The following is a 56,906-nucleotide window of genomic DNA, read 5'->3' as shown; positions in this document are numbered from 1 at the left end:
AGACAGCACGGTGCCCTCCGGCACGCCGAGTATTTGCGAAGCTTCGGGATAGGTCAGGCCCTCGATCCCGACGAGATGGAGCGCTTCGCGCTGTTCCTCGGGCAGTTCGAGAAAAGCGCGCCGCACTTCGGATAGTCGCACCGCGTCTTCCTGGCTCGCCGGCGCAAAATCCCGATTGGCCGGAGCGCTCGCCGCATGCCGGATGCGCACCAGGCGCGAGCGAACGCCATCGACATGCAGATTGTGGAGGATCGACATCAACCACGGCCGCATCGCCGCGCCGGGCTTGAAATCAGCCCGGCGATCATAGGCGCGGGTCAGCGTCTCCTGCACCAGGTCTTCGGCGTCCTCGCCCCGACGCGTCAGCGCCAGCGCATAGCGCCGGAGATCGGGAATATGGTCGGTTACCTTGGGCAGCTTGGCGATCATGATGGATCATATACGCGCAATGCCCCCAATCCCTTCCCGAGCGCATGGAAATTTTTCCACTCGATCGCCTAGCCCGCGGCAAAGCTCGAGTCACGATCCTGCGGCCGCACGAGGCCGACCATGCGCCACGCCGCGACCAGCGCCATTGCCGCGACAACCGCGCCGAGCACATAGACCGGGATGATCGCGACCTTGACGTCGCTGGCCGAGACCGCGGTCGCAAGCCCCGCCGCATTGGCCGCAACACCGGCCAAAGCCGCACCGATCGCATTGCCCGCCGATTGCGTCGTCGGCAGTAGTGCCGAGGTCCGATCGCGCTCGGCATCGCTCGCCGCTTCCATCATCGTCAGGCTCAAATAGCCATTGTGCAGCCCAAAGCCTGACCCCGTCACCATCTGGCCCAAAACCACCAGCGCCACCTGGTCTAGCTCGAGCCCAGCCAGAACCAGCAGCAGCCCCAGGCCGATCATGGCCGGGCCGATGCGAATAAGGGTCTTGCGCGTTTCCTTGCTTTTGACATTGGCGACCGTGATCGAGCTCGCGCTCCAGGCGACGGCCAAGACGGCGGCAAGCGCCCCAGCCGCCGTAGGCCCAAAACTCCACATCTCCTGCACGACAAGCACGAGATAGACGGCCGAGCCGGCCCCCGCGATATTGATCAGCAACACGGCCCAAAGCCCGCTCCCCACCACAGAAGAGAACCGGAAGGCATCGGGCGGCATCAGCCGCGTCGCCGAACGCCCGTCGAGCCAGACGGAGCCAACGAGCAGCACGGCTGCGCCAATCAGCAGACCGGTGGCGGGCAAGGGCGCGACGACCGCCGCCAGTGCGACGAGCAAGATGCCGCTGCCGATCAATCCGAGCCTTATCCCGGGAAAGCCGATCGCCTCGGCGCCCTCGCTGACGCGCGCCGGCACTTTGATCATCACCATGCTCGCAAAGATCAGCACCAGCGGCACATTGACGAGAAAGGCCGCGCGCCAGGAGACGAGTTCAGTGAGAAGGCCGGCTGCCGCCGGGCCACCAAAGGCCGCGACAGCCCAGACCGTCGCCTGGAGGCCAAAAACTTTGGGCACGAGACGCGAGGGGAAAAGTTCAGGGATCAGCGCAAAGCAGATGGCAGATACCACGCCCTCGCCCAACCCCTGGATCGCCCGGCCGACGAGGACCTGCGGCATCGACGTTGCCGCTCCAGCAATCAGCGTTCCGATCAGGAACACACCGGCCGACAAAAGAAGCGCATTGCGTGCGCCGAGCCGCCGCTTGAGCAGCGCCGCGCCCGACCCGCCAACAATGGCAAAGACCAGGAACAGCGTCAGCGCCCAGGAAATCAGCGCGACGCCACCCAATTCCTGCACCGCCGTCGGCAGCGAAATGGAGGCGAGGAATGCATTAAATGCGAGGAGCGCAACGCCAAGACAAAGGATCAGCGTCACCGTCGCATAGCGCGGCGTGAATATCTCGCCCCAGCGACCTTCGACCGTATCAGACATGGCGGCACCTCGCGTCAAACCGGCCGGTTCATCGCGCAACCAAGCGCGCAATCCCGACTCTGGTGAATTTTCCAAGTATTAGCTTTGAAAACTCTTCTCGCTGCTCTGTCAAGCAGCATGCTGCCTATTTTATGCCCAGCGCCGGCCAATTCGGGCGCGCGCCACAGCGCGGCCTTGTCGGAGCCCTCGATCGACTAACCGAAAATTACGGACTTTTCGCAAAGGTGAGCAGCGAGCATTTCGGAAGTAATCAATGACCCGTTGGAGCAGCCTCGGTCGGTGGCAGGCAATCGGCATCCTGGCCTTGGCAGGATGCTTCATGCGGCTCCTACTCGCGGTTGCCGCGACAGTGCCAGTTTCCCCAGAGAATATCTCTTCCTCCGGCGATGGCGATCTCGCCCTTTTTCGCCGCATCGTCGCCGAGATGCAGGGCGGCGCGTCCTACTATGCCGCCGCGCACCACCAATTGGTCACGAGCGGCTACGGCACCCAGTCGGTCTTCAATTGGCGCTTGCCGGGCCTGGCCTTTATCCTGAGCGTCCTACCATCCCTCGATATCGGTCAGTGGATACTTATCGCTATCGCTGTCCTTGCGGGCAACATCATGGTCTGGGTGCTTAATCAGCAAGGCGGGTCGAGGTTGGCAGCGCTCGGCGCTCTGGTCATGTTGCTCAGTTTGGCCGGCGCCTTTATGCCCGGCACGGTGCTGCTGAGCGAACTTGTCGCGGGCATTTTTGTGCTGCTATCGGTCGCTTTTTATGGTTCTGGCTTTCGCCGCGCGGGCTTGGCCGCTGGCGCGGTAGCGCTTTTTGCGCGCGAATTCGCCGGCGTCTATATTCTTGTGTGCATTTGGCTCGCATGGCGAGCCCAACGCTGGCGCGAACTGTCAGCCTGGGCGGCCGTGCTCCTTGTCTATGGCGCCTATTTCCTGTGGCATTATGGCCAGGTGCAGTTGCACGTGACCGCCGCCGATAGAGGCTATGCCGAGGATTGGATCCAGTTTGGCGGCTTGAGCTTTGTCTTGGCGACCTCGGCCTTCAACGGCTTTTTCGCCCTCCTGCCCACGCCGGCCCATGCGGTCCTTTTGCCGGTGGCCCTGCTCGGTCTTTTGGCGTGGCCAGGGGAGACGGGCGTGCGGGCCAGTTTGACCGTGCTGGCGGTCATAATCGTCTTCGCTGTCGTCGGAAAACCCTTCAATACCTATTGGGGCCTGATCTATACGCCGCTGCTCTCGCTCGGCCTCGCCTGGGCGCCATGGGCAATCGCAGATCTCATGCGCGGCGCCTTAGGCCGACGCCGCACTGAACCGCAGATAGGCTGAGTTTTTTGAACTGACGCTCCGCGCCTACTGATACCCGTAGGATTGCAGCAGGAATGTCGTGCCCAACATGCCGCCAAAACCGGCAACGGCGCAGGCGAGGGCAATGAGGTTTCCAAGCGGCTTCATGCGCTTTTTCTCGGCATCCCGCATCAGCACTTCGGTTCGCTCGCCAAGGATCAGCAGCGTCAGGCCGAAAACGATCAGTGGGCCAACCAGAAATGACGCGAGGGACCAGGTGCTGATCTCCGGAACGCCCTCCTGCGCGAGCCTCAGCCGATCAAAAATCGTCGGCCAGGAAATGGCGCCACCAGCCAAAATGCAGGCGAGCCCCGAAAGCCGGGCTTTGAGGTCAGGATTCATCGGCGTCTCCCAAGCAGCATCGAATGATGCATCACCAGGAAAACAATAGCCTCAGCATTTTAGCTTTGGGAGATCAAAATTATCCCCTCGATAACCGAGGTTACAAAGCCGTCTCGCGTTCCTGAGCCTCATCGGCGCATCCTCTTTTCCGTTTTCCAACAGTGACCCTTCCGCCACAGGCGGGCTTCACTCTTTTGCGAGTGATTGCTCCTGTTAAGATTTCATGAGTAATGAATTTTAGGACTAGGCCGCGAATCTCCCGGGATTTACGGCCTTTCCAGTGGAATAGGAGTAACTATGCGGAAGCTTTTGGTCAGTCTCGTTGCCCTCGTTGCAGCGGCGTCCCTCGGCCAGCCAGCCATGGCCCAGCAGGTGGCAAGTCTTGCCGTCCAGCCGGTTGTCATCGCGCCTCCGCAAAACGACCTCGCCCGCACCATCAAGGCCGGCCTTTCCGCTGCCTATGGCGCTGCTAAGCCCGGCACGCTCGGCTACGAAGACGCGCAAAAGCTCTACTATCTCTATGGCCAGCGCCATTTCGATCCGATCTGGCTCAACGATGCCGGCAGCGGCAAGATCACCTTCTCGCCGGCCGCCGAAAAGATCATTTCGCTTTTCAAGGATGCCGGCAGCGAAGGCCTCAGGCCCAGCGATTATCTCACCGCCGATATCGACCTGACCCGCGCATCGAGCACCGACCCCACCGCCTTGGCTGGTCTTGAAACCGCCTTTTCCGGCGCGGTCATGCGCTATGCCAATCATCTCTACAATGGCCGCATCAAGCCGCAATCGGTCAGCGAAAATCTCGATATCGAGGCAAAGCCCATCGATCAGGCAGCGCTGCTCGAACGGCTGGCCAAGAGCGACGATCCCGCCCCGATCCTCGCCGAGCTTGAACCCAAGCATCCTGAATTCCTCGCGCTGAAGGCCGCGCTTGCCACGTTCGATGACAAGCCAGCCGACCGCCCGGCCCCGATCGCCGATGGCCCGGTGCTGCGTCCTGGCGGCACTGATGGCCGCGTCGAAGCCATTCGTGTGCGCTTTGAAATCCCGTCCACGGGCACCGATGTTTACGACGACAGTCTCGTCGCCGCCGTCGAAAATTTCCAGCAAAGCGCTGGGCTTGAAGTCGATGGCATCATCGGCCCCGCAACCATCGCCGCCTTCAATGGTGGCAATGCCACGCGCCGCGAAGATATAATCGCCAATATGGAGCGCTGGCGCTGGATGCCGGCCGATCTCGGCGACTTCAACGTCTTCGTCAACATCCCCGAATTCCGCCTGTCGATCATGCGCGGCGGCAAGGAAGAATATACGACCCGCGTCGTCGTCGGCGCCACCAAGAACCAGACCCCAATCTTCTCGGATAATATCCGGCACCTGGTGGTGAACCCCTATTGGAATGTGCCCTCGTCCATCGTGCGCGGCGAAATTGCGCCGGCCGTCTTGCGCAATCCCGGCTATACCGACAGCCACAATATGGACCTCCTCTATAACGGCTCGCCGGTGAGCCCCTGGCAGGTGAACTGGTCGCAGGTCTCGACCACCAATTTCCCCTTCAAGATCCGCCAGCGTCCCGGCGCGGGCAATTCACTGGGGCAGATCAAATTCCTCTTCCCCAACAAGCACGACGTCTATCTCCACGATACGCCGTCCAAGTCGCTCTTCGCCCGCTCGTTCCGCGCCTTCAGCCATGGCTGCATCCGCGTCGAGAACCCGTTCGAATTTGCCGATGCGCTGATGGCCAATGAGCCGAACATTTCGCGCAGCTCGCTCGAAGCCATGTTCGGCCCCAATGAGCGCTGGGTGAATCCGGAAAAGAAAATCCCCGTCCACCTCGCCTATTTTACACTGCGCGTTTCGGCTGACGGGACCATCCGGTCCTATGGCGATGTTTATGGACACAACGAAGCGCTGATCGCCGCCATGGGCCTTGCCCCGGCGGCCGAGACGCCCATTGTCGCTGAGGCCGAGAGCATTCCGAACGACCTCTCTCCATAACCGATCCATGCCCAATTCGGGCTTCGGGCGCACTCGGTGCTAACGGACTGTTAGCATTTTCGCCTTGGTTGCGCCCGTTTTTGCCCTTATTACTTTGGGTGTGAGGGGGCTCCTGGGAGCCAAGTTCACACCTGGTTAGCGTTAATCAAATCGTTCGATTTTAGCGCTACCATCAAACGATACTGGCATTGAACCGGGCAGAGTTTGGCGTGACGGGTCTTTCCTTTTTCAAGCGTAGCCGCGTGCTGCGTACATGCGCAGCATTGGCTGTAACCCTTTGTTTGGGCGGCATTTTTGCCCTTCAACCTGCTGTGGCTGCAAGCGAGCGCGCGCTTTACATCTATTATACGCACACCAAGGAAACCGCGCGCATCGTCTTCAAGCGCAACGGTCAATTCGTGCAGTCCGGTCTCGACGAGCTCAATTATTTCCTGCGAGACTGGCGCCGGAACGAGCCGACCAAGATGGATCCCCGCCTTTTCGACCTCGTCTGGGAAGTCTACCAGGAAGTCGGCGCGACCCAACCTATCAACGTGGTCTCGGCATACCGTTCGCCGGCCACCAATGCCATGCTGGCCCAGAATTCCTCGGGTGTTGCGGACAATTCCCAGCACATGCGCGGCAAGGCCATGGACTTCTTTATCCCCGGTGTGCCGCTCGCCAAATTGCGCGCCACGGCGATGCGCAAACAGGTCGGCGGCGTCGGATTCTATCCCACGTCCGGCAGCCCCTTCGTGCACCTCGACGTCGCTTCCGTCCGCGCCTGGCCACGCATGACCCGCGCCCAGCTCAAGGAACTGTTCCCGGACGGCCGCACCATGCACCTGCCGAGCGATGGTAAACCCTTGTCGCAAGAGGGTTATCAGGTCGCCATGGCCGGCTGGAAACAGTGCCACGCCTATCCTTGCAACGGCTCGTCTTCCGGCACCATGGTCGCCGATTCTGGCGGCAGCAGCGGCAAGTCCTTGATGGACGTACTCTTTGGTGGCAACAAGCAGGCCAATACCCCCGCTCCCGCGCCGGTCGCAGCACCAGAGCCAGCACCCATGCAGGTCGCCTCGGTCGCACCGCAAGCCGCCACGCCGAACCTCGCCCCAATTCCCGCCCAGCGCCCGGCTAGCATGACCGTTGCTGCGGTAGCGCAAGAGGCCGTCGCGCCCGTTCCTGCGGCTCCACCGGCCATCCCCTTCTCGACCGTCGGCAGTGCTCCGCTCGACGCCGCAGAACTGGTCGCCGAAGCTGTTGCGCCGGTGCCCGCTATGAAGTCGGAAACCCTCCGCGTTGCAACTGCCGCAGCACTCCCGGCCGGCGATGCGGTCACCGCTCTTGCTGCGCTGACGGATGTGCCGATGCCCATGCCGCCGCCGCAAAACAACGACGCGACGGTTCTGACCGCCTATGCGCCGAGCACGGCGCGGACCATTCCCAATGGTCTTGCAGCGCCTGTCATCGCTTCGCTCAGCCCCTCGACAACCGGCGGAATTCCGCCGCATCCAGCCGCTCGGCTGCCGATCCTCTCGTCTGTCGAAACACCGATGCCGACTGAGTTGACGACGCTTCCTACGTCCGAAACCCAGATGGCAAGCCTATTCTCCGGCACGTTCAGCGCCGCGGAGACCGCGCGCCAGTCCGACCTCGTCGCTGCACTCGCGACCCATGTCGGCAAGCCTGTGGCTGCCGAGATGCGCGCCCCGGACCTTGTCGCTCCCGATTTCGAGCATGTGGCCGATGTTTTTGCAGCCCCCGCGAGCCTCTCGTCGAACCATTTCGCCGTGATCTTTGATCGCGACGAAGCGGATTTCGATCCCACACCGGAAATGGGCCGCTACACCATCAAGATGGGTGCCGGCGACGACACCACTGCCTTGGGCCATGCCCGTTTCGCCCCCGTCGCCAACTAATCTGGCGGCTGGGGTCGCAAAGACGCCACTTTATAGGTTTCCAAGCGTTCTCTGTAATCGGCAAGTCTAATTGCCGGTTCTTGCATTGGCACGACCGCAAGCCTAAAGACTTCCTGTTGCCGCCGCATCCCATGGAGCCCCGCTTGGCCGAGAAGCCGCAAACCCCTTTGCTTGACACGGTCAATACGCCGGCCGATCTGCGCGCGCTTCCCCGCGAGGAATTGCGCCAGCTTGCTGACGAATTGCGCGTCGAGATGATCGACGCGGTCTCGGTAACCGGTGGACATTTGGGGGCTGGTCTCGGCGTCGTCGAATTGACTGTGGCGCTCCACGCCGTCTTCGATACGCCGCACGATCGCATCATCTGGGACGTTGGCCACCAGGCCTATCCGCACAAGATCCTGACCGGCCGCCGCGACCGCATGCGCACGCTGCGCCAGAAGGATGGGCTGTCCGGCTTCACCCGCCGCGCCGAAAGCGAATACGATCCCTTCGGCGCCGGCCATTCCTCAACCTCGATTTCCGCCGGTCTCGGCATGGCGGTCGCGAGCGAACATCTTGGCATCAAGCGCAATGTCGTTGCCGTTATCGGCGATGGCGCGATGTCCGCGGGCATGGCTTATGAAGCCATGAACAATGCTGGCGACATGGACGCGCGGCTCGTCGTCATTCTCAACGATAATGACATGTCGATCGCCCCACCCACGGGCGCGCTCCGGGCCTATCTCGCCCAGCTCGTCTCCAGCCCCGCCTATCGCGGCACGCGCGACGCGGCCAAGTCGATCGTCAGCAAGCTCCCCAAGCCGCTACACGAACCCGCACGGAAGACCGAAGAATTCGCCCGCTCGTTCTTCACCGGCGGCACGCTCTTTGAGGAGCTTGGATTTTATTACGTCGGCCCGATCGATGGTCACAACCTCGATCATCTGCTGCCGGTCCTCGAAAACGTGCGCGATATGGAAGCGGGACCGGTCCTGATCCACGTCGTCACCAAGAAGGGCAAGGGCTATGGCCCGGCCGAAAGCTCGGCCGACAAGTATCATGGCGTCAGCAAATTCAACGTTATTACTGGCGCCCAGACCAGGGCGCCGTCCAATGCGCCGTCTTACACCAATGTCTTTGCCGAAACCCTGATCCAGGAAGCACAGAACGATCCGCGCATCGTCGCCGTCACAGCGGCCATGCCGACGGGCACCGGCCTCGATAAATTCGCCGAGCTTTTTCCCGATCGTATCTATGATGTCGGCATTGCCGAGCAACACGCGGTCACGTTTGCAGCAGGTCTTGCCAGCGAAGGCATGCGTCCTTTCTGCGCCATCTATTCGACCTTCCTGCAGCGCGCCTATGACCAGGTGATCCACGACGTCGCGATCCAGGGCCTCCCGGTGCGCTTCGCCATCGATCGCGCCGGCTTTGTCGGTGCCGATGGTCCGACCCATGCCGGCAATTACGACAATGCCTATCTTGGCGCTGTGCCCGGGATCGTGCAGATGGCCGCAGCCGACGAGGCCGAACTCCGCCATATGGTGGCGACGGCCGCCGATTATGACACCGGACCGATCACCTTCCGCTATCCACGCGGCGATGGCATGGGCGTCGATATGCCGGCGCGCGGCCAAATCCTGCCCATCGGCAAGGGCCGTATCCTGCGTCAGGGCAGCGCCATCGCGCTCCTTTCATACGGTACGCGTCTGGGCGAAGTTCTTGCGGCAGCCGACAAGCTTGCTGCTTTGGGTCTCAACCCAACAATTGCCGATGCGCGCTTCATGAAGCCGCTTGACGAAGAGCTGATTGCCAAGCTGGCCCAGACCCATGATGTGCTGGTCACGACCGAAGAAGGCGGCCTCGGTGGCTTCGGCAGCCATGTCGCGACTTTCCTCGCGAGCAATGGCCTCCTCGACGGCAAGCTGCGCTTCCGACCGCTGATGATCCCGGATCGGTTCGATGAACATTCGAGCCAGAACGACATGTATGCGGCCGCGGGCCTCGATCGCATTGGCATAGTCGCCACTGCCCTCACCGCGCTTGGCTATGATGAAGCCGCCATGAAGGCCGCTCTCGCCCAAGCCTGATCCGAGACACATTCAGCCAACAAAAAATCCCCGCTCGCGCGGGGATTTTTGGATTGGGGGAGTCTTGCGCTTTACTTCCAAGTGAAGGCGCGCGTCACGGCGTAGTTGAACACCGAGCTCATGATCGCACCCGAGAGGCCAGCGATAAAGGTCTGATGATCCCACTGGTAGATCGCATTGGCGACCGAGATATTGGCGATGCCGCCCAGCGCACAAATCGCGCAGAAGCTGAGGAAGCCCGTAATAAGCTTCGGGCCTTTGAGCTTGCGATCGGCATAGGTCAGGTTGTTGTTGAGAACGAAGTTCCAGGCCATGGCGATCAGGGTCGCCGCGATCTGGGACACCACAAACCCCTGGGCCAGCACCGAGGTGAAGAAGCCCAGCGTAAGCAGGTGAACGACGACACCCGTGCCGCCAACCAAGCCAAACAGCAGGAAGCTTGGTGGCAAGGCGCCACCCGTCATCTTTGAAAACCAGAGGCCGAGATACTGGATGACCACCAGCGGGTTCATCTTGCTTTCGCCAGCATGGCGCGGGCGGAACGTGTAGGGGACTTCGGCGATCTCAAGCGGCTTGCCCATGCGGGCAGAGGTTACAATGAGATCAATCAGGATCTTGAAGCCGTCGCTGGCCAGTTTAGGTGCTGCCGCAAGGGCTGCTTCGCGACGGATAAGGAAGAAGCCGCTCATCGGATCGCTTACAGCCTGGCCGGCGATCATGCCGGCAAGCTTATTGGCAAAATTGCTGCCCGAAAGGCGCGTGGCGCTGAGGCCATCGCCGGCAGACCCGCCTTCGGCAAAGCGCGAACCGACGACGAGGTCGGCACCGGAAAGAGCTTCGGCCAGCATCAGCGGCAAAATGGATTCGTCGTGCTGGAGATCGGCATCGATCACCGCAACATAGGGCGCAGCCGTAACCGCCATGCCTTCGACGCAGGCCGAGGCCAGACCACGGCGGCCAAAACGGCGCAGACAGCGGATATTGGCGTAAACCCGGCTCAGTTCATTAACGACGTCAGCCGTGCCATCCGGGCTATCGTCATCGACGACGATCATCTCCCAAGGCGTGTCGCCGAGTGCAACGGCGACCTTCTCGTACAGCAACTCGACATTGTCCCGCTCATTGTAGGAGGGAACGATGACGGCGAGCTGTGGGGGGCGGAAAGTTTGCGCGGTTTCGACGCGGACGTCTTCAAGCGAACCGTTCGACATTTACTGGAGCACTCTGGCTTCGGGCATCCAGCTTAAAAGCACGCCTCGCACGAAAAGTTGCAAAGAGATATTTCATGGCAGGGTTGCATGGGCCGCAGATGTGATAACCGGCTCTTTATGCAATTTCAGGCATGCTTCCATGGCAGGAGAAGCCATGTTTCCGCCTAGTCTCGATCTCAAGCAGGATAGGCCCACGGCTCTCCTGCTGCTTTTGCCGCTGCTTTTTGTTCTCAGCGGCACCCTCATCCGGTTTTTAGCCTTTCGTTACGCGCAGCCGGATGCAGATTGGACCAATTATTTCGGCGCTCTCTGCCGCTGGGATTGCGGTTGGTATGTCCGCATGGCCGAGACTGGCTATGACACGTTTCCCATTCCCTCACGTATCAATGCCGGCAACTGGGCGTTTTTCCCGTTCTACCCCATGCTCGTTGGGCTCGTCGCCAAAATCATTCCCCTGCCGACCATTGTTCTTGCGAGCCTATTGTCGATCCTCACCGCCTATGCGGCGGTCGTCGCAGCCTGGCCGCTCCTCGGACGCAATATCCGCGCCTACACGCTTTATGCGGCCTTCATGCTGTCAGGGCCCGTCTCCTTCTATTTCACGACCTTTTTCACCGAGGTCATGTATGTGCTGCTGACGACGCTGGTTTTTCGCTTCCTCGGCCGCTCCGATTATCTCGGCGCTGCCGGCGCCGCTGCGCTTTTATCGGCGACCCGCATCGTCGGCGTCTTTGCGTCGCTCTCGATCGGCGTTCAGGCTCTGATGGATTATCGAAAGTCAAAAGGCACATGGAAGGGCGTGGTCCCCGGGCTTCTAGCCCAGCCGCGTCTGGTCCTTGCCATCTTCATCGCGCCCCTCGGCTTTTTCACCTATGTAGCCTTCCTCAATTATTGGGTCGGCGATGGGCTTGCCTTTAGTCACACCCAGCGCGCCTGGGGCCGGATGGTCGCCAATCCCGTGGTCTATCTCTGGGAAGGGCTCAACAAGTGGCCGGACAATGGCGCACTGTTCAGCAATTCACAGATCCTCGCGCTCGCAGCCATTGCGGGGCTGATCGTCACCGGCATCCTTGCCTGGCGCCGCCAATGGCCCGCAGTGGTGTTTTGCCTTTTCTGCATCATCATTCCCCTCGCGGCAGGGCTTGCGTCCATGTTGCGCTTCATGACCGCCATGGCGCCGCTCACCATCACGGTCGCGACGCTGCTGGCGCGCCAGCGCGTGGTGTTCGCGCTGAGCTTTGTCGCCATCATCGTCAGCGCCTGGTTCGTTACGCTGGCCTGGTTGGGAGGCAATGTTGCGCTTGTCTGAACGCTCTCCCGCCACCCTCGGCGCTTACGCGCTGGCTGCACTGATCGCGCTCTTTGAGCTTGCCATCCTCTGGCAGGCGCTCCACCCCAACGTTTCCGACGATTATCGCGCCTACTACATCGACAAGACGACCACCTGCCTGCCTCAGCCGGTCGCAGCGAACTACACGCTCGGCACCGAACTCGATTTCCGATCCGGCGGCGATGACACGCGCGAATTGCGGCCCTGCGGCTGGGATGGCCCGGCAGGCGACGGCATGCATTCCATCGGCCAGACCTCGCGCCTTCGCTTTGCCGTTGGCCCCGCGCAAAACCTGACGCTGATGGTGGAATTGACCGGCGTGACCCTGCCCGGCCCGGCGCAACAGCGCGTGCTGGTTTCGGCCAATGGTGTGGACTTGGGAGAATTGATGGTGAAGCCCGCAAAGACCGAGCGCTTCACTATCGCCATCCCGGCCGATACCGTCGGCGATAGCGGGTATCTCGACGTCAAATTCGATTACCCTGACGCCATCAGTCCGGGCAATCGCATCTCGAACACCTATTGGCGTAGCGTCAAACTGAGCATTTTGCAGCTTAGCCCGGCCGATCCGGGCTAAGCGAAAATCACTTAGCGCTCGGGTGGCGCTTCGACCATGCCGAGAGCCGACATATAAAGCTCGAGCAGGGCTTCCTGCTCCATGCGCTCATTGGCATCCTGCTTGCGGATCGTCACGATCTTGCGCAGGATTTTGGTATCGAAACCATTGCCCTTGGCTTCGGCATAGATTTCCTTGATGTCGGCAGCGATCGCGGCCTTTTCTTCTTCCATCCGCTCGATGCGCTCGATAAAGGCGCGGAGCTGGTCCTGGGCGACGCTGTCTTCAACGGCCATGGCTAAACCTCATTTCGTTCTGGCCACCTTGAACCCCAAGGGCTGCAAAGGTTCAAGCCCTTGACCGACGATTCGTCACAGGGTCAGGCATGGCTTGCCCGCAATTCCGTCAAATCCCGTGCCTAAAGCTCGCGGGAAGAGCCACGCCGACGATCAGAGCGGAATGCGCATAACGCGATTCTGAAAGCGCGCGCTGGATTAGCCATTGACCTCCCCTGCCCCATCGGCTCAAAGAAAAGCGGTTTTCCCATGTTAAGTGGCCTGCCCGTGCACCGTTTCCACCTCGGCCTTCTGCTCTTGCCGCTGGTTTCGGCGGGTTTCTTCATTGCCGCACCTGCTCCGGCCTATGCCGATCTGCGCATCTGCAACCAGACAGCCAATGTCGTTTCGGTCTCGCTTGGATATCGCGCCGAGCGTGGCTGGATGAGCGAAGGCTGGTGGCAAACTCCGCCCGGCGATTGCCGCACGCTCTATCAGGGCGACCTGCAGCGGCGCTTTTATTACCTCTATGCAGTCGATGACATCGGGGGCGGCGCCTGGGATGGCCAGGTCTTCATGTGCACGCGCGACGAAACCTTCACAATATTCGGGGTTGAGGATTGCCTCGCACGGGGCTATGAGCGCACCGGGTTCTTTGAAATCGATACGCAGAACCGGACCGACTGGACGATGCAGCTCACCGAGAACGCTGGCGCGCCAAATGTCGTCGGTCCTGGTGAAGGTGAAGATCTAGAAGAGCCGGCTTTCCTGGTCGACCCCGAAAACCCCGATCAGACCGAACCGCCACCTCCGCCGCCCCTACCGCCAGAGACACAGAACACGGAATCACCATGAGACGGATCAGACGCGCAAAGATCCTCGCCACCCTCGGGCCTGCAAGCAACGAGGAAAAGATGATCGAGGAGCTGGCCAAGGCCGGTGCGGACGTCTTCCGCATCAATATGAGCCATGCCAGCCACGAATTGCTGCATCAGACCGTAGCCCGGATCCGCAGCGTCGAAGCGCGGCTTAATCATCCCCTCGGCGTTCTCGTCGATCTCCAGGGCCCAAAGCTGCGCGTCTGGAAGTTCGCCGAAGGCTCGATCAATCTCGTCCAGGGCCAGAAGTTTACCCTCGACAGCGAAAAGAACGACAACGGCAATTCCGAGCGCGTCTACCTGCCGCATCCGGAAATCATCGAGAGCGTTTCCGTCGGCGACCGTCTCCTTTTGGACGATGGCAAGCTGCAGCTCAAGGCGACTAAAGTCGGAGGCGGCGTGATCGAGACCGAAGTCGTCTATGGCGGCAAGCTCTCCGACAAGAAGGGCGTCTCCCTGCCCGATACGCTGTTGCCCACGGGCGCACTGACGGAAAAGGACCACGCCGATCTGCTCGAAGGCCTCAAGGCCGAAGCGGACTGGATCGCGCTCTCCTTCGTACAGCGTCCTGAAGACATCATCGACGTGCGCAAGATCGTTCAGGGTCGCGCCGGCGTCATGGCCAAGATCGAAAAGCCACAGGCCATCGATCGCCTCGAAGAAATCGTCAAGCTCTCCGACGCCATCATGGTGGCCCGCGGCGATCTCGGCGTCGAACTTCCGCTCGAAACCGTGCCGGGCCTCCAAAAGCGCATGATCCGCATGTGCCGCCGCTATGGCAAGCCGGTGATCGTTGCGACGCAGATGCTCGAATCCATGATCACTTCGCCGGTTCCCACCCGCGCCGAAGTGTCGGACGTGTCGATCGCCGTGTTTGAAGGCGCAGATGCCGTCATGCTCTCGGCAGAATCCGCATCGGGTCAGTATCCGATCGAAGCCGTGGCGACGATGAACAAGGTGGCCGTGGCCGTCGAAGGCGACGCGAACTATCGCAACATCATCCGTGCCGCCCAGACCGAGCCTGAAGCCACCGCCGCCGACGCTATCTCTGCCGCCACGCGCCAGGTTGCCGAAACGCTCGATCTCGCCGCGATCGTCACCTATACCGCGTCGGGCTCGACCGGCATTCGCGCTGCCCGCGAACGTCCCTCCAAGCCCATCATCGCGCTCTCGCCCAATCTGCGCACTATTCGCCGCCTGTCGGTCGTCTGGGGCATTCATTGCGTGCAGACTGAAGACGCCGTCAGCCTTGAAGACATGGTCGATCGCGCCTGCGTCATCGCCTACCAGGAAGGCTTTGCCCGCCCCGGCGACCGCATCGCCATCACCGCTGGCGTGCCGCTTGGAACCCCCGGCGCGACCAATATGCTGCGCATCGCCTTTGTCCGCCAGGACGGCGCTGGCTCGAGCTGAGCCCCTACGCAAGACGCACCTATGATAAGGCCCGCGCAAGCGGGCCTTTTTGTTTGTCTAACGCGGTGTTTCGAGAAGGGTCTTGAGCGTCAGGAAATCGGTGGTGATCCATTCAATCGCCGAATTGAATTGTTCCGCACTCATGCCGGGGCGCTGGAAAAAGGTGAACAGCAGTTCGGTACCGTTCTCGTTGGGCATGACGCGCATGGGCGTCCAGAGCAGCGGTTGTCCGGGGATGAAAACGGCGTGATCGAGCACACCGAAATCATTGCGCGGCGTAAACCGGATATGCCTGATGCCGCCAAACCGCACCTCGGCATGCCAATCCCCAGTCTCAAGCTGATGGAAAAGGTGAGGGTCCACCGCCGCCCACTGCGCATAGTTTCTCGGCTCGGCCAGATAGGCATAGACGAGAGCAAACGGCTGCTCGATCTGGATCGAAATTGTATGAGAACGCCGCATGTGGGCCCCTTTCGGTCGCCGCCCTTATCTTATCCGCATAGCCTCTGCCGCCCAAATCAAAACGCCACCCCTTGGGTGGCGTCACTGCTCGGTCAGTGAGTCTCGATGTAATTGCGGAGCACGTTGAGGTCGGTCCGCAACCATTCGCACTCAGAAGCGAACTGCGCATCGGTTTCGCCGCGCACCTGAAGGATCGTGCAACTGAGCTCGGCACCATCATCATTGGGCAGGATGCGCACCCAATATTGCCGCCGCGTGCCGCGATCATCGCTCACCCGCAGGTCAAGCACGCCATAGACATTGGGCGGGGTGAAATGAAGCTCGACCTCTTCGCCATCGAACTGGGCTTGCCAGTGATAGTCGGAGAGGCGTTCGAGAGGCCTTTCGATGACCCCGTTGATCCATTCATTGAGATTGGCTGGTGTCGAGAGGAAGGTATAGACGGCTGCAAAAGGCCGCCGGATGGTCAGGCTGATAGTGACGCTGGGAAACATGACGCTCTGGAACAGGATCGGCGCGCCGTCCTGGCGCTGCTGGATCTTGCTGATCTGAACCGGCTTCGGGCCGGCACGCTGTCCTAGCTTTCCCATCCGACCGTCACAAGCATGTGCCTGTGAGCCATAGAGTTTGGGTTAATTTACACCGAACGCCAGCCCATAAACAAAAAGGCCCGCAGCGTTAGCTACGGGCCCAATCAAGATAGAGAAGCGGAAAGGCCTAGCCCTGGCGGGCCTTGAAGCGCTTGTCCACTTTATTGATGATGTAGACGCGCCCGCGGCGGCGGACGAGCTTGTTCGCGCGGTGGCGCGTCATCAACGCCTTCAGCGAGTTGGTGATCTTCATCGTTGTATTCCCTGGTCAAACAAAAGGGGCGCCAAGGCGCCCTAAAACTGCGCCCTTCATAGGGAAATAGACCGGGCCTGTCAACGCGCGCAGCAAAGAGTTTTCCGCGTTTTCCGCATCAGAGCCCCGCTATCCATTAACCGGGAGGTCAACCTTCCCCGCTAGGATTTTTCTCAGGTTCCAGAGGACTTTTTGTGAACAAGATCCTGAAGCACGGCGTCGTTATTGCCGATCCGGTCGAGAATATGGCTGCCCTTATCGCGACCACGATGCGGGGTATCGGTCACCGCATGGTCACCGAGGTCACGACACCGAAAGATCTTCTGGCCGTTCTCAACGCGCGTTCCCATAGCCTTATCGTCATCGACGACGCCATGGGTCCGCCTGATGCCATCGAGCTCGTGCGCCAATTGCGCACGGATTTCGACTGCCCTAACCGCACAACCTCGGTGATCATGATGTCGGCGGCCCCTGACGTCGATCGCATCGCCGCCGCCCGCGATGCCGGGGTCAGCGAGTTTCTAAAGAAGCCATTCTCGGCGGCGGACTTGCAAAAGCGCATCGCCAGCCTCGACATCAATCCGCGCGAATTCATCGAAGCGCCCGAATATGCAGGGCCCGACCGCCGCCGGCGTATTCTCACCCACGGCATCGAAGACCAGCGTGAAGAGACCTGAGCGTCAGACGCGCGGCTTCGGTGCGTTACGCGGCGGAATGTCGTTGGAATAGATATTGTGCAGCCCCACATTGAGAATGTCGCGCTCGCCGCAGAGCGCCATGGTCGTATCGAGCTCCTTGCGGATGATCTCGAGCACGCGCGTCACGCCCGCTTCGCCGCCCGCGCCTAGTCCATAGAGCATAGGTCGGCCGATAAAGGTGGCCTTTGCGCCATAGGCCAGCGCCTTGATCACATCCTGTCCTGAGCGAATGCCGCTATCGAGATAGACTTCCGTCTTGTTGCCGACCCGATCGACGATCTCGGGCAGCACGCGAATGGACGATGGGGCGCCATCGAGTTGCCGCCCGCCATGGTTGGACACGACGATCGCATCGGCGCCGTTGTCCACCGCGGCCTGCGCATCAACGGGATCAAGCACGCCCTTGACGATCACCGGACCGCCAAAGCGCTCCTTGATCCAGCGTACATCGCCCCAATTGAGCGTCGGATCGAACTGGCTCGCCGTCCAGGCCGAGAGCGAGGCGAGGTCGTGATCGCCGCTCACATGGCCCACGATATTGCGGAACGTGTGGCGCTTGGTGCCCAGCATGCGCGCACACCAAAGCGGGTGCTGCATCATCTGCCAGATTGAATAGGGCGTGAATTTCGGTGGCGTCGATAGCCCATTTTTGATGTCCTTGTGGCGCTGGCCAAGGATCTGGAGATCCATGGTGAGGACGAGGGCCGAACATTTTGCCGCCTTGGCGCGGTCGATCAAGCGATTGATGAAATCGCGGTCGCGCATCACATAGAGCTGAAACCAGAATGGCGCCGTCGTGTTCTCGGCCACGTCCTCGATCGAGCAGACGCTCATGGTCGACAGCGCGAAGGGAATGCCAAACTTTTGCGCGGCTTTTGCCGCCTTGATCTCGCCGTCCGCGGTCTGCATGCCGCCCGTTGCCGCCGGGGCAATGGCGACGGGCATGGTGATTTCCTTGCCCAGCATCGGGGTCTTGAGGTTGCGCCCCTCTAGGTTCACCGCGACCTTCTGGTTGAGCTTGATCTTTTGAAAATCGCTCTCGTTATCGCGGTACGTGCTCTCGGTGTAAGAGCCGCTATCGGCATATTCGAAGAACATTTTCGGCACCCGTCGACGCGCCACCCGCATCATTTCGTCAACGGTGAGGATCTTGTCGATGGCGGGCATGAAAGGGCTCCGAGAGGCTGTCGCGCCTGCTCTAGCAACTAACATGTTAGTCTTCAAGGCATCCCGCAGGGCAAATCGCGCCAGTGGCGCGATTTGAGCCGAGAAGGCCATGAGAGCTAGGCTCGAATGGCAAGATGTATCAGCCGATTTGACGATCACCAACCGGCGCCGTCGCCCTTCGATTGATCATAAGCATCGAGAAAATGACGAGGAAGGCAAAGACCACCATGCCCCCGGCCAGCACATGGGCGCGCTCCCATTGCAGGCGCTCGACGAAATCATAGATGGCGATCGAGAGCACTTTGGTCTCGCCTGGAATATTCCCGCCGATCATCAGCACAACGCCAAATTCACCCATCGTATGGGCAAAGGCCATGATGCCGCCAACGAGATAGCCGGGGGCTGCGAGCGGCAGGACAACTCGGAAAAACCTTTGCCGCGCCGAGGCACCAAGCGTGTCAGCGGCCTCGAGCACTTCGGCCTCAATGGCCGCAAAGGCGTTGCGCAGGGGCTGCACCATAAAGGGGAGCGAGGCGATACCCGCCCCGATCATCAAGCCGCCAAAGGAAAAGGCGAGCGTCCGCGCGCCCCAAAATCCGGCAATCCACCCGCCTGGTCCGTTCGGCCCCAAAGCGAGGAGCAGGTAAAAGCCGAGCACGGTCGGCGGGAGAACGAGGGGGAGCGTCACGAGCGCCCCTACGACTTCTTTTCCCGCCCAGCGTCCATGCGCCAGCCACCAGGCGATTGGCGTCGAGGTGATAATCAATACAAGCGTAACGCTCAGCGCGAGGCTGAGCGTCAGGGCAATCGGGGAAAAAAGCGTCGTCCAATCCATCAGGGGACGGTATAGCCCGCCGCTTCGATAACCGACACTGCTTCATTGGATTTGAGGAAATCGAGGAAAGCCACCGCGGCGGGATTGTTTTCGCCTCCCTTAAGCAGCACCGCCCCTTGCGAGATGGGCTCATGCAATTGCGCCGGCACGATCCACTGGTCACCCTTGCCGATCACTTGGCTAGCGGCCACGAATCCAAGTTCGGCATTGCCGCTTTCGATGAATTGCAAAGTCTGGGAAATGTTCTCGCCCTGCACGAGCTTGGGTGTCAGCGTTTCGAGAAGGCCAAGGGCGGTCAGCGTTTCGATGGCTGCCTTGCCATAAGGCGCGGCTTCCGGATCAGCGATGGCGAGCTTGTTGAAATCGGCCTTGAGGGCTGCTTCGCCGTCGCTGAGATCGCGGCCCGGTCCATAAAGCGCGAGCTGGCCTTCAGCATAGATGAAATTGGTGCTTTCGACGCCAAAACCCTCATCGATCGCCTTTTGCGGGCGCGTATCGTCGGCGGCGAGAAACACGCCGAATGGCGCGGCTTGGGTGATCTGGGTGTAAAGCTGGCCTGTCGCACCGAAGCTCAGTTCCACCTGATGTTCGCCCTTGGCTTCGAAGAGTGTTTTCAGCTCCTCAGCGACGGCGGTGAAATTGGCAGCCACCGCGACATTGACGGTTTCGGCAAAAGCCGGCGTTGCAGTGGCGGCGATAACGGCAAGGGAAAGCAGCAGACGGGACAAGGAAGCCTCCGATATGTTCGACCGACCATATCGATGGCGGAAACATATCAAAGGCGCAAGCGATATGTTTACTCGGAAATATCGGATATCGCTGCGCGGAGGGCTGCGACATCGGCGGCAATCGCTGTCTCAGTCGCGACCTGCATCGCCCGGTAGCGAGCCAGCACCTCATGGCCCAAACCTGTCAGTTGAGCTCCACCCTGCCCCGCACCGCCGCGCGCCGTCTCGACCAACGGCCGTCCAAATCCCTCATTGAGCGCCTGCACCAAGCTCCAGGCGCGCTTATAGCTCATCCCCATGGCCTTACCTGCCGCAGAGATCGACCCGGTCGCCGCAATGCCCTCTAGGAGATCCGCTCTCCCAGGCCCAATATAGGCCTTGTCGGAAAGCACGATGCGGAGGTGACCGAGACCGGACGCTGTCTTGTCCACACTCACCTCCTTGATCGCATTAGGCCTTAAGCGCGCTCGCTTCCTTGGCGAGGGCTTCGATGCGGGCGAAGTCGCCGCTCGCGAGGGCGTCGGCCGGCATGATCCAGCTACCGCCGACGCAAATGACGTTTGGCAGGCTGAGATAGGTCTTGGCTTTCACGACATCGATGCCGCCCGTTGGGCAGAAGGTGATATCGGGCAGTGGCGAGGCAAAGGCTTTCAGCACGGGTGCGCCGCCAAGGGCTTCGGCCGGGAAGAATTTGAGGAAGGAATAACCGCGCTCGGCCGCGGCCATGGCCTCCGTCGGGGTGCCAATGCCGGGGAGCAGAGGGATGGCGACATCGTCAGCGGCATCGAGAAGGCGCGGCGACGCACCGGGGGAGACCATGAAGCGGCAGCCGGCATCGACCGATGCCTTCATATGCGCCGCATTCCGCACCGTGCCCGAGCCGACGATGGCGCCGGAAACCTTGGCCATTTCTTCCATGACCTTGAGCGCATTGGGCGTGCGCAGCGTCACTTCGAGCACCGGCAAACCACCGGCCACCAGCGCTTCTGCGAGGGGGCGCGCCTGTGACACGTCATCGAGAATGATGACAGGCACGACGGGCGCCAGGGACAGGATAGAGCGGATGGCGGTTGCGTCCTGCGGCATGGGCTTCTCTTCTCACAGCAAAGAACAGTTCGGCTGAAGGGTTAGGCTGAGATCGCTTGCCCCGCAAGGCAGAACACTATTGCCCCGTCAAAAAAGCCAATTGCCGTCGAGCCGCTCGCTGATTGCCTAACTGTCACTATATCCTTAGATAAGAACCACATAACATTGTGGGAGCACGCATCATGGGATTTGACGGTTTCGCTCTGGATGGGCTCAGCATCACGCTGATCTTCCTTGGTATCCTCATCATCCTGGTGCTGTTCGCCGGCGCCAAGACAGTGCCGCAGGGCTACAACTACACCATCGAGCGGTTCGGCAAATATACGCGGACCCTGAAGCCAGGCCTCAATATCATCGTCCCGTTCATCGACACGATCGGCAAGAAGATCAATGTCATGGAGCAGGTGCTCGACGTTCCCCACCAGGAAGTCATCACCCGCGACAATGCCTCGATCACGGCCAATGGCGTGACCTTTTACCAAATCCTCGATGCGGCGGCTGCGGCCTATGAAGTGGCCAATCTCGAAAACGCCATTCTCAACCTGACCATGACTAACATTCGTACGGTCATGGGCTCGATGGACCTCGACGAGCTTTTGAGCCACCGCGACGAGATCAACGAGCGCCTGCTGCGCGTGGTCGATACCGCGGTTTCGCCCTGGGGCGTCAAGATCACGCGCATCGAGATCAAGGATATCGATCCACCCAAGGATCTCGTTGATTCCATGGGCCGCCAGATGAAGGCCGAGCGTGAAAAGCGCGCCACCATTCTTGAAGCAGAAGGTAGCCGCCAGGCCGCCATTCTCAAGGCCGAGGGCGAAAAGCAGGCCCAGGTGCTGGAAGCCGAAGGCCGTCGCGAAGCCGCTTTCCGCGATGCCGAAGCGCGCGAACGTTCTGCCGAGGCCGAAGCCAAGGCAACCCAGATGGTGTCGGACGCCATCGCCTCGGGCAATGTGCAAGCCATCAACTATTTCGTTGCCAACAACTATATCGAAGCGCTGGGCAAGCTAGCCACCTCGCCCAACCAGAAGGTCCTGATGCTGCCGGTCGAGGCGTCGAGCGTCATTGGCGCCATCGGCGGCATTGCCGAAATCGCTCGCGAAACCTTTGGTGGCGGCGAAGCGCGCCAGGCCCAGCCGACCCGTCCCGTCGCGCGGCCGCCGGTTGCTGGCCAAACCCCGCGCGAGCCAAACCCAAGCTAAGGCGAACCCGGCATGGCCCTCATCCAATTCCTCGCTGCCAACGCGCCATGGGCCTGGATCATCGCCGGCCTCGTGCTTCTTGGTCTCGAACTCGTCGTGCCGGGCGGTTTTCTCGTCTGGCTCGGCGTTGCCGGCATTGTCACCGGCATCGTCGTTTTCATCGAGCCGATCGCCTGGCCCTGGCAATGGCTGATGTTCGCTGTCTTGGCGCTTATCGCCATCCTCCTCTGGACCCGGTTTAGCCGGAGCCGCTCGACGGACACCGATAGCCCCTATCTCAACCGCCGGGCCGATCGCTTCATCGGCCGCGAGGCCGTGCTTGAACAGCCGATAGCCGGTGGCTTTGGCCGGCTGACGCTCGACGACACCGTCTGGCGTGTGGCCGGGCCGGACCTGCCTGCGGGCAGCCGCATCCGCATCACCGGCAGCGATGGCGCGGTGCTTCGCGTCGAGGCCATTTAGGCCTCGGCAAGGGTTCGTTAACCATAAGCTGAAAGGATCGCGCGCGGAGCCCTCCGTTTTGGAGGCGCCCTGTTTTGGAGCGCGGCGTGTCCAAGAGGCAGCACAACAGGACCATTGCCTTGAGCGTGCTTGCCGGCATGCTGGCAAGCCCTGTCTTTGCCGCCCCCGCGCTTGTCGTCACCGACGAGATAACCGACACAAGCCAATCAACCACGACCGGCCAGACCAATCAGACCGGCCAAACCAACGCCACCACGACGCGCCGCATGACCGATGAGCCGGAAGATGTGACGGAGGATCGCCTCCGCCCGGGCGTCTATCCGGTCCAGCCTGTGCCCCCCGAATTTGCCGTCGCCAACGACGCGCCTGAAACAGTGCCGCTTGATTGGTCCGTGGGCCTGCGTGGCACCTATACGACCTCCAATGGCCAGGAAACGTTTGTCACCCGCCTGACGCCGCAATTCACCGCCACGCACAATGGCGGCATTGCCGATCTTGTCTTTTCCGGTTCTGCCGAAATCGCCAAGGCCAATGGCCAGGATGCCATCACGGTCACGGCTGGCGGCCTCTCGCTCTCGGCCACCGCTCCAATCGATTCCAATACTTCGGTAAAAGCCGGCGCCAATATTGGCCTCTCGCAGGACCTGCCCGGCGCAGTTGGCCTCTCGCCCTTCGTGATCACCCCACCGCAGATCGTCACCGGCGGCATCGACCTTGGTGTCGACCGCCGTTTTGGTCAGTTCAACGTGGGGATTACTGGCGGGATCGACCGGGTGAATTATGGCCCGACCACGCGCACCGATACCGGCGTCACCGATAATTCCGAGCAGAATTATTGGTCCGGCAACGGCGCGCTGCGCCTTGGCTACCAGTTCACGCCGGTTCTGGAAGTCTTCGGCCAAGGCGAAGTACAGCGCGACATTTTCGACGTCCAGACAGCGAGCCTTGGTGTCTACCCTAATGCGACCAATCGCAGCCTACGCGCCGGTATTGCGGGCAAGTGGAACACCGCCTGGTCGGCTAGCGCCTCGGTTGGCGTTGGCGAACGTGTCTTTGATGAAGCGAGCCTCGGCGCCTTCCGCGCCCAGCTTTACGGTTTTGAAGTCAGCTATACGCCGGACCCGACCGTCAAGCTCACGGCGGGCCTCGACACGACCCTGTCACCCGCTGGCGCCGACAACCCCGGCACGGGCCGCATCCAATATGCGGCCTTTGCCCGCGCACAATATGATATCAACAGTTGGCTGCGCGTCCGCGCTTCGGCTGACTGGAGCAATTCAGAGCTTGTAGGGACGGGCACCACGGACCGTCGCTTCGCCCTCGGCGGCGGCGCGGACTACGTGTTCAACAAGCACACGAGCCTCAACGCCGATTATGGCTATGCCAATAGCGACAATATCACGAGCGGCAACACCCAGAGCCATCAGGTCAGCCTGGGCGTCACCATTTCGCGCTAACGCGATCTTGCCTTAGAGGTGGTTTTCGAGATCGAGCTTGCGCAGTTCTTCGATGAAGCCGGGGCGGATATCGCCACGATCGAGCGCAAAGACCACATTGGCCGTCAGGAAACCGAGCTTCGAACCACAATCGAAGACCTTGCCTTCATATTTGACGCCGGTGAACGGCTGCTGGCTCATCAGGGTCTGCATGGCATCGGTGAGCTGGATTTCACCACCCGCACCACGGGTCTGCTCGGCCAGCAGAGAGAAGATTTCCGGCTGCAGGATATAGCGGCCCGAGATGAAAAGATTGGACGGCGCATCTTCGCGCTTGGGCTTTTCGACCATGCCATTGATGGCAAAGCCCTTGTCCGAGCCTTCCCCGCGCACAACGACACCATAGGACGACACATCTTCCCAGGCGCATTCCTCGACGCCGATGATATTGCCGGCGCTTTCTTCATAGGCGTCCATCATCTGCTTGAGGACACCGGGCTTGGCCTGGAAAATCATGTCCGGCAGCAGCAGGGCAAAAGGCTGGTCGCCCACGATATCGCGCGCGCACCAGACGGCATGGCCGAGCCCAAGTGGCTCCTGCTGGCGGGTAAAGCTGGTGCGGCCGGCCGATGGCAGGTCCTTGCGCAACTCGTCGAGCGCTGCGGTCTTGCCGCGCGACTCTAGCGTTGCTTCAAGTTCGAACTGGCGGTCGAAGTGATCTTCGATGACGCCCTTGTTGCGGCCGGTGACGAAAACGAAGTGCTCGATCCCGGCTTCGCGGGCTTCATCGACGGCATATTGAATAAGGGGCCGGTCGACGACCGTCAGCATTTCCTTCGGCATGGCCTTGGTGGCAGGCAGGAAGCGGGTTCCGAGGCCTGCGACGGGAAAGACGGCGGTACGGACGCGTTTGGACACGGAAACTTCCCTTTGACACTATTGCGCAATGCTGTCGCTTGCCGGGCAACATCTGATACATAGCGCCTCGCGACAACAGTTTTTTCTGGGTAGGATTGGGACAAATGGCGATATTGGTTACCGGCGGCGCAGGCTATATTGGCAGCCATATGGTTCTCAATCTGGCCGATGCCGGCGAAGACGTTATCGTCCTCGACAACCTCATCACCGGCTTCGACTGGGCCATCGATGGCCGCGCCCGCTTCGAGCAGGGCGATGCCGGTGACATCGATTTCGTCGTTGGCCTCATCGAAAAATACGGCATTACCGAAATCATTCACTTCGCCGGCTCCATCGTCGTGCCGGAATCGGTGACCAATCCGCTCAAATACTACGCCAACAACACCGCGACCTCGCGCAACCTCATCGAGGCGGCGGTCAAGGGCGGCGTAAAGCACTTCATCTTCTCTTCGACCGCGGCCGTTTACGGCATGACCGGCTTGGCGCCCGTCGTCGAGGATACCCCGCTCAATCCCATGTCGCCTTATGGCCGCTCCAAGCTCATGACCGAGTGGATGCTGGCCGACGTGGCAGCGGCTCATCCGCTGACCTTTGGCGTGCTCCGCTACTTCAACGTCGCCGGCGCCGATCCGCAGAAGCGCTCCGGTCAGTCGACGCCGCTTGCGACCCACCTCATCAAGGTCGCCTGCCAGACCGCGCTCGGCCAGCGCGAAAAGATGGATATCTTTGGCACCGACTATGAAACGCCCGATGGCACCTGCGTCCGGGACTATATCCACGTCACCGATCTGATCGCGGCGCATGCTCTGCTGCTCGGTCACCTGCGCCAGAGCGGCGAAAGCACGACGCTTAACTGTGCCTATGGCCGGGGCTATTCTGTGCGCGAAGTGGTCGAAACGGTCCGGAAAGTCTCGGGCATCAATTTCCGCGCCGAAGAAGGTCCGCGCCGCGCTGGCGATCCGGCGTCCATCACCGCCACCGGCGAAAAGGTCCGCTCGCTGCTCGGTTGGGTGCCCAAGCATGATGACCTCAACGAGATCGTCGACACCGCCTATAATTGGGAACGCCATCTCATGACCCGCAATCGCTGATGCACAAAATGCTGCGCGCGGCCGTCCTTGCCCTCAGCCTTCTGGCGACACCTGTCCTCGCGCAGGACGCCGCGTTCAGCCGGTTTCTTGCTGCGCTCAAGCCCGAAGCCGTTGCGAGCGGGGTCGAACCTTCGACCTATGATGCGCTCACGCAGGGACTGACGCCCGATCCGCGTGTGCCCAATCTCGTCGAGACCCAGCCAGAGTTCACGGCCCCGGTCTGGGACTATATCGAAACCCGGGTCACCGATGGCCGCATCGGCCGCGGTCGCGCCGCGCTCGAACGCAACGCCAATCTCTTCTCGACCATTGGCCAGCAATATGGCGTCGATCCCTATCTCCTCGGCGCCATTTGGGGCATCGAGACCGACTATGGCGCCGTGCTCTCAAATGACAGCCTGATCCGCCCCATCGTCCGCTCGCTCGCTACGGTTACCTATCAGCAGCGCACGCGCTACGCTGAGGACAAGGCCGATTTCTTTGCCGCTCTTCTCCTCGCTCAGCGCAATGGCGGCGTCTCGCCTGTGGGTTCATGGGCCGGCGCCATTGGCCATCTCCAGGTCAATCCGACCAATGTCATAGCGCATGGTGCCGATGGTGATGGCGACGGCCGCGTCGATCTTCACACATCGCTCGCCGACGCCCTCGCGACCTCCGCCAAGTTCCTTCGCGATCTCGGCTATCAGCCGGGCATGGATTGGGGCTTTGAGGTCGAAGTCCCGCAAGGTTTCGATTATCTCCTTGCGACGCGCGACCAGCTCCGCCCCATCAGCTTCTTTGCCGAGCGCGGCGTTACCCGCGTCTCCGGCCGTCCGTTTGCCGATGCTAACACGCCCGTTTTTCTTTATGTGCCGACAGGGCATCGCGGCCCGAAATTCCTGATGACGGCCAATTATCTGGTCCTAAAAGGCTATAATTTCTCGGACAGCTACGCCATGGCGGTCGCCCATCTGACCGATCGGCTCAAGGGCGGCGGCACTTTTGCAGCACCCTGGCCGCGCGATACCGCTTTCCCCAACATTGCTCAGCGCAAGTCCATTCAGCAGTCGCTCAAGCGCCTCGGCCTTTATGACGGTGCCGTCGATGGCCGCCTCGGCCCGATCACCCAAGCGGCTTATGCCCGGTTCCAGGCGGCCCGCGGCGAGATTGCCGATGGTTTCATCACCCGCGCCGCCGCCGATGCCCTCGCTGCGGCGCAGTAACGCCATGGCGAGCGGCATGGCCTTGGCCTCTTGCCTCTGCTAGACCCAAACGATGTTGCGGGACCACTTATGAAGCGCATTGTCCTTTTCCTGCTGATTGTGCTGTTCGCGGCAGTAGAGACCGCGCCCTCTTTCGCGCAGGCCGAGCAGCGCTTCGAGGTCGCCCAGCAGCAAAAGCGCCGCACGCTGTTCGACGTACTTTTTGGCGATGAGCCCCAGCAGGCGCCGCCCCCGGTGCAGCAGCAAGCGCCGCGGAAGGCAGCGCCAGTCGCCGCCCTGCCTCCGCCAAAACCGCAGGTCGAAAAAGCCGAAAACGCCACGCGCCTTGCCGTCTTCGGCGATTCCCTCGCCGTCGATCTCGCCAAGGCGCTCGAGCGCTTTTACGCCGAAGACCCAAATCTCATTGTCATCAACCAGGGCGTCGGCTCTTCCGGCTTCGTGCGCGACGATTATTTCGATTGGAACAAGACGGTCGGCGAACAGATTGCCGCCGACAGCTTCGATCTTGCTGTCGTCATTATCGGCGTCAATGATCGCCAGGAAATCACGGTCGATGGGCAAAGCTATCCGTCCCTGACCCCGCAATGGACCGCGGCATATCAGGCTCGCGTCAACACTTTCCTCGGCCAACTGCGCGCTGCGCGAAAGCCGGTGATCTGGGTCGGCCTCCCGCCCATGTCAAAGACCGAATATTCCGCCGCCATGAGCCAGATCAGCGCCCTCTTTAAAATGGCGGCCTTTTCGGGCGGCGCCGAATATCTCGATATCTATGATCGTTTTCTCGGCGAAGACGGCAAATATTCGTCCCAGGGTCCGGACGTGAACGGCCAGAACACCCGAATGCGCAAGGAAGATGGCATTCATTTCTCGACTGCGGGCGCCGACAAGCTCGCCTTTTATATCAGCCAGTCCATCCGCACCTTCTATCGCGGCGGCGGCCTGACCGTGGCTGTCGCCGACCCACTTCTCGGCACGGACGCTGCCGCTATGCTGCGCCCACCTTATCAAGGCCAGGGTCAGACGCGTCTCTTGGAAGTTGCCGGAGCCGTCGTTCCGATCAGCCGCGCCCCGCAACGCGCCGCCGATCTCCTCATCGCTGCGCCGCAAGCCGCCAACGATAACGGCTTTACGCTTGAGCAGCTCATGGCTGCCCCCATCGGCCGGGTTGATGCCTTTGGCGTCGGGATCGACCCAAGCGCTGATACAGCGAACGAGGGCGAGCGCTAGGCTCGCCTTACATCACGGCGCCAACCTGCCACGGCACGAATTCGTTGTCGCCATAGCCAAGCTTTTCCGACTTGGTTTCTTCGCCCGAGGCCACGCGCAGCATGAGATCGAAAATCTCCTGCCCCTTGGCCTCGATAGACACGCCCTCGACGATATCCCCGCAATTGACGTCCATATCGTCGGTCATGCGGCCATAGAGTTCGGAATTGGTCGCGAGCTTGATCGACGGCACCGGCTTGCAGCCATAGGCCGACCCGCGGCCGGTCGTGAAGGCGAGGATATTGGCACCGCCAGCCACCTGCCCCGTTGCCGACACCGGATCGAAGCCCGGCGTGTCCATGAACACAAAACCCTTTTCGGTCACCGGCTCGGCATACTCATAGACCGCCGTCAGCGGCGAGGTGCCGCCCTTTGCCGCGGCCCCGAGCGACTTCTCGAGAATCGTCGTCAGCCCGCCCGCCTTGTTGCCGGGGGACGGATTATTGTTCATCTCGCCGCCATTGCGCTGGGTGTAATCCTCCCACCACTTGATGCGAGAAAGCAGCTTTTCACCCACTTCACGATTGACCGCGCGGCGGGTGAGTAGATGCTCTGCGCCATAAATCTCAGGCGTTTCCGAAAGGATCGCCGTCCCACCATTGCGCACGAGAAGGTCTGCCGCAACGCCAAGCGCCGGATTTGCGGTGATCCCCGAATAACCATCCGAGCCACCGCACTGCAGCGCCAAGGTCAGTTCCGAAGCCGGCACTGTCTCGCGCTTTGCCCTTGCCGCGATCGGCAGCATTTCCTTGATCCGTTCGACGCCCCAATCGATCATCTTCTTGGTCCCGCCGATCTCCTGGATCGTCATGGATTGGAACGTGTCGGTCTCGGTCATCCCGTAGGATTGCTTCATCCGCTCGATCTGGAACACTTCGCAGCCAAGGCCCACTAGCAGCGCCGCGCCGAGATTGGGGTTGGCCGTATAGCCCCACTGCGTGCGCCGCAGGATCTGATAGCCCTCGCCCTGATTGTCCATGGCGCAGCCCGTGCCGTGGACAAAGGGAATGATGCCGTCGATCTCGGGATAATCGTCCAAAATGCCAGAACTGTTGATCGCCTGAGCCATGAACTTGGCGACGGTCGCCGAGCAATTCACGGATGTCAGGATGCCGATATAGTTGCGCGTGCCGACCTTGCCATTGGCCCGGCGATAGCCTTGGAACGTCGCCTGCGCGGGCCCCGTCAAAAATTCCACCGGCACCGCGCCCTCGGCAAAGGCATAGTCGTGTTCGAGCGTGCCGTCTGGCCCGCCCATGCCGCAATTGTGCTCATGCACCCAATCGCCGGCAGGAATGCCGACCTTGGCAAAACCGATGATCTGCCCGAACTTGACGATGGCCTCGCCCGCCGCGATCGGCCGCGTCGCAAACTTGTGCCCGCGCGGCACGCGCTTGACGATCGAAACGCCCTGCGCCGTCTCCGTGCCGGGATCGAGATTGGCCAGCGCCACGGCGATGTTGTCGGCGCCATTCAGCGTCAGGGTCTTGCCTTGCGGGCGGGTCATGGTTTCGGACATGGGGCGTTCCGGCAGAAAGAGGTCTCAACGGGTGCTTTACGCTTTGGCCCATCGCAGTCAGATTGGGCCATTGCGAGACGGCTGCGCACTAACTAACATGTTAGCATGAACAACCATACAAGTTCTTATTCTTTTTTGACACGGCCGCCGACCTTAGCGCGCGGCAATGTGACTGCCGAGGTAACGCAGGCCCTGCGGCAGGCCATTGTCACGCTGGCGCTCCCGCCGGGCACAGTGCTCGATAAGGCAGGTATCTGCGCCCATTTCGACGTTTCGCGCTTCCCCGTCAGCGAGGCCTTTGCGCGGCTTGCCGAAGAGGGCCTCGTCGACATCGCGCCCCAGCGCGGCTCCACCGTTTCCCTCGTCCGCATCGCCGACGTGCGCGAATATATGTTGATCCGCAAGGGCCTCGAAAGCGAGGCTCTGCGCGTTCTCATCGGCCGGCACGATGCCGAATTGGTCGCTGCGCTCCAGGCCAACATGACCGATCAGCGCGCCGCTGCCGCGCGTGACGATAGCGAAACTTTCCACCAGATCGACATCGATTTTCACGACCTCATCTTCCGCTCGATGCGGATGACCAAGGTCAAGGCCATCATCGACAAGGCCCGCGCCAATCTCGACCGCGCCCGCCGGCTGATCATCACGCCGCGCCGTCTTGCCCTCACCATCGCCGAGCATCAGGCCATTCTCGATGGCATCGTCGCCGGCGACACGCCGCAGGCCATCGCTGCCATCCGCGCCCATATCGATGCCGTCATGGTCGAGCTCTTCGCTTTCGCCCGCGAGCACCCGCAAATGTTTGCCGATGGCGCCGAAGGCGCGCTCGACCATGGCGACTTCCCCTTCGGCTGATCTTTTGGAGATAAAATGCTCAAGCTCATTCCGCCCATTCTGGGCCCAGAACTCCTCACCACCCTCCGCGCCATGGGCCATGGCGATGAGATCGTCATCGCTGATGCCAATTTCCCCGCCGAATTTCTTGGGCCCAACGTTCACCGCGCCGACGGCATCTCGGCGACCGACATGCTCGAGGCCATACTGACGCTCATGCCGCTCGATGAATTCGTCGAGGAGACCGCTATCGGCATGGCCGTTGTCGATCATCCCTCACAGCGCGAGCCCATCTACGACACCTTCGAAGAGATCATCCGCCGTCACGAACCGGCCAAGAGTTTTTCAACGATCGAACGCTTCGCCTTTTATGATCGCGCCAAAAAAGCCGTCGCCGTCGTCCAGACCGGCGAACACCGGCTCTACGCCAATATAATCCTGAAAAAGGGCATCATCCGCCCCAAGGCCTGACCACCGCGGCGAACGAAAGTCGCGCTCGACACCAAGACCACCCGCCTCCATCGACAGGCGACACAGAAGAGGATTTTTGCCAATGAAACTGCTCCGCGTCGGCCCCAAGGGTTCCGAAAAGCCCGCCATTCTCGCCCAAGATGGCTCGATCCGCGACCTCACCGGCGTGGTCGGCGATATCGGCGGCTCAACGCTCCTCCCCGAAGGCCTCGCCAAGATCGCCGGCACGGATATCGACCTCCTGCCCAAGCTCGACGCGTCCGAGCGCATCGGCCCCTGCGTCGCCAATGTCGGCAAATTCATCTGCATCGGCCTCAACTACGCCGACCATGCCGCCGAAACCGGCGCTAAAATTCCGGAAGAGCCGATCATCTTCATGAAGGCCACCAGCGCCGTCATCGGCCCCAATGACGATGTCATTATTCCCAAAAATGCCATCAAGCCCGATTGGGAAGTCGAACTGGCCGTGGTCATCGGCAAGGAAGCGCGCTACGTCGAAGAAGCCGATGCGCTCGATCACGTCGCCGGCTATTGCGTCTGCAACGACGTCTCCGAGCGCCACTTCCAGACCGAACGTGGCGGCACCTGGGACAAGGGCAAGGGCGCCGACACGTTTGGCCCTATCGGCCCCTGGCTCGTCACCAAGGACGAAGTGGCCGATCCGCAGAACCTCTCCATGTGGCTCGAAGTCGACGGCCACCGATACCAGAACGGCTCGACCAAGACGATGATCTTTGGCGTTGCCAAGGTCGTTTCCTATGTCAGCCAGTTCATGAGCCTCCAGCCCGGCGACATCATCACCACGGGCACCCCACCCGGCGTCGGCATGGGCATCAAGCCCGCCCCCGTCTGGCTCAAACCCGGCAACGTCATGCACCTCGGCATCGAGGGCCTCGGCGAGCAGAAGCAGAATGTGAAGGCTTACGAGGCTTAGGCGATGAGATCGCCTATAGGTACAATCATGTACGTACTATAACCGAGACTATATGGTGCTTCGCGGTCAGATCCGCGGAGCACTGCCCCTTGTCCAAACTGGTTGTCTACACGCAAGTTGGTGAGATTCTTGAACTTGGCAGTTCTCGCGCATTTCCTTGCACGCTCGACGACGAGGTAAATTTCTCTCACAGACTTGGCGAGCTTGCGATCCTCGCGGAGCTGGGGCCTTCCTTCATGGCGGGCTACATTGCTCTGGGCGAAATCGACTTTTTCAGCAATGAGGGTGGGGAGAGCTATGTTCATCTCAAGAACATAAGCCCGTTCGCGGAGCCCATACCGTTCAGAGACCAAGCGCCGGCAGCGCCCAGAATCGATCAGATCCCCGATGATGTGTACGAAGAAATCATCTCAAAGGTCACAGGCATCAAAAACGCACAAGACGCCCTCGGCGCAAGTTTCATATCCGAGACCTTGGGCCGCGTGCTCGCGCAGGTCAAACGGGATCAAAGGGGCGTTTGTAGCTTCTCCGGCATCGCAACCGATAACGGCGTCGCCACCTTCATTCGTCCCATGCAGGACGGCGGAACACTGCACGTCAACAATCTGCTTTTCCTCGATAGCGAAGCATCTGAACTCTTCAAGACCTTCGACTGGACGATCGGTCCAAACCTGCAGATCGTCGTCGATTTGTTCGCCGCCACGCCCGACTTCGCGGCTACGGTCAATCCAAAGGGCAAGCTGCTTCTAAAAAGTCTGGCGGCCCTCGACCAAGACGCAGTGGCTTGGCACCGCCAGCAATTCATTGCCAAGCACCTAAGCGCTCCTTAGCCTCGATCACTCCGCCAACAAATACGTCGCCACCGCCGTCCGGTCTTCCGGGGTCCAGAACGATGTTCCATCGGCGATCACTTCGCCCATCGGGCCGCCGAGAACGTCGAAGCCCGGGGTGAAACCGTCCTGCAGTGTCTGGGCCAGTGTCTCTACGTCGTAGCCCGCTTCGACCAATGCCGCGCGCGTCAGCGCCGGTGCCTTGCCGCCGGTGCCGCCTGGCGAGCCGGCAAAGGCCTGGTTCCATTCGAGCGCACCCAAGGCATTGCGTGGCGTGTGGCAAGCGACGCAATGCGCCGGGCCGGTCGCGAGATATTTGCCGCGATTATAGACATCGTCGCGTCCAGCCTCCGGCTCGAAGCGATGCGGCGAGAAGAAGAGGTTCTTCCAGCCGGCCATCAGCAAGCGCACATTGAAAGGGAACGGGATTTGGCTCTGGGCCGCCGGCGTCGTCACCGGCTCGGTCGCCATCAGCGCCGCATAGAGATCAACGATCTCCTGGTCGCTCATCAGCGTGTAATTTTCATAAGGAAAAGCGGGGTAGAGGTGTCCCTGTGGCCCCATGCCGTCGCTCATTGCGGCAGAGAACTGCTCGACCGTCCAGTTTCCGATACCGACATTGGGGTCGGAGGTAATATTGGGCGGCACGAATGTTCCGAATTGCGTCACGAGCCCCGCGCCACCGGCCAGTTCCGCGCCGCCTGCAGCGGCATTGGTGTGGCAAGCAACGCAGCCGCCGAGACGCATGGCATACTGGCCGCGCGTCACATCGCCAGCCAGGCTCAGATCACGCGCTGGCCCCGTCACCGGCTTGAGGAAATAGGCGGCAGTTGCCGCTCCCACCACCACGACGGCCCCGAGGACCACCCAACGCTTTTTCATGACAAACCCCGGTTGACGCTAAAGCGATCACACCAGAGTGAGCGAAAAACCGCAATGGTATCAGTGGTCAACTGCGCGAGAGGACGGCATCGACTTCGGCGCGGGTTGGCGGCTTGCAGCCTTTTTGTGCGCAATTGAGCCCGGCGACCACGGCGCCGAAGCGCAGTGTCGTTTCAAGCGCCGCCTGATCGAGCTGTCCCAATTGGCCGAGCTTGAGCGCGCCGGTTTCGTGAAGCCAGGTCAGGATGCCTGCCATCAAGCTATCGCCCGCACCCACAGTGTCACCGAAAACCGGCGGCGCATAAATGCCGGCTTTGCCCTCGGCGACATTGGAAAACGCGCGCGAACCGTGCTCGCCGAGGGTCACCACGACCAATTCGCAGTTGGGCCGGTCGAGCAGCATTTTGGCGTGCTCTTCGATCGTCACACCGGGCTCGAGCCAGTCGTGATCTTCCTCGGACAATTTGATGATGTGGGCGAGATCGAGAAAATCTTCGAGGCGGCGGCGATAGCCGTCTTCGTCGTCGACCTTGCGCACATTGATGTCGAAGGAAATGGTGGCGCCACGCCCGATCGCCGCTTTTACGACCGGGAGCCACTTGGCCCAATCCTCCTCCAGCATCGGTGCAAAGCCACCGATCTGGTAAAGTTCGATCTCGTGCGGCAAGGCCGCCATCAGCCCGTCCTGGGTGAAAGCGCGATCGGCCCCACGCTCGAAGACGTAACTCGCCTGCATCTTGGCGTTGAAGGTGATCACGGCCTTGGTGGTGGGCTCCGCGACGCGGTCGGTCATCAGCAGGGTCACGCCAGCCTCGGCAAGAGGCGCGAGCAGCATGTCGCCATACTGATCCGTGCTGATGGGGCACAAAAATCCGGTCTCGTTGCCGAGCTTGGCAAGGGCAATGGCGCAATTGAAGGGTGAGCCGCCGGGCAAGGCCAGAATTTCGGCGCCCGGCTCTGCCGATACCGGCACCAGATCAACCAGACTTTCCCCACCCACAACAAACATCGCGCGCTCCTCAGCCGTTCGGCCAGCCCTTAGCACTTTCTGGCGGCCTCCCGCCAGCCGCTTCCTGCGTGCAACCTATTGGTCTGATGCAAGTCTGGCGAAAGGCAAACAAGCGCCGCCATCCCCTCAAGCTTAGGGCCGCCGCGCGACGAGATCGATCTCGACCAAAGCGCCAACGGCCAGCGCTGTCACGCCCACAGTCGTTCGCGCCGGCAGCTTTCCCGGCTCGAAGAATGTCGGCCAGAGGGCATTGAGCGCGGCATAATCGCGTTCGAATTCGGTGAGATAGATCCGCGCCATGGTCACGTCGGCAAGGCTGAGACCGATGCCACCCAGCACGATTTTCAGGTTCTCGACCACCCGCTGCGTCTGCGCCTCGATTCCCTCCGCCAGCGGCGCATTCGGCGCCGCGGGATCAGTCGGCATCTGCCCGGTGACGAAAACAAAACCTTTGGCTTCGACCGCATGGCTAAAGGGCGCCACCCGCTGCGGGCCGGAGGCGATCATGTGATGGAGAATATCGCTCATCAGTAGCGCACCTGATCCGCAGTCTCGGAGAGATAGGGCTGCAATTTCTCCCAGCTCACCCGCGCCGTCGGCGCGCCATAGGCATAGGCCGAAACTTCATAGGGCTCGAATTGCAGGATCAAAGCATAGGGGTCGGAGAGATCCCAACGCGAGGGATCGGCGACTGCATCGGCGATATAGGACGTATCGTCCAGCATCAGGTTTTCGCCATGCTCGTCCTTGAGCGCGTCGACGGTGAGATCGAGCAGCGCGGCCTGCCAGCGCTTGCCGGTGAAAATATCCTTGGCCTCGAGGGCCCGATCTTCTTCGCGGAGATAGTGCAAATAGGTCAGCCCATAATTGCCGTGGGCCGCCCCGTGGCCATACCAGTAAGTGGTGACATCGAGCGAGATCTGGTTGCCACCGACCTCCTTCACCTCGATGGAATTGCTGGTGTCGCTCGTCGCATCGGATTCGACGTCCTGCTCGGACCCATCCCCACCGGCAATGTCGGAAAGCTTATTGGCTTCCGCCTCGACGAACGTGTTGAACGCCGCCGCGAATGGCTCTTCGGCATCGAGCTGCACGTAGCTCAATTCGTGCTGAGCCACCGCCCATGGTGCGTCTTCCTCGTCCTCGGCGTTGGGATCGGGCATGGCCGCATAGTGCGCCCGCGGGTAAAACCGCATGCCATTGATCATGCGGCTTGATTCCAAAACGCCGCTGCGGCCGTTGAACAGGTTGATCAGGCACTGCTGCGCGTTCTCGCCATAGGTGCCGGTCGTGAGCGGCTTTGCATCCGGCGAACAGGATTGCTGCGCAAAATCGAGCCAGGCGCGCTGGTCGTCGCGGACCCCGGCCAAGGCCTTGTCGGAAAGCCCACCAATCGCCGTCGCATAGCTCTTCGCCAGCCGCTCGTCCGCCGCCGAAAGCCCGTCGCTTGCACAGATGGCTTTTTCGAATGGTGTCGACGCCTTGGCGCAATCAAAGCTCGCCGCCTGCACCGCAACATTGGGCAAGGCTGGCGTGACGGAAAGGGCGAGGGCAAGCAGAGCGAGGTGACGAGACATTCCCATCCTCCGGAATTGACTGGCCCCGATTGGCCCCAGTTCCGTCCGCCCCGTCAACCCCCGCCGCCACACTCAAGCCGAGAGAAATGTCTGCGCCGCCAGCAGCTCTTCCTGCCGGATTTCATGCCCGCCTTCGTGCCAGACGAGCTCCGTTCCGGCGCCATTGCCGCGAAAATAGTCGGCCAGTTTTTCCGTCATTTGCGCCGGCGCAATCGGATCGCGCCGGCCCGCGGTCAGCAGCACCCGCCGTCCGGAGAAATCGGCCTTTTGCGGCGCAAAGGGAATAAGCGGATGCATCAGCACCGTAGCATCGAACAGGTCCGGCGCCGCAAATTGCACCGAGGCGAGAATATTGGCGCCATTAGAATAGCCGAGCCCCAAAACCTTCGAGGGTTTTCGCGCCGCGATCTGCTCGCGCACGAATTTCGCCATGGCTTCGGTCCGCTGTGCCAAGTCGGCCATGTCATAGACACCTTCGCCCGTGCGGCGGAAATAACGCAAAGCCCCCTGCTCACTGACATCACCACGCGGCGCGACGCGCGCAGCATCGGGCACGAGTTGCGCGGCAAGCTCGAAGAACTGGTTTTCATCTCCGCCCGTGCCGTGAAAAAGCAGGATCAGCGGAGCCTCAGCCGTGCTGCCTTCGGCGCTGCGGAATTGGTATGAAGCCATAATGCGTCTCCTTCTTTGTCGTCCCACCGATATCGGCAGGCGCACAGACAAGGCAATCTCCGCCTCCCGCCACGCTCCGTTGCCGATTCCGAAACAATCCTCTGGCTTTGCAGGTGGCGCCGCCTTTGGCTAAGGTGCGCCATGTTCCTTTCAGTCTTTGACGTCTTCAAGATCGGCATCGGCCCCTCGAGTTCCCACACCATGGGTCCGATGTCCGCCGCTGGACGATTTCTGTCCGAACTCAAAGACGGCAATTGGCCCCGCGCTCGCAGCGCCACGCCGGCCGCCATTACCGCCAGCCTTCACGGCTCGCTCGCCTTTACCGGCATCGGCCATGGCAGCGATCGCGCCGTCATCCTGGGCCTTGCCGGTGAAAACCCACGCGACATCGACCCAGACCGCATGGACGCCATCATCGAAGAGGTCCGGCACAGCGGCCGCATCAATCCGCCCGGTCACCCCAGTTATCGCTTCCGGCCGGCCGTCGATCTCGTCCTCGATACCAAAAGTCCCCTCCCCGGCCATCCCAATGGCATGCAGTTTTGTGCCTTCGATACCGATGGCCAACTGCTCCTCCGGCGCGCTTATTTTTCCATCGGCGGTGGTTTCGTCGTCAGCCAGGACGAATTGTCGGCCCTCAAAGCTGACACCGCGCCGCCGCAGGACACCCCTTGGCCCTTCGCCAATGCGGCCAAAATGCTCGACATGGCCCGGCGCTCCGGCCTCTCCATTGCCGCCATGAAGCGCGCCAATGAGGAAGCGCGACTTTCCCGCCAGCAGCTCGACAAGGGCCTCGACGATATCTGGTCTGCCATGACCAATTGCATCGATCGTGGCTTGGCGCAGGACGGCATCTTGCCCGGGGGCTTAAAAGTCCGGCGGCGCGCCAAGGCCCTCCATAGCCAACTCGCCGCCCGCTGGCAGCGGAATGAAATCGACCCCTTGAGCGGCAATGATTGGCTCAGTCTTTTTGCCATGGCGGTCAATGAGGAAAACGCCGCTGGCGGCCGCGTGGTCACCGCCCCGACCAATGGCGCCGCCGGCGTCATCCCCGCGGTGCTGCGTTATGCCGTGCAATTCCAGTCCGGCATGGGCCAGGCTGCCATCCGGGATTTTCTGCTGACCGCCGCCGCCATCGGCGGCATCCTCAAGCACAATGCCTCGATTTCGGGCGCCGAAGTCGGCTGCCAGGGCGAAGTCGGCTCCGCCTCGGCCATGGCCGCCGCCGGCCTCTGCGCCATTTGGGGCGGCAGCCCCGAGCAAATCGAAAACGCCGCCGAGATCGCGCTCGAACATCACCTCGGCATGACCTGCGACCCCGTCGGCGGCCTGGTGCAAATCCCCTGCATCGAGCGCAACGCCTTTGGCGCGGTTAAGGCCGTCACCGCCGCCTCCCTCGCCCTCAAAGGCGACGGCATCCACGCCGTCCCCCTCGACGCCTGCATCGAAACCATGCGCCAGACCGGCCTCGACATGAGCGAAAAATACAAGGAAACCAGCCAAGGCGGCCTGGCGGTCAACGTCGTCGCCTGCTGACGAGACCATTTAAAGTCGCGCAGCGACACCTCTCCCTCTGGGGAGAGGTCGGCCGAAGGCCGGGTGAGGGGGCCTTCGGCAGACGCTGCGGTCAATTCCGCCCGAACTCATCCTCGATGCGGATGATATCGTCTTCCCCGAGATAAGACCCGGTCTGCACCTCGATCAGTTCCAGCTCGATCTTGCCCGGATTNTCAATTCCGCCCGAACTCATCCTCGATGCGGATGATATCGTCTTCCCCGAGATAAGACCCGGTCTGCACCTCGATCAGTTCCAGCTCGATCTTGCCCGGATTCGCAAGGCGATGGGTGCAGCCAAGCGGCAGATAGATGGACTGGTTTTCGCTGAGCATCGTCACAGTGCCATCGACCGTCACTTCGGCCGTGCCGCGCACCACGATCCAGTGCTCGGACCGGTGATGGTGCTTTTGGAGGCTCAGCTTCTTGCCGGGCTTGACGAACAGCTTCTTCACCTGGAAGCGCTCACCCATCAGGATCGACGAATACCCGCCCCAAGGGAGCATCGTCACAGTGCCATCGACCGTCACTTCGGCCGTGCCGCGCACCACGATCCAGTGCTCGGACCGGTGATGGTGCTTTTGGAGGCTCAGCTTCTTGCCGGGCTTCACGAAGAGCTTCTTCACCTGGAAGCGCTCACCCATCAGGATCGACGAATACCCGCCCCAAGGGCGGTACGAGGTCTTGTGCGTCTCGGTCAGCGCCCGCGTCGCAGCATCAGCTTTCAGTGACTTGGCAATCGCCCCGACATTCTGCGCCTGGCTCAGCCGGCCAACGAACACGGCGTCTTCCGTCGCGATAACCGCGACATCATCAAGTCCATCGACGACGACATGCGCCGTCTCGCTGACCACAAGCGTATTGGTGGTATTGGACAACCGCGCCGGACCCGTTACGGCATTGCCGTTCGCATCCCGCTCCTTGCCCTTCCACACCGCATCCCAGGCACCGAGATCGGACCATTCGAACGAGACCGGCAACACCGCTGCCTTGCTGGTACGCTCGAAGATCGCATAGTCGACCGAGATATTGGGCGAAGCGGCAAAAGCCGTCTGATCGAGGCGGATGAAGTCAAGATCGCGCTTGGCCGCCGAAACCGCGCCCCTGGCCGCGGCAAACACATCCGGCGCCAGCTTCTCGCACTCGGCAAGGAACACCTTGGCAGGCAGCATGAACATGCCCGAATTCCAGGCAAACCCGCCCTGCGCCAGCATGGCCTCAGCCTTTTCAAGGTTCGGCTTTTCGACAAATGCCTGAACCTTATGCGCGCCATGGCTTAGGCCATCCCCGATCGCGATATAGCCATAGCCGGTTTCCGGCCGATCCGGCGTGATCCCAAAGGTCACGAGATGCCCGTCGCGCGCTGCCAGCGCCGCATTGTCCACCGCGCCGAAATATTCGGCGCTCGCTGGAATGAGATGGTCAGATGCCAACACTGGCATTCTCGTCCTGGCTCACCGCAACCTGCGCTGCCGCCGCAATCGCCGCCGCCGTATTGCGCGCCACCGGCTCCAGCAAGATCGCGCCAAGCGCAATCCCCCGCTCCTGCGCCTGCTCGGCAACGAGGAAGCGATATTCGGCATTGGTGATGACGATCGGCGCGCCATAGCGCCCGGCATCTTTCACCCGTTCCAGGCTCTGCTGAAACAGGCTCGTTTCACCCACAAGGTCGATAAACTGCTTGGGCCGCGCCGAACGCGACTTCGGCCACAAACGCGTACCCTGGCCGCCAGCCAGAATGACAGGAATAACGACGCTCACGCTCAACCTCGAAAGTGGAATGCTGATGATCCTAAGAGCACACTAAGGCTCGACCCGCAATTCAGCTAGGCAGATGTAGTTAAAGCCTGCGCTGAGCTACGCGCATGACTTCAAACACAGCCGCACGTCAGGATTGTTACAGAGCGGAAAAGGAAAAGCCCAAAAGACTGATGTCCTGTGGGCTTTTTTGGTTGCGGGAGCGCGCAACAGTCGTGCCCCTACATTCGTATTGGCCTCATAGTGTAATATCGGAAGTCGCTAAGCCTGTTGAAGTGGAGGTCTTCATTGCTGCGTCTTCCTGGTTGAGCGCCAGCTTTGACCCTTGCTGGTCGCAAAATTGCCGTTCCCAAAAGCACACTCTCTAAGAGAGACTTGATGATATTGCCCAGTGAGACAACAGGGTGTAGGAAGCGAATTAGTTAGAGCGTCGCCACGGTTTGAGGAACCCCGGCCAGCTACAGCAGCCTTCCACCCGTACCCGCGCTATCTGGTGCGTCGCATTAAGGTAGTCAATGTGCTCCCGCGCCAACCATCGATTAGCGCGAGCCCGAGCACTTGTCGTCGGCCTGTGAGACCACGCATCCAACCATTTTATATAGATGCAACATATCGAAGTGCTTGCATACGAATTTCGGTTTGAACTGCAGTATGAAAAAGCTGAAAACAGCGCTTGTTCTTATTTTAGTCAGCGTCGCGCTCGTAGTTTGGAGTGTGGTTCTGCCAATCGTCGGCCTGCTATACTTGGTTGGCTACTTGCGTAATTAGATACAAACGCAACGATCTTGCCATGCATTTCGCGCAGTGGAGCCCTTAACTACGCCGCGCTACCGAAATTGATAGCCGGACAATACTGTGCACATAAGATTATAGGTTTGTTAGAGGGCGCATCGTTGAAGTTGATTGTTCCTGTCATTCTGGCTGGCGGCCAGGGTACGCGTTTGTGGCCGAAGTCGCGTTCGGCGCGGCCCAAGCAGTTCATCGACCTTGTGGGTGAGACGAGCCTGTTTCAGCAGAGCCTGGAACGGGTGAAAGATGCGGGACGCTATGGCGCGCCGATCGTCATCACCAATGCCGAATATCGCTTCCTCGTTGCCGAGCAGGCGCAGGAGCGGGGGATTGCGCTTGGCGCGATCCTGCTTGAACCAGTAGCGCGGAATACGGCGGCAGCGATCGCGGCGGCAGCGCAGGTGGCGGTGAGCCAGGACGAGAATGCCATCATTCATGTGTTGGCATCTGACCATCTCATTCCAGCGAGCGCCGAATATTTCGGCGCGGTGGACAATGCGGCGCTGGCAGCGCGCGACGGGCATCTCGTGACCTTNCATGTGTTGGCATCTGACCATCTCATTCCAGCGAGCGCCGAATATTTCGGCGCGGTGGACAATGCGGCGCTGGCAGCGCGCGACGGGCATCTCGTGACCTTCGGGATCACGCCGGATCGCCCGGAAACGGGCTATGGCTATATCGCAATCGGCGATAGCTTGAGCCATGGCGCGCATAAGGTTCAGGCTTTCGTCGAAAAGCCGAGCCTGGAAAAGGCCGAAGCCATGCTCGCGCAGGGTGGGTTTGCCTGGAATTCGGGCATGTTCATGCTGCCGGCCAAGGTGTTCCTTGCGGAATGCGAGAAGCTGGCGCCGGATGTGTTTGCCGCGGCCAGGGGCGCGGTTTCGGCGGCCAAGCGCGATCTTGACTTCATCCGCCTCGATGAGACGGCTTTTGCCGCTTCGCCCAATATCTCGGTCGACTATGCGATCTTCGAGCGTACCAGCAAGGCAGCGGTGTTGCCGGTCTCGTTCGAATGGTCCGATCTCGGTGCCTGGGATGCGGTGTGGAAGGGCAAGGAGCGGGATGCGAACGGCAATGCCGTAACGGGTCCGGCGCGGTTGTCCAATACGACCAATACGCTCGTCGTCAGCGAGACCGCGCATGTCGTCGTCGATGGGCTCGATGATGTCGCCGTCATTGCGACAGAAGACGCTGTGTTCGTTGGCCGGCTGAGCCAGGCGCAGAATGTCGGGGCGATTGCCAAGTCACTGAAAGCTGATGCTGCCACGCGCGCCCTGACCGAGACCCACAAGACCTCGTACCGGCCTTGGGGCGGGTATTCGTCGATCCTGATGGGTGAGCGCTTCCAGGTGAAGAAGCTGTTCGTCAAGCCCGGCAAGAAGCTGAGCCTCCAAAAGCACCATCACCGGTCCGAGCACTGGATCGTGGTGCGCGGCACGGCCGAAGTGACGGTCGATGGCACTGTGACGATGCCAATCCGGGCAAGATCGAGCTGGAACTGATCGAGGTGCAGACCGGGTCTTATCTCGGGGAAGACGATATCATCCGCATCGAGGATGAGTTCGGGCGGAATTGAGGCGCATAATAGCCTTCAATGGGTGGGGAATTATTTATCTCCGCGCCCATTGCCTAAGCGTTAACAAATTCGCCACCAACGAATGCATGGTATCTATGCAAAAACCCTGGGCAGGAAAATACCCAACGATTCAAGGCTCTTCTGCGATGTCGCGCGCTAACCATTTGACGAATTGAGATAAGGCCAGGGTTCTCCAAGCTTTGCTTTATGTGTAACTAATCTCATGTTTATTTGGGGACAGTAATATGCGCATCACAATGATTGGCAGCGGCTATGTTGGCTTGGTCAGCGGTGCCTGTTTTGCGGATTTTGGTCACGACGTGACCTGTGTGGATCTCAATGAACAAAAGATTGCGGCCCTCAATGATGGGATAATCCCGATCTTCGAGCCAGGCCTCGAAGCTTTGGTTGCGGAAAATGCCAAGTCAGGTCGCCTCAAATTCACTACTTCATTGGCACCAGCTGTCGCAGAAGCCGATGTCGTCTTTATCGGCGTTGGAACACCTTCGCGGCGTGGCGATGGACACGCTGATCTGTCCTATGTTTATGCCGCCGCCGCAGATATCGCGCGGGCTGTTAAAGGGTTCACCGTAGTAGTGACCAAGTCCACCGTACCAGTAGGAACGGGCGATGAGGTTGAGCGTATCATACGAGATACTAACCCGTCCGCGGATGTAGTTGTCGTTTCAAACCCTGAGTTTCTGCGAGAAGGCGCGGCGATTGATGACTTCAAACGTCCTGACCGAATCGTTGTCGGACTGGAGGATGAGCGCGCGCGGGGAGTTATGACTGAAGTCTATCGTCCACTTTATCTCAATCAGGCACCGTTGATGTTCACCGGTCGTCGTACCGCTGAGTTGATAAAGTATGCCGGAAATGCCTTCTTGGCGATGAAGATCACGTTCATCAATGAAATATCAGATCTGTGCGAACGCACTGGCGCCGATGTTCAGGACGTGGCGCGCGGCATCGGCTTGGATGGGCGTATCGGGAGCAAGTTTCTGAACGCTGGCCCGGGCTACGGTGGTTCGTGTTTCCCCAAAGACACTTTGGCGCTCGTCAAAACGGGTCAGGACTATGACTCCCCGCTGCGGCTTGTGGAAGCGACTGTTGAAGTAAATGACCGCCGCAAGCGCGCGATGGGTCGCAAGGTAATTGCTGCCGCTGGCGGCAATGTTCGCGGCAAGACGATCGGCATTTTGGGCCTCACCTTCAAGCCGAATACAGACGATATGCGTGACGCTCCATCAATTGCTATCATCCAAACCCTACAGGATGCCGGCGCAACCATCCGCGCTTACGATCCTGAAGGCATCGAGATGTCGAAGTCTGTGATGCAGAACATTGAATATGCAAAGGACGCTTATGACGTTGCTGCCGGATCGGACGTCTTGGTCCTAGTAACTGAGTGGAATGAATTTCGATCTCTAGATCTCGCACGCATAAAATCGACAATAAATGAACCTATTTTTGTCGATCTGCGTAATGTCTATCGCCGTAGAGAAGTAGAGGCAGCTGGCTTCGTTTATCACAGCGTAGGCCGACCGGTCGCGCACGAGCACGCTGATAAGGTTGCTGCCGCAGAATGAAGATACTGGTCACTGGTGCCGCGGGCTTCATTGGGTTTCATTTAAGCCAGCGACTGTTGGCCGGCGGCCATCAGGTGCTTGGCTATGATGGGATGACAAAATACTACGACGTGTCTCTTAAAGAGGCGCGTCTGGCTATCCTGCAGCGGTCAAATGCCTTCAGCTTCGTTGAAGCGATGCTTGAAGATAAGTCATCGCTGGACGAAAGCACCGCAAGGTTTGATCCTGAAGTCATAATCCATTTGGCTGCACAAGCAGGCGTTCGCTACAGCCTTGAAGCGCCTGAGGCGTACATTAGCGCAAATGTGGTAGGCACGTTCAACATTCTGGAACTAGCCAAAAAACTCAAGCCCAAGCATCTTTTAATAGCATCAACCTCATCCGTTTATGGAGGCAATGAGAAGATGCCCTTTGAAGAGGCGGACCGCACCGATTTTCCCGTCTCACTGTACGCGGCAACAAAAAAGGCCTGCGAAGCGATGAGCCATTCCTACGCTCATCTTTTCAAAATACCGACCACATGTTTTCGGTTTTTTACAGTCTACGGGCCATGGGGTAGGCCAGATATGGCACTCTACAAGTTTGTGGATGCCATTGAGCAAGGTCGCCCTATCGATGTTTATGGCATGGGCCAGATGCAACGGGATTCGACTGCAGTAACTGATCTGGTTGAGGGCATAACCCGACTTATTGATGCGGTACCCCAGGAAGGTAACCCTATAACAACCACGAAGGATTCGTTATCGCCTGTAGCGCCCTGGCGGGTCGTTAATATTGCCGGCGGCCGTCCCACTGCCCTACTCGATTTCATAAGTGCAATTGAGAATGTCTTGGGTCGGCCTGCGCTTAAGAATATGTTGCCCATGCAGCAAGGTGATGTAGTTTCAACTTCTGCTGATCCGAGTCTATTACAAGCCCTGACCGGGTTTGTACCAAATACCAGTATAGAAAAATGCGTGCAGGATTTCGTTGAATGGTACCGCACATACTCTCTTCAATGAAATTTCAATGAAATAACTTCGGGGGCAAAATGAAAAAGGCTTTGATTACGGGCATTACTGGACAGGATGGTTCCTACCTTGCCGAACTATTGCTTGAAAAAGGTTATGAGGTTCATGGCATCAAGCGCCGTGCCTCGTTGTTCAATACTCAGCGCATCGATCACATTTATGAGGATCAGCACGTAGAAGGCGCAAAGATGACCCTTCATTACGGCGATCTTTCCGACACTTCAAACATTACACGTTTAATCCGTGATATCGAACCAGACGAAGTCTATAATCTTGGCGCTCAGTCGCATGTAAAGGTTTCCTTCGAAGCACCTGAATACACCGCAGATGTTGACGGGATAGGCACCCTGCGGATGCTTGAAGCCATCCGCTTTCTTGGCCTTGAACAGAAGACACGCTTCTATCAAGCATCGACATCTGAACTTTATGGACTTGTGCAAGAGATTCCGCAGCGCGAGACAACGCCATTCTACCCGCGTTCGCCTTATGCTGTGGCGAAACTTTACGCATATTGGATAGCAGTGAATTATCGTGAGTCTTATGGAATGTATGCCTGCAACGGCATCCTCTTTAATCACGAAAGTCCGCGCCGCGGCGAAACCTTCGTCACCCGTAAGATAACGCGCGGGTTGTCAAATATTGCTCTTGGTCTCGAGAGCTGCCTCTACATGGGCAACATTGATGCCCTGCGCGACTGGGGCCACGCAAAGGACTACGTCCGCATGCAGTGGATGATGTTGCAACAAGACGCTCCTGAAGACTTCGTCATCGCTACGGGTAAGCAATTTTCCGTGCGCGAGTTCATTACTTGGGCGGCTTCAGATCTTGGCATCACACTCGAGTTCACCGGTTCAGGGATCGATGAGATCGGCACTGTGGTGAAGATTGAAGGGGACCTGGCGCCCAATGTGAAGGTTGGCAATGTACTGGTAAAGATCGACCCTAAGTATTTTCGCCCGGCAGAGGTGGAAACCCTGCTAGGAGACCCGACGAAAGCAAAAGAAAAGCTTGGTTGGGTGCCAGAGATAACCGCTCGAGAAATGTGCCGCGAGATGGTGGAATCCGACCATAAGGCCGCTCGTCGTTACGCCCTCCTCAAGTCACACGGCCTCGATCTCCCGGTCAGCGTCGAATAGCACCCCGAGCACCGCGACCATCAACCAGCGTGAGAGATGAGATGACTTTTGATTTAAACAGGAAACGCGTCTGGGTTGCTGGGCACAGGGGAATGGTCGGTGGCGCAACAGTGCGCCGCCTCAAGTCAGAGGGATGTGAGGTAATCACCGCAGGTCGCGAGACCGTGGACCTAAAGCGACAGGCCGAGGTTGAAGCCTTCTTAAGGGACGCTCGTCCAGATGCTATTATCATGGCGGCGGCCAAAGTAGGCGGCATTTTGGCTAACGACACGCGCCCGGCAGAGTTTCTGTACGATAACATCATGATTGAGGCGAACATCATCGCCGCTGCACATGATAATGATGTTCAGAAATTCCTCTTTCTTGGCTCGTCGTGCATCTACCCGAAGTTTGCATCTCAACCGATCTCTGAGGACTCACTTCTGACGGGGCCTCTCGAACCAACTAACGAATGGTATGCGATTGCAAAGATAGCCGGAATTAAACTGGCTCAGGCCTACCGTAAGCAGTACGGCCGAGATTACATCTCCGCCATGCCCACGAACCTTTACGGTCCCGGCGACAACTTTGATTTGCGATCAAGTCACGTGATGCCGGCAATTATTCGTAAGGCACACGAAGCTAAGATCCAGGGCGCAAAAAACATCACCGTGTGGGGAACAGGCCAACCACGCAGGGAATTTTTGCATGCTGATGACTGCGCAGACGCTTTAGTGTTTCTGCTCAAGAACTACTCTGGAGACGAGCACGTCAATGTCGGATCTGGTGAAGATATTACGATATTGGAGCTCACCCAACTTGTCTGTGACGTTGTAGAATTCCGTGGCGAAATAATTCACGACCTCACGAAGCCAGATGGAACACCTAGGAAGCTCATGGACGCAAATAAATTGCGCTCGATGGGCTGGGCTCCTGCGATTGCCCTGAGAAATGGAATCGAAGAAACTTATTCCTGGTTCAAGGAAAACAGTCCAGAGGCGCAGACTGTATGAGAGTCCTTATTCTCGGCCTTAACTACGCACCAGAAAAAGTCGGGATCGCCGTATACACCTCCGGCATGGCAGAAGCACTGGCGACGCACGGCCACCAAGTCCAGGTCATTGCAGGTCAACCATACTATCCCGCTTGGGCCATTTTCGAAGGATATTCGAGAATTTGGTACAAGAGGGGAATAGAGAACGGCGTTGATGTGACGCGTGCGCCACATTATGTTCCTTCTCGACCAAGTGGTGCAAAGCGTTTAGTCCATCATGCATCTTTTGCTCTAACAGCGCTCGTTCCCACTATCCTTCGTGCGTTGACTTGGCGTCCCGACGTTATCCTTACCGTTGCTCCATCCCTCGCATCCACACCGGTTGCCCTTCTCGCAGCCAGGCTGTCTGGCACGCATTCTTGGCTACATGTCCAAGATTTCGAGGTTGAGGCCGCGTTTGTGACCGGATTACTTGCAGAATCATCACTTCTTGGGAAATTTGCTGAATCATTCGAGAAGTTTATGTTACGCAGCTTCGACAGAGTAAGCACTATTTCTCCACAAATGGTGCGCAAACTACTAGAGAAGAAAACCAAGACTTCCAGCGTAATAGAATTTCGGAATTGGTCGGACATAAAAAACATTTACCCACTGAATGCGGCCTCCGCACTTAGGGAAGAATGGAATATAACAACGCCCAATGTCGCCTTGTATTCTGGAAACATCGCAAATAAGCAAGGCATTGAAATAATTGTTGAGGTTGCGAAGTTACTATCGAATCGGAAGGACTTAACCTTCGTGGTTTGTGGTGAGGGGCCAAATCGCTCTACTCTTGAACAGCGGGCCGCTGGACTGGATAATATCCGATTTTATAATCTACAACCTGTTAGCCGTCTAAACGATGTAGTGAATTTGGCTACAGTGCATCTACTTCCCCAACTGGCAGGGGCTGCGGATCTGGTACTGCCAAGCAAACTGACCAACATGCTAGCCTCTGGCCGGCCCGTTGTAGCCAGCGCAGCCGCCGGCACCGGCATTGCCAGCGAGTTGGAAGGATGCGGAATCTGCACGCCGCCTGACGACGCAGAGGCGATGTCGAAAGCGATTTCTTACATTCTCGACAACCCGACACAATACTCCGCTATGTCGATGAATGCCAGGAAACGCGCGGAAGAAAGGTGGGCCAAGGATGGAATCTTGGACGCCTTCGAGACACAATTAGATCAACTCGTCACGCGTGTCGGCGCCCTTTGAAGCTCCCGATCGATCAACTACCCGGCCTGCAATGCAGGCCGGATTGATGCATCTGACTTTACTGATTTACGCCCATTCTTCTGTATCCTTATGAGAACAAAAGAAACGGCAATTATGGCCAACTCAAACCGGAATGTTGTCCTAATTGAATAGTTGGGCATGATATATAGAACATAAATAGACGCGATGTTTAACATTATCGCTGTTAAGAAGTCGCATTTCACGAAAACTCTCCAGCTCATTCTAAGCATGCTAAACAGTGCTACGGCATATAAAAGTTGGTAAAAAATGCCAAAGTGCACGACTTCACCAAGCCCACCCATTGGTACGTGCAAAGCGAATTTGGCTTTATCTGCCCCCATAATGCCGTCGAATCCATCCATTGATGATAGCAGCGGCGAGAATGACAATAGCTGATAATTTTCGCTAAAAACGGGCGCTATATCAATAGAGTTAGCTAAATTTAATGCAAATTCCAAGGCATTAATGGCTGAACCTGACAGATATGTCCCAATCTCTGAAATATTTGTTTGGGCGATATTGTCGAGAACAATCGACATGCCGAACTCTCCTCGTCCGCGGCCATTGATGACCACTGCGAAAAAGAAAAACCCCAGCGCGAAACACAGATACGAGTATAGAGATCCCTTTTTTCTGATAACAATGGACGCAACTGCGCTAAGGAATAGATAAAGCGGAACCCACCTAGAGTTACCAGCAAGCATAATAGTAAAGGAATATATAAATAGAAAAAATGAAAATGCTGCAAAAAAGTAACGTCGGACTGCGACATAGAAGGTTGTTACTACGATTGCGGCCAGTCCCACTACACGCATCAGGATATGGTAAACTTCCGTTATAGGGTCATTCAGACCAAGCTCCTCTGGGGTTTTGATGGCCAGGTAGCTTGTGTTGTACCAAAGTACGCTTCTATCGATGGAGGCGAAGTGGAAACACGTAACGATGACAAAAAATGCTATTATCAACGCCGCTGCAGGCGAAGACATCACTCGATCAATCTGCCCGCCGCGAGTAAACTCTTGTCTTAGAACGGACCTTGTTCTGCCTCTCTGCATAGCCCTGACATTGGGAGACCCAATCATAGAAGCTATCGAGACAACGTTTAACAGCAGGACTACTATATAGACCTGTAACTGAATAGATGAGAGCCCCTCCATCGGCATGGCGGAAAAATAGCTGCCAGCGATAACGAAGTCGTACTTATCCAGTCCATTCAAGCAAACGATGTATAAGCAGATGCATGCCGCCATATTGTGCAAAACAAAAAACGACAGCGCGCTTATGAGCGGCATACGCTGAAGGACGATAAGGCTAGTTAGCGCAATCAGTCCTAAAGCAATGATTTCGGTCATTGCAACCATTCCTGCAGTTCAGCGAAGTGACCCAAAGCTGGCTTGCTTACCAACTTTAGGGCCGCTTGTTGCTCGTCGCGCAAACCGCTTATGTTTTCAAAGAAATTTTGAATAGCTCTGTCTGACAGATCTGCAGGATCCCAATAGCTACTTTTCTGTAGCCCAAGCTGAGTTAGCTGTTCGAAAACCTTCCCTCTCCCACCCAAGCACACGTATGCAGCCCCCAAACTCATTCCGCATATACCTAGATGAAGCTTGGAAGAAATGACTGCTGCACTATCATTCAGCAGCTGAAGGGTTGCCTGAGTCCCCGCGTATGAAACGTGAGGGACCACTTCATATTTCCACTCGTAATTAAGGCCATAATCCGCGAAGTGCGTATCAAAGGTCATGACCTCGATATTTGAATATGCACCTGAAATATCGACTATGCGTGCGCCAATATCTGCATAGCGTTTATGGAGGTTGAGTATTACCCGCGGCTGTTTCTCTACGATGGGCTTAAGGTTGAACAGATCACTGGTTGCCAGTAGAACGTCGGGCACAAATTTTGCTTTTTTTCCGAGCGATTCCATAAGCCGAACGTCTTTCTCCAGGCGAACGGTGCAGTTTCTAAATGCTTCACTCTGCAAAACAAACCGACGAAAAAAGGATATTGTGTTGGGAGAAACGGCACCGTCACTGCCAATCGATACGGCATATGCGGGCCGGGAGTATCGCTTCAGAGCACGTGCGAGTGAGAAAAAACGAAGTTCTATCGCTCTTGCCTTCGGGTTTAAGAAGGCTCTCAAATACTGCGCATTCTTAAGAACGGCTCCGCCCCCCATCACTACAACATCGCACCAATTGACTAGGTCGTCGATATTGCGCTCGGTTGTCAGGCCGTATTTTAGGCACTCACGCTGATCAAGGTCAAACACCGTAACCTGGTGGCCCATCTCCTGCAGTTGAGACCCGAAGGCAGCAGCCATCAAATCGTCGCCGAAGTTGCCCTGCTGATATGCACCCCAAAGCGCAATTTTCACTTCATTTCCCCGATATCAGGTAGAGGCAGTATATGGATCCTGCCAATTGAACGATATTTGTTATGTAAGATCCCAGAACCAAGGCATTAACACCAAGGCTTCCCACATAAAAAGCAGAGAACGCTAATCCTGCGCCCACGGCCACGTAGTTTACCGGAACCATTGTCGAAACACGGCCAATTGAATGCATTGTTTGAGCGATAGCGCCCGAAAGGGCTGGGACAATTACAAGAGGGGCGAAAGGCAATAATATCCGGAGTGCCTGTCCGATATTCTCTAAAGCAGTACCTTTGAACATAACAGGCGCCGCTAACCCAAATAGCGCAAATGCCCCTGCAATAATAACTGCTGTATATATACTTTTCGAGTGAACTGCTAATGCAACTTTTATCAACTGACAGAAAGGCATTCTGTTCGATAGCTTCCGTATAGCTCCCGGAAACTCTAGGCGGCGTACTAATAGTGAAAAACTGTTGGACGCATTCAGTATATTTCGTGAATATACGAAGGACCCTGCTTCCGTTGCGGGCAAAACACCAGCCGCTAGGCCCATTTGAACGCGGTTAGTAATCTGACCCGGCAACCAACTTACAACTATCGCTCCCGATTGCTTAAACACGTACGCTAAATCGCGTTTGTTAAAGCTCAGAAGTTCAAGCTTGGTGCTTGCGCGGTGTGTCGCGAGAAGCTGGAGCATCTGCCCAACGATCAAACCTGAACCATACGAAAGACCTAGACCTGTAGCGAGCCATGCCGTCGACCAGTGGTAGGGAACTAGAAGCATATATGCCCCAGACACCAACCAGGGAGGACAAGATATCAACCCCGAAAATCCTTGCCAGCCGTGAGCGTCGACTAGACCGATCTTATTAAAACACCATGGAAGGGTACATGGAAGAAAAGCCAATAAACTAATCACCGCAAACTGCGTCATCCAGCCAGCCCGCAGAGCGATTAGCGCTGATCCTGCTATAGCCATCAATACAGTCAGACGCACTACGACGAGCGCAGAGAAAATCGCGTTAGCCCTACTCTGAGAAACCTTACGTTGCCGGACACGCACAACGAGGCGCGTTAGAAATGTTCCACCGCCAAAATCAATTAGCTGCACACAGAGCGTAAAGCTGGTGAGCGAAAGACCAACGTTTGCAACTAAAGAGAATTCACCCTTACTTAGTATAAATGACGAGACAAGAAAAAACGTCCCCTGGCCTATTACAAATGAAACGAGTAAACCCAGAACATTAAATAACCTCACGAATCATACTTCTCTTCGCGATTGATCAGCATTCTCACCATTCGCTCGTACCGAAGCTTGTCCTCAGCAATCTCTCGTTGGAGATCGTCTCTGATTTTGATAGCGCGGTCACGAAGGTCATCTTCCTTTAGTGTGGAGAGAACCGTTTCAGTGGCAGCATCAGCAAATATCTCAATGGGTATTGATTTGCCCCGCACCCCTGGGAGCATTTCAGGAATACAGCCATTAGTTGTAGCAATGACTACGCATCCGGCGGACAGAGCCTCATAAACAACGTTTGGAGCGGCTTCTAATGGATAGCGCGTAGGGAATAAAAAGAAGCGGCAACGATTATAAAATAACTGCTTTTCTTCGCCATACAGAGGCCCATAGTATTGGAAGCTTTCTCCATATTTTGACTTTAGGGCGTCAATTCGGTCCTTTACCTCAGTATCGATTATTGGACCACCCAGGTGAAGTGTAACTTCACTAGACTTACTATGCAGATTCTCAAACAAATCACATACGTCAAAAAAACCCTTTTCGCGACACAAATTGCTTAAATGACCAACTGCGTAATTCTGTTTAATTCCCAAATCTAAGTTAGTTAATTCTACATAGTGGGAATTTCCAACTACTATATTATTTTTTGTGCCATATCTTTTAACAAATTTGTCTTTCATTCCTTCAGAGAGAAATACGTTTAACGCACTTCTTCCGCAAACTTTATTTATGATACTTACAAATTGACTATGATTATCGATATATAGGAACGTCCGATGATGTAGAATTGTGTTCCTGTTTCTAATTTTCGCAAGTACGCAGTGGAATGCTGTGTATATTATTCCTAAACCACCATCAGGTACGATATAAACCGGTCCCGATTTCCCAAACAGGATTTTGAATGCCGCCTTTAGGTTCACCTTTGCCCGTGAGAAGTGATAACCTCTGCCTCTTGCATGGCTAATTGTCGGACCAGATGTGTTTAGTTTACGGACATCTAAGCCCCGGCCACTAAGATCTTGCGCGAAGAGGGCGTTATTTTTAGCAGCGCCGGTAACTGGGGGTGGAAAACCACCCAAGATGTGAACGGTTATCGACAAGGGAGCCCCTCTGCAGTGCTTTTCTCAACCAGCCTAACACCACAATAAGGTCTGAGAAGCAAACCCAATAGGCGGGGTTAGTTAAGAGCTGAGATGTCGCAATAGCATGGCTTCGCGTATTGCTTGCGCTTGACACATCGGAGGTGGCCTAATTTTCGAGATCGCGTCGCATATAAGGTGGGTCCTTCTTTTCGAAGTACCTATCCATACGGTCTGTCAGCCGTTTTACCGCGTCATCGACCCTGTTAACCGCCTGTGTTAGTCCACCCTCTGTCGCAAAATTCTCTGCAGCATAGAGCTTATGTGCTTCTAGTGATCGCCGAAGCTCATCCTCTGCAAGCTTGGCGCGGCTCTCGACCGCGCCAACGAGTAAACCTACATCTTTTTCGAGTTTATCGATCGCAGCGTCGCGCTTGCCAAGCTCTGTCAGTACCCAGCTCACTATACGCCATCCGGTGATCAGTGCGACAGATACCGTACCCGCCATCCAAATCAGCACTTCCCATGTGACGGTACCTGTCATTAGTCAGCTAGACCTTCAGCTTGGTCCGCATGGAACGTAAGCGCCAAGGCGCCCCCGTCTGACGCATTGGCTTGAGTTGGATTATTTGCACGTCTGATTTGATGACGGTGTGAGTTTCTATGTCTGCTCCTATGCCCAGTGATAGAAGTTTCCAATTGCTAGAGGTGGTGCCGGGCGTAAGCGCCAAGGCGCCCCCGTCTGACGCATTGGCTTGAGTTGGATTATTTGCACGTCTGATTTGATGACGGTGTGAGTTTCTATGTCTGCTCCTATGCCCAGTGATAGAAGTTTCCAATTGCTAGAGGTGGTGCCGGGCCGGATGGACAGCAGTCCTGCGGTATCGCGGCGCAATTGGCCCGATGAGACCAAGGCTCGTATCCTTGAAGAGGCGCTTGCCCCGGACGCAAACGTGTCGGCAGTAGCGCGCCGATACGGAATGTCGCCCTCGCAATTGTTCGGCTGGCGGCGCAAAGCCTTTGCCAAAGGCCAGGTTGAGCGGCTTGAGACGCCGAGCGAGGAGCATGCTTGCTCGGGCGGGACTGTCGAGATCGAGATCGCAGGTGCCATGATCCGGGTTGGCCCGACAGTCAGCGAGGATCACCTGCGCCGGGTCCTGCGCGCTGTTCGGTCCGCATGATCCCCTCGGGCGCCAAGGTGTTTTTGGCCAGCCATCCGGTCGACTTCAGGAAAGGACCTGATGGTCTGGTCGGTCTGGTGCGCGACGCAGGAGCAGACCCGTTCGACGGCTCGCTCTACGTTTTCCGGTCAAAGCGCGCTGATCGGGTCAAGATCGTGTGGTGGGATGGCACGGGTTTGTGTCTGTACGCCAAGCGGCTGGAAAAGGCGGCGTTCTGCTGGCCGCGGATCGGCCACAGCCGGGTCCACATGAGCCATGCGCAACTGCTGGCGCTGGTGGAGGGTATGGACTGGAAACGGGTGCACGCGGTGACTGAGAGCCGGCCGCAGTCGGCTGGGTAAAAGCCTGCGGCAGACTGACTCACTGACGCGAAATCCCAGGCAATCCGGGGTGTTTTGTGCCACAATGCGTCATGGCTCCGACCGATCCACAACAGCTCCCAGACGACATTGACGCCCTTAAGGCGATGATCGCTGCTGCCCATGCCGAGATCGCTGAACTCAAGGTCATCAACGCCACGGCCGACGAGCGTATCGCGCGACTGACCTCGATCGTCGCCATGCTGCAGCGCGCCCAATACGGCACGCGCTCTGAACGGCTACGCCACGACCCGCTCAACGATGAGCAGATGGCCTTCGTGTTTGACGAGATCGAAACCGGCATTGAGGAGATCAAGGCTGGGCTGGAAGCACGCGACAGGAACAGTACCGCTCCCCGTCCGTCGCGGCCGCGAAAAGGCTTTGCTCCACACCTGGAGCGCATCGAGCAGGTCATCGAGCCCGAGGTGCCGGCCGACTGCGTTGGTCTGGAAGCTGTCTGCATTGGCGAAGACGTCTCCGAACGGCTCGATGTGACCCCGGCGACGTTCCGCGTCATCGTCACCCGTCGTCCCAAATATGCCTACCGGCTGGCTGACGACGAAGATCGCATCGTGCAGGCGCCGGCGCCCCATCACCTGATTGTCGGCGGCATCCCCACCGAGGCGCTGCTGGCCCAGGTGGCAGTCAGCAAATATGCCGATGGCTTGCCGCTCTATCGACAGGAAGAGATTTACGCCCGCGATGGCGTGGAGCTGGACCGCTCGCTGATGGCCCAGTGGATGGGGCGGCTGGGCTTTGAACTCGAACCGCTGGCCCAGTACGTCCTTCACACCATCAAGCAGGGCGAGCGGATCTTCGCCGACGAGACCCAGTTACCGACCCTGGCGCCGGGCTCGGGCAAGGTAAAGACCGCCTGGCTCTGGGCTTATGCCCGGGATGATCGGCCGTTCGGTGGATCAGGACCACCCATGGTAGCCTATCGGTTCGAGGACTCTCGGTCCGGCGATTGCGTCGCCCGGCATCTGGATGGTTATCGCGGTATCCTGCAGGTCGATGGCTATACTGCCTATAATCGGCTGGGCAAGGATCGCGGCGCCAATGATGCCATGACCCTGGCCGGGTGCTGGGCCCATGCGCGGCGCAAGTTCTTTGATCTGCATGCAAGCGATGCCTCGCCCTTTGCCAGCGCCGTGGTGAAGGCCATGGCCCCGCTCTGGGCCATCGAGGAGGATATCCGCGGCCACAATGCCGAACTGCGCGCCAGCGTACGGGCAGAAAGATCACGTCCCATCGTGGACGAGTTGTTCAACATGCTGGACCGGGAGCTGCCGCGCCTGTCAGGCAAATCCAAGCTGGCCGAGGCCATCCGCTATACCCTCAGTCGCCGCGTCGCACTCGAACGCTTCCTTGCCGATGGTCGTATCGAGATCGATTCCAACATTGTCGAACGCGCCATCAGGCCCCAAACCATTACCCGCAAAAATGCTCTCTTCGCCGGATCGGATGGTGGTGGCCGGACGTGGGCCACGATCGCCACGCTGCTGACAACCGCCAAGATGAACGGCGTCGATCCAAATGCCTGGCTCGCCGACACGCTCGAACGCATCGCAGGCGGCTGGCCAAACAGCCAAATCCCAGACCTCATGCCATGGAACTTCAAGCCCTAACGGCCTCGCCTACGCGCTTAC

Annotated in this window: 56 protein-coding genes and 2 pseudogenes (1 of these 58 running past the window's edge); 30 read left to right on the top strand and 28 right to left on the bottom strand. The window is 58.7% G+C overall.

The genetic code is table 11. The features are described 5' to 3' along the window. Positions 1–429, bottom strand: partial view of a sigma-70 family RNA polymerase sigma factor gene (locus ASG47_RS04780; RefSeq protein WP_061907606.1) — the 5' portion only. It extends 90 nt beyond the left edge of the window; the window shows 429 of its 519 coding nt (coding positions 1–429); the start codon lies at positions 427–429; its stop codon lies off the left edge, out of view. 68 nt (positions 430–497) lie between these two features. Continuing rightward, entirely contained in the window at positions 498–1,922 is a 1,425-nt protein-coding gene (locus ASG47_RS04775; RefSeq protein WP_061908063.1) for an MFS transporter, read from the bottom strand. 253 nt (positions 1,923–2,175) lie between these two features. Between ASG47_RS04775 and ASG47_RS04770 the strand changes: the two genes are divergently transcribed. Further along, complete coding sequence (locus ASG47_RS04770) at positions 2,176–3,243, top strand: hypothetical protein (RefSeq protein WP_061907605.1); 1,068 nt, start codon at positions 2,176–2,178, stop codon at positions 3,241–3,243. A 24-nt stretch (positions 3,244–3,267) separates the two neighbouring features. Here ASG47_RS04770 and ASG47_RS04765 read toward each other — a convergent pair whose 3' ends face one another. Next, on the bottom strand, positions 3,268–3,603 hold the full coding sequence (locus ASG47_RS04765; protein ID WP_061907604.1) for a hypothetical protein: 336 nt from the start codon (positions 3,601–3,603) through the stop codon (positions 3,268–3,270). 297 nt (positions 3,604–3,900) lie between these two features. On the opposite strand from ASG47_RS04765, the gene ASG47_RS04760 reads away from it, so the two are divergent. From ASG47_RS04760 to dxs, 3 genes are all read left to right on the top strand, one after another. Next, positions 3,901–5,601 carry a L,D-transpeptidase family protein gene (locus tag ASG47_RS04760; RefSeq protein WP_082511574.1) on the top strand — a complete coding sequence of 567 codons (1,701 nt, stop codon included), beginning with the start codon at positions 3,901–3,903 and terminating at the stop codon, positions 5,599–5,601. A gap of 209 nt (positions 5,602–5,810) precedes the next feature. Further along, entirely contained in the window at positions 5,811–7,502 is a 1,692-nt protein-coding gene (locus tag ASG47_RS04755; protein WP_244487041.1) for a DUF882 domain-containing protein, read from the top strand. A gap of 143 nt (positions 7,503–7,645) precedes the next feature. After that, positions 7,646–9,574 carry a 1-deoxy-D-xylulose-5-phosphate synthase gene (dxs, locus tag ASG47_RS04750; RefSeq protein WP_244487040.1) on the top strand — a complete coding sequence of 643 codons (1,929 nt, stop codon included), beginning with the start codon at positions 7,646–7,648 and terminating at the stop codon, positions 9,572–9,574. 71 nt (positions 9,575–9,645) lie between these two features. Here dxs and ASG47_RS04745 read toward each other — a convergent pair whose 3' ends face one another. Then, a complete protein-coding gene (locus ASG47_RS04745; RefSeq protein WP_061907600.1) occupies positions 9,646–10,785 on the bottom strand; it encodes a glycosyltransferase in 1,140 nt (379 codons plus the stop codon). A 154-nt stretch (positions 10,786–10,939) separates the two neighbouring features. Here ASG47_RS04745 and ASG47_RS04740 point away from each other — a divergent pair, with 154 nt between their 5' ends. Together ASG47_RS04740 and ASG47_RS04735 are read left to right on the top strand one after the other, a co-directional pair. Continuing rightward, a complete protein-coding gene (locus ASG47_RS04740; RefSeq protein WP_061907599.1) occupies positions 10,940–12,094 on the top strand; it encodes a hypothetical protein in 1,155 nt (384 codons plus the stop codon). Continuing rightward, entirely contained in the window at positions 12,087–12,692 is a 606-nt protein-coding gene (locus ASG47_RS04735) for a hypothetical protein (protein WP_156463995.1), read from the top strand. Before ASG47_RS04740 ends, ASG47_RS04735 begins: the two co-directional genes overlap by 8 nt. Positions 12,693–12,703: 11 nt before the next feature. On the opposite strand, the gene ASG47_RS04730 is transcribed toward ASG47_RS04735, so the two are convergent. Beyond that, entirely contained in the window at positions 12,704–12,967 is a 264-nt protein-coding gene (locus ASG47_RS04730) for a DUF2312 domain-containing protein (protein ID WP_061907597.1), read from the bottom strand. 267 nt (positions 12,968–13,234) lie between these two features. On the opposite strand from ASG47_RS04730, the gene ASG47_RS04725 reads away from it, so the two are divergent. Together ASG47_RS04725 and pyk are read left to right on the top strand one after the other, a co-directional pair. Further along, on the top strand, positions 13,235–13,801 hold the full coding sequence (locus ASG47_RS04725; RefSeq protein ID WP_244483967.1) for a DUF1036 domain-containing protein: 567 nt from the start codon (positions 13,235–13,237) through the stop codon (positions 13,799–13,801). After that, the gene (gene pyk, locus ASG47_RS04720) at positions 13,798–15,237 is read left to right on the top strand and encodes a pyruvate kinase (protein ID WP_061907596.1); all 1,440 of its coding nucleotides are present in this window, start codon (positions 13,798–13,800) and stop codon (positions 15,235–15,237) included. The genes ASG47_RS04725 and pyk overlap by 4 nt, the downstream gene beginning before the upstream one ends. A gap of 57 nt (positions 15,238–15,294) precedes the next feature. On the opposite strand, the gene ASG47_RS04715 is transcribed toward pyk, so the two are convergent. The 3 genes from ASG47_RS04715 to ykgO all read right to left on the bottom strand — a co-directional run bounded on the left by ASG47_RS04715 (position 15,295) and on the right by ykgO (position 16,542). Beyond that, a complete protein-coding gene (locus tag ASG47_RS04715) occupies positions 15,295–15,699 on the bottom strand; it encodes a hypothetical protein (RefSeq protein ID WP_061907595.1) in 405 nt (134 codons plus the stop codon). A gap of 92 nt (positions 15,700–15,791) precedes the next feature. Continuing rightward, positions 15,792–16,289, bottom strand: a complete 498-nt coding sequence (locus ASG47_RS21040) for a hypothetical protein (protein ID WP_061907594.1) — start codon at positions 16,287–16,289, stop codon at positions 15,792–15,794. Between the two features lie 127 nt (positions 16,290–16,416). Continuing rightward, complete coding sequence (gene ykgO, locus ASG47_RS04705; RefSeq protein ID WP_035086881.1) at positions 16,417–16,542, bottom strand: type B 50S ribosomal protein L36; 126 nt, start codon at positions 16,540–16,542, stop codon at positions 16,417–16,419. A gap of 194 nt (positions 16,543–16,736) precedes the next feature. Between ykgO and ASG47_RS04700 the strand changes: the two genes are divergently transcribed. Beyond that, a complete protein-coding gene (locus ASG47_RS04700; RefSeq protein WP_061907593.1) occupies positions 16,737–17,219 on the top strand; it encodes a response regulator in 483 nt (160 codons plus the stop codon). A gap of 3 nt (positions 17,220–17,222) precedes the next feature. On the opposite strand, the gene ASG47_RS04695 is transcribed toward ASG47_RS04700, so the two are convergent. The 5 genes from ASG47_RS04695 to eda all read right to left on the bottom strand — a co-directional run bounded on the left by ASG47_RS04695 (position 17,223) and on the right by eda (position 21,056). Continuing rightward, positions 17,223–18,407, bottom strand: a complete 1,185-nt coding sequence (locus tag ASG47_RS04695; RefSeq protein WP_061907592.1) for an alpha-hydroxy acid oxidase — start codon at positions 18,405–18,407, stop codon at positions 17,223–17,225. 139 nt (positions 18,408–18,546) lie between these two features. After that, positions 18,547–19,242 (bottom strand): molybdate ABC transporter permease subunit, encoded by a 696-nt coding sequence (modB, locus tag ASG47_RS04690; protein WP_061907591.1) that lies wholly within the window; start codon positions 19,240–19,242, stop codon positions 18,547–18,549. Next, the gene (modA, locus tag ASG47_RS04685; protein ID WP_156463994.1) at positions 19,242–19,970 is read right to left on the bottom strand and encodes a molybdate ABC transporter substrate-binding protein; all 729 of its coding nucleotides are present in this window, start codon (positions 19,968–19,970) and stop codon (positions 19,242–19,244) included. Before modA ends, modB begins: the two co-directional genes overlap by 1 nt. Positions 19,971–20,038: 68 nt before the next feature. Next, on the bottom strand, positions 20,039–20,401 hold the full coding sequence (locus ASG47_RS04680) for a winged helix-turn-helix domain-containing protein (protein ID WP_200940858.1): 363 nt from the start codon (positions 20,399–20,401) through the stop codon (positions 20,039–20,041). Between the two features lie 19 nt (positions 20,402–20,420). Further along, entirely contained in the window at positions 20,421–21,056 is a 636-nt protein-coding gene (gene eda, locus ASG47_RS04675) for a bifunctional 4-hydroxy-2-oxoglutarate aldolase/2-dehydro-3-deoxy-phosphogluconate aldolase (RefSeq protein WP_061907589.1), read from the bottom strand. A gap of 203 nt (positions 21,057–21,259) precedes the next feature. Here eda and ASG47_RS04670 point away from each other — a divergent pair, with 203 nt between their 5' ends. The 3 genes from ASG47_RS04670 to ASG47_RS04660 all read left to right on the top strand — a co-directional run bounded on the left by ASG47_RS04670 (position 21,260) and on the right by ASG47_RS04660 (position 24,177). Further along, positions 21,260–22,258, top strand: a complete 999-nt coding sequence (locus ASG47_RS04670) for an SPFH domain-containing protein (RefSeq protein WP_200940866.1) — start codon at positions 21,260–21,262, stop codon at positions 22,256–22,258. A gap of 12 nt (positions 22,259–22,270) precedes the next feature. Next, a complete protein-coding gene (locus ASG47_RS04665) occupies positions 22,271–22,720 on the top strand; it encodes an NfeD family protein (RefSeq protein WP_061907587.1) in 450 nt (149 codons plus the stop codon). 86 nt (positions 22,721–22,806) lie between these two features. After that, positions 22,807–24,177 carry an outer membrane beta-barrel protein gene (locus ASG47_RS04660; protein WP_156463993.1) on the top strand — a complete coding sequence of 457 codons (1,371 nt, stop codon included), beginning with the start codon at positions 22,807–22,809 and terminating at the stop codon, positions 24,175–24,177. 12 nt (positions 24,178–24,189) lie between these two features. Here ASG47_RS04660 and galU read toward each other — a convergent pair whose 3' ends face one another. Further along, complete coding sequence (gene galU, locus ASG47_RS04655) at positions 24,190–25,074, bottom strand: UTP--glucose-1-phosphate uridylyltransferase GalU (RefSeq protein ID WP_061907585.1); 885 nt, start codon at positions 25,072–25,074, stop codon at positions 24,190–24,192. A 104-nt stretch (positions 25,075–25,178) separates the two neighbouring features. Here galU and galE point away from each other — a divergent pair, with 104 nt between their 5' ends. The 3 genes from galE to ASG47_RS04640 all read left to right on the top strand — a co-directional run bounded on the left by galE (position 25,179) and on the right by ASG47_RS04640 (position 28,594). Continuing rightward, the gene (gene galE, locus ASG47_RS04650; protein WP_061907584.1) at positions 25,179–26,165 is read left to right on the top strand and encodes a UDP-glucose 4-epimerase GalE; all 987 of its coding nucleotides are present in this window, start codon (positions 25,179–25,181) and stop codon (positions 26,163–26,165) included. 8 nt (positions 26,166–26,173) lie between these two features. Then, on the top strand, positions 26,174–27,367 hold the full coding sequence (locus ASG47_RS04645; RefSeq protein WP_162243218.1) for a lytic murein transglycosylase: 1,194 nt from the start codon (positions 26,174–26,176) through the stop codon (positions 27,365–27,367). A 69-nt stretch (positions 27,368–27,436) separates the two neighbouring features. Beyond that, positions 27,437–28,594 (top strand): DUF459 domain-containing protein, encoded by a 1,158-nt coding sequence (locus tag ASG47_RS04640; protein WP_061907582.1) that lies wholly within the window; start codon positions 27,437–27,439, stop codon positions 28,592–28,594. Positions 28,595–28,601: 7 nt separating this feature from the next. Here the strand turns inward: ASG47_RS04640 and ASG47_RS04635 are convergent, their stop codons facing one another. Next, complete coding sequence (locus tag ASG47_RS04635; protein WP_413813449.1) at positions 28,602–30,152, bottom strand: UxaA family hydrolase; 1,551 nt, start codon at positions 30,150–30,152, stop codon at positions 28,602–28,604. A 168-nt stretch (positions 30,153–30,320) separates the two neighbouring features. Here ASG47_RS04635 and ASG47_RS04630 point away from each other — a divergent pair, with 168 nt between their 5' ends. The 4 genes from ASG47_RS04630 to ASG47_RS04615 all read left to right on the top strand — a co-directional run bounded on the left by ASG47_RS04630 (position 30,321) and on the right by ASG47_RS04615 (position 33,221). Beyond that, complete coding sequence (locus ASG47_RS04630; RefSeq protein WP_244487039.1) at positions 30,321–31,007, top strand: GntR family transcriptional regulator; 687 nt, start codon at positions 30,321–30,323, stop codon at positions 31,005–31,007. Between the two features lie 15 nt (positions 31,008–31,022). Beyond that, on the top strand, positions 31,023–31,457 hold the full coding sequence (locus ASG47_RS04625) for an RbsD/FucU family protein (protein WP_061907580.1): 435 nt from the start codon (positions 31,023–31,025) through the stop codon (positions 31,455–31,457). Between the two features lie 82 nt (positions 31,458–31,539). Beyond that, positions 31,540–32,391: a fumarylacetoacetate hydrolase family protein gene (locus tag ASG47_RS04620; protein ID WP_061907579.1), complete on the top strand. Its 852-nt coding sequence runs from the start codon at positions 31,540–31,542 to the stop codon at positions 32,389–32,391. Between the two features lie 89 nt (positions 32,392–32,480). Further along, the gene (locus ASG47_RS04615; RefSeq protein ID WP_061907578.1) at positions 32,481–33,221 is read left to right on the top strand and encodes a hypothetical protein; all 741 of its coding nucleotides are present in this window, start codon (positions 32,481–32,483) and stop codon (positions 33,219–33,221) included. Between the two features lie 6 nt (positions 33,222–33,227). Here ASG47_RS04615 and ASG47_RS04610 read toward each other — a convergent pair whose 3' ends face one another. From ASG47_RS04610 to ASG47_RS04590, 5 genes are all read right to left on the bottom strand, one after another. Next, the gene (locus ASG47_RS04610) at positions 33,228–34,103 is read right to left on the bottom strand and encodes a c-type cytochrome (protein WP_061907577.1); all 876 of its coding nucleotides are present in this window, start codon (positions 34,101–34,103) and stop codon (positions 33,228–33,230) included. Positions 34,104–34,170: 67 nt separating this feature from the next. After that, positions 34,171–35,112 carry a PfkB family carbohydrate kinase gene (locus tag ASG47_RS04605; protein ID WP_061907576.1) on the bottom strand — a complete coding sequence of 314 codons (942 nt, stop codon included), beginning with the start codon at positions 35,110–35,112 and terminating at the stop codon, positions 34,171–34,173. Positions 35,113–35,244: 132 nt separating this feature from the next. Beyond that, positions 35,245–35,640, bottom strand: a complete 396-nt coding sequence (locus ASG47_RS04600) for a RidA family protein (RefSeq protein WP_413813448.1) — start codon at positions 35,638–35,640, stop codon at positions 35,245–35,247. Beyond that, entirely contained in the window at positions 35,640–36,689 is a 1,050-nt protein-coding gene (locus ASG47_RS04595; protein ID WP_061907575.1) for a DUF3298 domain-containing protein, read from the bottom strand. Before ASG47_RS04595 ends, ASG47_RS04600 begins: the two co-directional genes overlap by 1 nt. A gap of 72 nt (positions 36,690–36,761) precedes the next feature. Next, positions 36,762–37,361 (bottom strand): alpha/beta hydrolase, encoded by a 600-nt coding sequence (locus ASG47_RS04590; protein WP_061907574.1) that lies wholly within the window; start codon positions 37,359–37,361, stop codon positions 36,762–36,764. A gap of 141 nt (positions 37,362–37,502) precedes the next feature. On the opposite strand from ASG47_RS04590, the gene ASG47_RS04585 reads away from it, so the two are divergent. Continuing rightward, positions 37,503–38,897, top strand: a complete 1,395-nt coding sequence (locus ASG47_RS04585) for an L-serine ammonia-lyase (RefSeq protein ID WP_061907573.1) — start codon at positions 37,503–37,505, stop codon at positions 38,895–38,897. A 91-nt stretch (positions 38,898–38,988) separates the two neighbouring features. Here the strand turns inward: ASG47_RS04585 and ASG47_RS21300 are convergent, their stop codons facing one another. The 3 genes from ASG47_RS21300 to ASG47_RS21290 all read right to left on the bottom strand — a co-directional run bounded on the left by ASG47_RS21300 (position 38,989) and on the right by ASG47_RS21290 (position 40,676). Beyond that, the gene (locus ASG47_RS21300) at positions 38,989–39,057 is read right to left on the bottom strand and encodes a hypothetical protein (protein WP_413813451.1); all 69 of its coding nucleotides are present in this window, start codon (positions 39,055–39,057) and stop codon (positions 38,989–38,991) included. 34 nt (positions 39,058–39,091) lie between these two features. Further along, on the bottom strand, positions 39,092–40,357 hold the full coding sequence (locus ASG47_RS21295; protein WP_413813447.1) for a mannose-1-phosphate guanylyltransferase/mannose-6-phosphate isomerase: 1,266 nt from the start codon (positions 40,355–40,357) through the stop codon (positions 39,092–39,094). Beyond that, the gene (locus tag ASG47_RS21290) at positions 40,338–40,676 is read right to left on the bottom strand and encodes a sugar phosphate nucleotidyltransferase (protein WP_413813446.1); all 339 of its coding nucleotides are present in this window, start codon (positions 40,674–40,676) and stop codon (positions 40,338–40,340) included. Before ASG47_RS21290 ends, ASG47_RS21295 begins: the two co-directional genes overlap by 20 nt. A gap of 890 nt (positions 40,677–41,566) precedes the next feature. Between ASG47_RS21290 and ASG47_RS21030 the strand changes: the two are divergent. From ASG47_RS21030 to ASG47_RS04550, 7 genes and pseudogenes are all read left to right on the top strand, one after another. Then, positions 41,567–41,997, top strand: a pseudogene (locus ASG47_RS21030) (sugar phosphate nucleotidyltransferase); the annotation flags it as partial. A 1-nt stretch (position 41,998) separates the two neighbouring features. Beyond that, positions 41,999–43,038, top strand: a pseudogene (locus ASG47_RS04575) (mannose-1-phosphate guanylyltransferase/mannose-6-phosphate isomerase); the annotation flags it as partial. Between the two features lie 245 nt (positions 43,039–43,283). After that, positions 43,284–44,627 carry a UDP-glucose dehydrogenase family protein gene (locus ASG47_RS04570; protein ID WP_061907572.1) on the top strand — a complete coding sequence of 448 codons (1,344 nt, stop codon included), beginning with the start codon at positions 43,284–43,286 and terminating at the stop codon, positions 44,625–44,627. After that, positions 44,624–45,628, top strand: a complete 1,005-nt coding sequence (locus ASG47_RS04565) for an SDR family NAD(P)-dependent oxidoreductase (protein WP_061907571.1) — start codon at positions 44,624–44,626, stop codon at positions 45,626–45,628. Before ASG47_RS04570 ends, ASG47_RS04565 begins: the two co-directional genes overlap by 4 nt. A 29-nt stretch (positions 45,629–45,657) precedes the next feature. Next, positions 45,658–46,773: a GDP-mannose 4,6-dehydratase gene (gene gmd / locus ASG47_RS04560; protein WP_061907570.1), complete on the top strand. Its 1,116-nt coding sequence runs from the start codon at positions 45,658–45,660 to the stop codon at positions 46,771–46,773. A gap of 41 nt (positions 46,774–46,814) precedes the next feature. Then, positions 46,815–47,765, top strand: coding sequence for a GDP-L-fucose synthase (gene fcl / locus ASG47_RS04555; protein ID WP_061907569.1), 951 nt, complete (start codon positions 46,815–46,817; stop codon positions 47,763–47,765). Beyond that, complete coding sequence (locus ASG47_RS04550; RefSeq protein ID WP_061907568.1) at positions 47,762–49,000, top strand: WcaI family glycosyltransferase; 1,239 nt, start codon at positions 47,762–47,764, stop codon at positions 48,998–49,000. Before fcl ends, ASG47_RS04550 begins: the two co-directional genes overlap by 4 nt. Before the next feature lie 17 nt (positions 49,001–49,017). On the opposite strand, the gene ASG47_RS04545 is transcribed toward ASG47_RS04550, so the two are convergent. The 5 genes from ASG47_RS04545 to ASG47_RS04530 all read right to left on the bottom strand — a co-directional run bounded on the left by ASG47_RS04545 (position 49,018) and on the right by ASG47_RS04530 (position 54,261). After that, on the bottom strand, positions 49,018–50,373 hold the full coding sequence (locus tag ASG47_RS04545) for a hypothetical protein (RefSeq protein WP_061907567.1): 1,356 nt from the start codon (positions 50,371–50,373) through the stop codon (positions 49,018–49,020). Then, entirely contained in the window at positions 50,370–51,398 is a 1,029-nt protein-coding gene (locus tag ASG47_RS04540) for a polysaccharide pyruvyl transferase family protein (RefSeq protein WP_061907566.1), read from the bottom strand. The genes ASG47_RS04545 and ASG47_RS04540 overlap by 4 nt, the downstream gene beginning before the upstream one ends. A 1-nt stretch (position 51,399) precedes the next feature. Beyond that, complete coding sequence (locus tag ASG47_RS20580) at positions 51,400–52,656, bottom strand: hypothetical protein (protein ID WP_156463992.1); 1,257 nt, start codon at positions 52,654–52,656, stop codon at positions 51,400–51,402. Further along, entirely contained in the window at positions 52,653–53,738 is a 1,086-nt protein-coding gene (locus ASG47_RS20575; RefSeq protein ID WP_156463991.1) for a glycosyltransferase family 4 protein, read from the bottom strand. The genes ASG47_RS20580 and ASG47_RS20575 overlap by 4 nt, the downstream gene beginning before the upstream one ends. Before the next feature lie 148 nt (positions 53,739–53,886). Then, entirely contained in the window at positions 53,887–54,261 is a 375-nt protein-coding gene (locus tag ASG47_RS04530; protein ID WP_061907564.1) for a hypothetical protein, read from the bottom strand. A 319-nt stretch (positions 54,262–54,580) separates the two neighbouring features. Between ASG47_RS04530 and ASG47_RS21185 the strand changes: the two genes are divergently transcribed. The 3 genes from ASG47_RS21185 (at position 54,581) to tnpC (ending at position 56,885) form a co-directional block, all read left to right on the top strand. Continuing rightward, the gene (locus tag ASG47_RS21185) at positions 54,581–54,898 is read left to right on the top strand and encodes a transposase (RefSeq protein ID WP_274532518.1); all 318 of its coding nucleotides are present in this window, start codon (positions 54,581–54,583) and stop codon (positions 54,896–54,898) included. Further along, positions 54,895–55,239 carry an IS66 family insertion sequence element accessory protein TnpB gene (tnpB, locus tag ASG47_RS04520; protein WP_061907562.1) on the top strand — a complete coding sequence of 115 codons (345 nt, stop codon included), beginning with the start codon at positions 54,895–54,897 and terminating at the stop codon, positions 55,237–55,239. Before ASG47_RS21185 ends, tnpB begins: the two co-directional genes overlap by 4 nt. Before the next feature lie 71 nt (positions 55,240–55,310). Beyond that, entirely contained in the window at positions 55,311–56,885 is a 1,575-nt protein-coding gene (gene tnpC, locus ASG47_RS04515; RefSeq protein WP_061907561.1) for an IS66 family transposase, read from the top strand. Positions 56,886–56,906 lie beyond the last annotated feature (21 nt).

The sequence above is a fragment of the Devosia sp. Leaf420 genome, assembly GCF_001425445.1.
GTDB lineage: Bacteria > Pseudomonadota > Alphaproteobacteria > Rhizobiales > Devosiaceae > Devosia.
The sequence above is the reverse complement of the archived record's forward strand: the minus strand, read 5'-3'. Positions and strand labels throughout refer to the sequence as shown.

Bases quoted from the DNA above. Each gene is read 5' to 3' on its own strand.
- ASG47_RS04775 (WP_061908063.1), bottom strand. From the start codon at position 1,922: ATGTCTGATACGGTCGAAGGTCGCTGGGGCGAGATATTCACGCCGCGC.
- ASG47_RS04770 (WP_061907605.1), top strand. From the start codon at position 2,176: ATGACCCGTTGGAGCAGCCTCGGTCGGTGGCAGGCAATCGGCATCCTG.
- ASG47_RS04765 (WP_061907604.1), bottom strand. From the start codon at position 3,603: ATGAATCCTGACCTCAAAGCCCGGCTTTCGGGGCTCGCCTGCATTTTG.
- ASG47_RS04760 (WP_082511574.1), top strand. From the start codon at position 3,901: ATGCGGAAGCTTTTGGTCAGTCTCGTTGCCCTCGTTGCAGCGGCGTCC.
- ASG47_RS04745 (WP_061907600.1), bottom strand. From the start codon at position 10,785: ATGTCGAACGGTTCGCTTGAAGACGTCCGCGTCGAAACCGCGCAAACT.
- ASG47_RS04740 (WP_061907599.1), top strand. From the start codon at position 10,940: ATGTTTCCGCCTAGTCTCGATCTCAAGCAGGATAGGCCCACGGCTCTC.
- ASG47_RS04730 (WP_061907597.1), bottom strand. From the start codon at position 12,967: ATGGCCGTTGAAGACAGCGTCGCCCAGGACCAGCTCCGCGCCTTTATC.
- pyk (WP_061907596.1), top strand. From the start codon at position 13,798: ATGAGACGGATCAGACGCGCAAAGATCCTCGCCACCCTCGGGCCTGCA.
- ASG47_RS04715 (WP_061907595.1), bottom strand. From the start codon at position 15,699: ATGCGGCGTTCTCATACAATTTCGATCCAGATCGAGCAGCCGTTTGCT.
- ASG47_RS21040 (WP_061907594.1), bottom strand. From the start codon at position 16,289: ATGGGAAAGCTAGGACAGCGTGCCGGCCCGAAGCCGGTTCAGATCAGC.
- ykgO (WP_035086881.1), bottom strand. From the start codon at position 16,542: ATGAAGATCACCAACTCGCTGAAGGCGTTGATGACGCGCCACCGCGCG.
- ASG47_RS04695 (WP_061907592.1), bottom strand. From the start codon at position 18,407: ATGCCCGCCATCGACAAGATCCTCACCGTTGACGAAATGATGCGGGTG.
- modB (WP_061907591.1), bottom strand. From the start codon at position 19,242: ATGGATTGGACGACGCTTTTTTCCCCGATTGCCCTGACGCTCAGCCTC.
- eda (WP_061907589.1), bottom strand. From the start codon at position 21,056: ATGCCGCAGGACGCAACCGCCATCCGCTCTATCCTGTCCCTGGCGCCC.
- ASG47_RS04665 (WP_061907587.1), top strand. From the start codon at position 22,271: ATGGCCCTCATCCAATTCCTCGCTGCCAACGCGCCATGGGCCTGGATC.
- galE (WP_061907584.1), top strand. From the start codon at position 25,179: ATGGCGATATTGGTTACCGGCGGCGCAGGCTATATTGGCAGCCATATG.
- ASG47_RS04645 (WP_162243218.1), top strand. From the start codon at position 26,174: ATGCTGCGCGCGGCCGTCCTTGCCCTCAGCCTTCTGGCGACACCTGTC.
- ASG47_RS04640 (WP_061907582.1), top strand. From the start codon at position 27,437: ATGAAGCGCATTGTCCTTTTCCTGCTGATTGTGCTGTTCGCGGCAGTA.
- ASG47_RS04635 (WP_413813449.1), bottom strand. From the start codon at position 30,152: ATGTCCGAAACCATGACCCGCCCGCAAGGCAAGACCCTGACGCTGAAT.
- ASG47_RS04625 (WP_061907580.1), top strand. From the start codon at position 31,023: ATGCTCAAGCTCATTCCGCCCATTCTGGGCCCAGAACTCCTCACCACC.
- ASG47_RS04620 (WP_061907579.1), top strand. From the start codon at position 31,540: ATGAAACTGCTCCGCGTCGGCCCCAAGGGTTCCGAAAAGCCCGCCATT.
- ASG47_RS04610 (WP_061907577.1), bottom strand. From the start codon at position 34,103: ATGAAAAAGCGTTGGGTGGTCCTCGGGGCCGTCGTGGTGGTGGGAGCG.
- ASG47_RS04605 (WP_061907576.1), bottom strand. From the start codon at position 35,112: ATGTTTGTTGTGGGTGGGGAAAGTCTGGTTGATCTGGTGCCGGTATCG.
- ASG47_RS04600 (WP_413813448.1), bottom strand. From the start codon at position 35,640: ATGAGCGATATTCTCCATCACATGATCGCCTCCGGCCCGCAGCGGGTG.
- ASG47_RS04595 (WP_061907575.1), bottom strand. From the start codon at position 36,689: ATGTCTCGTCACCTCGCTCTGCTTGCCCTCGCCCTTTCCGTCACGCCA.
- ASG47_RS04590 (WP_061907574.1), bottom strand. From the start codon at position 37,361: ATGGCTTCATACCAATTCCGCAGCGCCGAAGGCAGCACGGCTGAGGCT.
- ASG47_RS04585 (WP_061907573.1), top strand. From the start codon at position 37,503: ATGTTCCTTTCAGTCTTTGACGTCTTCAAGATCGGCATCGGCCCCTCG.
- ASG47_RS21295 (WP_413813447.1), bottom strand. From the start codon at position 40,357: ATGCCAGTGTTGGCATCTGACCATCTCATTCCAGCGAGCGCCGAATAT.
- ASG47_RS04570 (WP_061907572.1), top strand. From the start codon at position 43,284: ATGCGCATCACAATGATTGGCAGCGGCTATGTTGGCTTGGTCAGCGGT.
- ASG47_RS04565 (WP_061907571.1), top strand. From the start codon at position 44,624: ATGAAGATACTGGTCACTGGTGCCGCGGGCTTCATTGGGTTTCATTTA.
- gmd (WP_061907570.1), top strand. From the start codon at position 45,658: ATGAAAAAGGCTTTGATTACGGGCATTACTGGACAGGATGGTTCCTAC.
- fcl (WP_061907569.1), top strand. From the start codon at position 46,815: ATGACTTTTGATTTAAACAGGAAACGCGTCTGGGTTGCTGGGCACAGG.
- ASG47_RS04550 (WP_061907568.1), top strand. From the start codon at position 47,762: ATGAGAGTCCTTATTCTCGGCCTTAACTACGCACCAGAAAAAGTCGGG.
- ASG47_RS04545 (WP_061907567.1), bottom strand. From the start codon at position 50,373: ATGACCGAAATCATTGCTTTAGGACTGATTGCGCTAACTAGCCTTATC.
- ASG47_RS04530 (WP_061907564.1), bottom strand. From the start codon at position 54,261: ATGACAGGTACCGTCACATGGGAAGTGCTGATTTGGATGGCGGGTACG.
- ASG47_RS21185 (WP_274532518.1), top strand. From the start codon at position 54,581: ATGGACAGCAGTCCTGCGGTATCGCGGCGCAATTGGCCCGATGAGACC.
- tnpB (WP_061907562.1), top strand. From the start codon at position 54,895: ATGATCCCCTCGGGCGCCAAGGTGTTTTTGGCCAGCCATCCGGTCGAC.
- tnpC (WP_061907561.1), top strand. From the start codon at position 55,311: ATGGCTCCGACCGATCCACAACAGCTCCCAGACGACATTGACGCCCTT.